General features: G+C 70.7%; 41 protein-coding genes and 3 pseudogenes (1 of these 44 running past the window's edge). 31 read left to right on the top strand and 13 right to left on the bottom strand.

Annotated elements, in window-relative coordinates; genetic code table 11:
• Nucleotides 1–28 precede the first annotated feature (28 nt).
• The 4 genes from ACFVV1_RS27445 (at nucleotide 29) to ACFVV1_RS27460 (ending at nucleotide 18,661) form a co-directional block, all read left to right on the top strand.
• Nucleotides 29–9,256: an SDR family NAD(P)-dependent oxidoreductase gene (locus ACFVV1_RS27445; protein WP_389994267.1), complete on the top strand. Its 9,228-nt coding sequence runs from the start codon at nucleotides 29–31 to the stop codon at nucleotides 9,254–9,256.
• A gap of 52 nt (nucleotides 9,257–9,308) precedes the next feature.
• Nucleotides 9,309–15,566 carry a type I polyketide synthase gene (locus tag ACFVV1_RS27450; protein WP_389994269.1) on the top strand — a complete coding sequence of 2,086 codons (6,258 nt, stop codon included), beginning with the start codon at nucleotides 9,309–9,311 and terminating at the stop codon, nucleotides 15,564–15,566.
• A complete protein-coding gene (locus ACFVV1_RS27455; RefSeq protein WP_389994271.1) occupies nucleotides 15,563–17,065 on the top strand; it encodes an MFS transporter in 1,503 nt (500 codons plus the stop codon). Before ACFVV1_RS27450 ends, ACFVV1_RS27455 begins: the two co-directional genes overlap by 4 nt.
• A 132-nt stretch (nucleotides 17,066–17,197) precedes the next feature.
• Nucleotides 17,198–18,661, top strand: a complete 1,464-nt coding sequence (locus tag ACFVV1_RS27460; protein WP_389994274.1) for a cytochrome P450 — start codon at nucleotides 17,198–17,200, stop codon at nucleotides 18,659–18,661.
• A 210-nt stretch (nucleotides 18,662–18,871) separates the two neighbouring features.
• Here the strand turns inward: ACFVV1_RS27460 and ACFVV1_RS27465 are convergent, their stop codons facing one another.
• The 3 genes and pseudogenes from ACFVV1_RS27465 to ACFVV1_RS27475 form a co-directional block, all read right to left on the bottom strand.
• Nucleotides 18,872–19,435: a hypothetical protein gene (locus tag ACFVV1_RS27465; RefSeq protein ID WP_389994631.1), complete on the bottom strand. Its 564-nt coding sequence runs from the start codon at nucleotides 19,433–19,435 to the stop codon at nucleotides 18,872–18,874.
• 505 nt (nucleotides 19,436–19,940) lie between these two features.
• Nucleotides 19,941–20,423, bottom strand: a pseudogene (locus tag ACFVV1_RS27470) (recombinase family protein); the annotation flags it as partial.
• A 42-nt stretch (nucleotides 20,424–20,465) separates the two neighbouring features.
• The gene (locus ACFVV1_RS27475; RefSeq protein WP_389994277.1) at nucleotides 20,466–20,888 is read right to left on the bottom strand and encodes a YjbQ family protein; all 423 of its coding nucleotides are present in this window, start codon (nucleotides 20,886–20,888) and stop codon (nucleotides 20,466–20,468) included.
• Nucleotides 20,889–20,980: 92 nt separating this feature from the next.
• Here ACFVV1_RS27475 and ACFVV1_RS27480 point away from each other — a divergent pair, with 92 nt between their 5' ends.
• From ACFVV1_RS27480 to ACFVV1_RS27505, 6 genes and pseudogenes are all read left to right on the top strand, one after another.
• Nucleotides 20,981–21,064, top strand: a complete 84-nt coding sequence (locus ACFVV1_RS27480; RefSeq protein WP_389994603.1) for a putative leader peptide — start codon at nucleotides 20,981–20,983, stop codon at nucleotides 21,062–21,064.
• A gap of 204 nt (nucleotides 21,065–21,268) precedes the next feature.
• Complete coding sequence (locus ACFVV1_RS27485; protein WP_389994280.1) at nucleotides 21,269–22,162, top strand: ABC transporter permease; 894 nt, start codon at nucleotides 21,269–21,271, stop codon at nucleotides 22,160–22,162.
• The gene (locus tag ACFVV1_RS27490) at nucleotides 22,135–22,914 is read left to right on the top strand and encodes an ABC transporter ATP-binding protein (RefSeq protein ID WP_389994283.1); all 780 of its coding nucleotides are present in this window, start codon (nucleotides 22,135–22,137) and stop codon (nucleotides 22,912–22,914) included. Before ACFVV1_RS27485 ends, ACFVV1_RS27490 begins: the two co-directional genes overlap by 28 nt.
• 56 nt (nucleotides 22,915–22,970) lie before the next feature.
• Entirely contained in the window at nucleotides 22,971–23,870 is a 900-nt protein-coding gene (locus ACFVV1_RS27495) for an ABC transporter substrate-binding protein (RefSeq protein WP_389994285.1), read from the top strand.
• Nucleotides 23,828–24,881 (top strand): annotated as a pseudogene (locus tag ACFVV1_RS27500) (LLM class flavin-dependent oxidoreductase). Before ACFVV1_RS27495 ends, ACFVV1_RS27500 begins: the two are co-directional and overlap by 43 nt.
• Nucleotides 24,882–24,948: 67 nt before the next feature.
• A complete protein-coding gene (locus tag ACFVV1_RS27505; protein ID WP_389994288.1) occupies nucleotides 24,949–26,109 on the top strand; it encodes an NAD(P)-binding domain-containing protein in 1,161 nt (386 codons plus the stop codon).
• A 12-nt stretch (nucleotides 26,110–26,121) separates the two neighbouring features.
• Here the strand turns inward: ACFVV1_RS27505 and mltG are convergent, their stop codons facing one another.
• Both mltG and ACFVV1_RS27515 read right to left on the bottom strand, forming a co-directional pair.
• Nucleotides 26,122–26,964: an endolytic transglycosylase MltG gene (gene mltG, locus ACFVV1_RS27510; RefSeq protein WP_389994291.1), complete on the bottom strand. Its 843-nt coding sequence runs from the start codon at nucleotides 26,962–26,964 to the stop codon at nucleotides 26,122–26,124.
• Nucleotides 26,965–27,346: 382 nt separating this feature from the next.
• A complete protein-coding gene (locus tag ACFVV1_RS27515) occupies nucleotides 27,347–29,152 on the bottom strand; it encodes an ABC transporter ATP-binding protein (protein ID WP_389994293.1) in 1,806 nt (601 codons plus the stop codon).
• A 128-nt stretch (nucleotides 29,153–29,280) separates the two neighbouring features.
• Between ACFVV1_RS27515 and ACFVV1_RS27520 the strand changes: the two genes are divergently transcribed.
• The 6 genes from ACFVV1_RS27520 (at nucleotide 29,281) to ACFVV1_RS27545 (ending at nucleotide 39,025) form a co-directional block, all read left to right on the top strand.
• A complete protein-coding gene (locus ACFVV1_RS27520; protein ID WP_389994295.1) occupies nucleotides 29,281–29,724 on the top strand; it encodes a MarR family winged helix-turn-helix transcriptional regulator in 444 nt (147 codons plus the stop codon).
• Nucleotides 29,725–29,838: 114 nt separating this feature from the next.
• On the top strand, nucleotides 29,839–32,790 hold the full coding sequence (locus ACFVV1_RS27525; protein WP_389994297.1) for an FAD-binding and (Fe-S)-binding domain-containing protein: 2,952 nt from the start codon (nucleotides 29,839–29,841) through the stop codon (nucleotides 32,788–32,790).
• Nucleotides 32,791–33,081: 291 nt separating this feature from the next.
• Complete coding sequence (locus ACFVV1_RS27530; RefSeq protein WP_389994300.1) at nucleotides 33,082–34,557, top strand: Gfo/Idh/MocA family protein; 1,476 nt, start codon at nucleotides 33,082–33,084, stop codon at nucleotides 34,555–34,557.
• 229 nt (nucleotides 34,558–34,786) lie between these two features.
• Complete coding sequence (locus ACFVV1_RS27535; RefSeq protein WP_389994303.1) at nucleotides 34,787–36,718, top strand: ABC transporter transmembrane domain-containing protein; 1,932 nt, start codon at nucleotides 34,787–34,789, stop codon at nucleotides 36,716–36,718.
• The gene (locus ACFVV1_RS27540; protein ID WP_389994306.1) at nucleotides 36,715–38,496 is read left to right on the top strand and encodes an ABC transporter ATP-binding protein; all 1,782 of its coding nucleotides are present in this window, start codon (nucleotides 36,715–36,717) and stop codon (nucleotides 38,494–38,496) included. Before ACFVV1_RS27535 ends, ACFVV1_RS27540 begins: the two co-directional genes overlap by 4 nt.
• An 82-nt stretch (nucleotides 38,497–38,578) precedes the next feature.
• Nucleotides 38,579–39,025 carry a hypothetical protein gene (locus tag ACFVV1_RS27545; protein WP_389994308.1) on the top strand — a complete coding sequence of 149 codons (447 nt, stop codon included), beginning with the start codon at nucleotides 38,579–38,581 and terminating at the stop codon, nucleotides 39,023–39,025.
• 167 nt (nucleotides 39,026–39,192) lie between these two features.
• Here ACFVV1_RS27545 and ACFVV1_RS27550 read toward each other — a convergent pair whose 3' ends face one another.
• On the bottom strand, nucleotides 39,193–39,984 hold the full coding sequence (locus ACFVV1_RS27550; RefSeq protein ID WP_389994311.1) for a metal-dependent hydrolase: 792 nt from the start codon (nucleotides 39,982–39,984) through the stop codon (nucleotides 39,193–39,195).
• A 139-nt stretch (nucleotides 39,985–40,123) separates the two neighbouring features.
• On the opposite strand from ACFVV1_RS27550, the gene ACFVV1_RS27555 reads away from it, so the two are divergent.
• Nucleotides 40,124–42,637: a DEAD/DEAH box helicase gene (locus ACFVV1_RS27555; protein ID WP_389994312.1), complete on the top strand. Its 2,514-nt coding sequence runs from the start codon at nucleotides 40,124–40,126 to the stop codon at nucleotides 42,635–42,637.
• 49 nt (nucleotides 42,638–42,686) lie between these two features.
• A complete protein-coding gene (locus ACFVV1_RS27560) occupies nucleotides 42,687–43,559 on the top strand; it encodes an acyl-CoA thioesterase (RefSeq protein ID WP_389994315.1) in 873 nt (290 codons plus the stop codon).
• 12 nt (nucleotides 43,560–43,571) lie between these two features.
• Here ACFVV1_RS27560 and ACFVV1_RS27565 read toward each other — a convergent pair whose 3' ends face one another.
• Entirely contained in the window at nucleotides 43,572–43,826 is a 255-nt protein-coding gene (locus ACFVV1_RS27565; RefSeq protein WP_389994317.1) for a DUF6011 domain-containing protein, read from the bottom strand.
• A gap of 75 nt (nucleotides 43,827–43,901) precedes the next feature.
• Here ACFVV1_RS27565 and ACFVV1_RS27570 point away from each other — a divergent pair, with 75 nt between their 5' ends.
• Nucleotides 43,902–44,609 (top strand): hypothetical protein, encoded by a 708-nt coding sequence (locus ACFVV1_RS27570; protein ID WP_389994319.1) that lies wholly within the window; start codon nucleotides 43,902–43,904, stop codon nucleotides 44,607–44,609.
• Nucleotides 44,610–44,653: 44 nt separating this feature from the next.
• Here ACFVV1_RS27570 and ACFVV1_RS27575 read toward each other — a convergent pair whose 3' ends face one another.
• The 3 genes from ACFVV1_RS27575 to ACFVV1_RS27585 form a co-directional block, all read right to left on the bottom strand.
• The gene (locus tag ACFVV1_RS27575) at nucleotides 44,654–44,935 is read right to left on the bottom strand and encodes an SHOCT domain-containing protein (protein ID WP_389994321.1); all 282 of its coding nucleotides are present in this window, start codon (nucleotides 44,933–44,935) and stop codon (nucleotides 44,654–44,656) included.
• An 85-nt stretch (nucleotides 44,936–45,020) separates the two neighbouring features.
• Entirely contained in the window at nucleotides 45,021–45,467 is a 447-nt protein-coding gene (locus ACFVV1_RS27580; RefSeq protein WP_389994323.1) for a DUF6325 family protein, read from the bottom strand.
• 394 nt (nucleotides 45,468–45,861) lie between these two features.
• Nucleotides 45,862–46,203, bottom strand: coding sequence for a hypothetical protein (locus ACFVV1_RS27585; protein WP_389994606.1), 342 nt, complete (start codon nucleotides 46,201–46,203; stop codon nucleotides 45,862–45,864).
• 257 nt (nucleotides 46,204–46,460) lie between these two features.
• On the opposite strand from ACFVV1_RS27585, the gene ACFVV1_RS27590 reads away from it, so the two are divergent.
• The 3 genes from ACFVV1_RS27590 to ACFVV1_RS27600 all read left to right on the top strand — a co-directional run bounded on the left by ACFVV1_RS27590 (nucleotide 46,461) and on the right by ACFVV1_RS27600 (nucleotide 48,249).
• Entirely contained in the window at nucleotides 46,461–47,042 is a 582-nt protein-coding gene (locus ACFVV1_RS27590) for a helix-turn-helix domain-containing protein (protein WP_389994325.1), read from the top strand.
• A 40-nt stretch (nucleotides 47,043–47,082) separates the two neighbouring features.
• Nucleotides 47,083–47,649, top strand: coding sequence for a GNAT family N-acetyltransferase (locus ACFVV1_RS27595; protein WP_389994327.1), 567 nt, complete (start codon nucleotides 47,083–47,085; stop codon nucleotides 47,647–47,649).
• A gap of 111 nt (nucleotides 47,650–47,760) precedes the next feature.
• Nucleotides 47,761–48,249, top strand: coding sequence for a glutathione peroxidase (locus ACFVV1_RS27600; protein ID WP_389994329.1), 489 nt, complete (start codon nucleotides 47,761–47,763; stop codon nucleotides 48,247–48,249).
• A gap of 88 nt (nucleotides 48,250–48,337) precedes the next feature.
• Here ACFVV1_RS27600 and ACFVV1_RS27605 read toward each other — a convergent pair whose 3' ends face one another.
• Entirely contained in the window at nucleotides 48,338–49,564 is a 1,227-nt protein-coding gene (locus tag ACFVV1_RS27605) for an acyl-CoA dehydrogenase family protein (protein ID WP_389994331.1), read from the bottom strand.
• Between the two features lie 175 nt (nucleotides 49,565–49,739).
• Here ACFVV1_RS27605 and ACFVV1_RS27610 point away from each other — a divergent pair, with 175 nt between their 5' ends.
• A complete protein-coding gene (locus tag ACFVV1_RS27610; RefSeq protein ID WP_389994333.1) occupies nucleotides 49,740–50,390 on the top strand; it encodes a TetR family transcriptional regulator in 651 nt (216 codons plus the stop codon).
• An 11-nt stretch (nucleotides 50,391–50,401) separates the two neighbouring features.
• Here ACFVV1_RS27610 and def read toward each other — a convergent pair whose 3' ends face one another.
• Nucleotides 50,402–50,947 (bottom strand): peptide deformylase, encoded by a 546-nt coding sequence (gene def, locus ACFVV1_RS27615; RefSeq protein WP_389994335.1) that lies wholly within the window; start codon nucleotides 50,945–50,947, stop codon nucleotides 50,402–50,404.
• A gap of 114 nt (nucleotides 50,948–51,061) precedes the next feature.
• Here def and ACFVV1_RS27620 point away from each other — a divergent pair, with 114 nt between their 5' ends.
• The 5 genes from ACFVV1_RS27620 (at nucleotide 51,062) to ACFVV1_RS27640 (ending at nucleotide 55,715) form a co-directional block, all read left to right on the top strand.
• Nucleotides 51,062–52,300 carry a MurT ligase domain-containing protein gene (locus ACFVV1_RS27620; RefSeq protein ID WP_389994338.1) on the top strand — a complete coding sequence of 413 codons (1,239 nt, stop codon included), beginning with the start codon at nucleotides 51,062–51,064 and terminating at the stop codon, nucleotides 52,298–52,300.
• Nucleotides 52,301–52,334: 34 nt separating this feature from the next.
• On the top strand, nucleotides 52,335–53,063 hold the full coding sequence (locus ACFVV1_RS27625) for a type 1 glutamine amidotransferase (RefSeq protein ID WP_389994341.1): 729 nt from the start codon (nucleotides 52,335–52,337) through the stop codon (nucleotides 53,061–53,063).
• Between the two features lie 336 nt (nucleotides 53,064–53,399).
• A complete protein-coding gene (locus ACFVV1_RS27630) occupies nucleotides 53,400–54,428 on the top strand; it encodes a 6-phosphofructokinase (protein ID WP_389994342.1) in 1,029 nt (342 codons plus the stop codon).
• A gap of 111 nt (nucleotides 54,429–54,539) precedes the next feature.
• Nucleotides 54,540–55,490, top strand: coding sequence for a cytochrome c oxidase assembly protein (locus tag ACFVV1_RS27635; protein ID WP_389994344.1), 951 nt, complete (start codon nucleotides 54,540–54,542; stop codon nucleotides 55,488–55,490).
• Nucleotides 55,491–55,556: 66 nt separating this feature from the next.
• Nucleotides 55,557–55,715 (top strand): hypothetical protein, encoded by a 159-nt coding sequence (locus tag ACFVV1_RS27640; protein ID WP_389994347.1) that lies wholly within the window; start codon nucleotides 55,557–55,559, stop codon nucleotides 55,713–55,715.
• Between the two features lie 34 nt (nucleotides 55,716–55,749).
• On the opposite strand, the gene ACFVV1_RS27645 is transcribed toward ACFVV1_RS27640, so the two are convergent.
• On the bottom strand, nucleotides 55,750–56,142 hold the full coding sequence (locus tag ACFVV1_RS27645; protein ID WP_389994350.1) for an SSI family serine proteinase inhibitor: 393 nt from the start codon (nucleotides 56,140–56,142) through the stop codon (nucleotides 55,750–55,752).
• A 356-nt stretch (nucleotides 56,143–56,498) separates the two neighbouring features.
• Here ACFVV1_RS27645 and ACFVV1_RS27650 point away from each other — a divergent pair, with 356 nt between their 5' ends.
• The 3 genes and pseudogenes from ACFVV1_RS27650 to ACFVV1_RS27660 all read left to right on the top strand — a co-directional run.
• Nucleotides 56,499–57,095 carry a hypothetical protein gene (locus ACFVV1_RS27650; RefSeq protein ID WP_389994353.1) on the top strand — a complete coding sequence of 199 codons (597 nt, stop codon included), beginning with the start codon at nucleotides 56,499–56,501 and terminating at the stop codon, nucleotides 57,093–57,095.
• Between the two features lie 4 nt (nucleotides 57,096–57,099).
• Nucleotides 57,100–57,543, top strand: a complete 444-nt coding sequence (locus tag ACFVV1_RS27655; RefSeq protein ID WP_389994356.1) for a cupredoxin domain-containing protein — start codon at nucleotides 57,100–57,102, stop codon at nucleotides 57,541–57,543.
• Between the two features lie 30 nt (nucleotides 57,544–57,573).
• Nucleotides 57,574–57,671 (top strand): annotated as a pseudogene (locus ACFVV1_RS27660) (cellulose binding domain-containing protein); its annotated part runs 489 nt beyond the window's last position; the annotation flags it as partial.

The raw sequence follows: 57,671 nt of genomic DNA on the forward strand, positions 1-57,671 counted from the left end.
GCGGACCCTGCCCGCCGTTCCCGTGGTGGTGTCGGCCAAGTCTGTACAGGCCCTCCGCGCCCAGGCCGAGCGCCTGGCCGCCCACGTGGCGGAGCAGTTGGGAGCCGGGCTGCTGGACGTCGGATACTCCGCGGCCACGACGCGAGCCCAGCTGGAACACCGCGGGGTCGTCGTCGCCAGGGACCGGGACGAACTGATCGCCGGGCTCGCGGCTCTGGCCGCCAGGGAACCCGGACTGATCCAGGGCCGCCCGGTCAGCGGTAAGACCGCCTTCCTCTTCACGGGACAGGGTGCGCAGCGGGCGGGCATGGGCCTGGAACTGGCCGCTGCTTACCCGGTGTTCGCTGCCGCGTTGGATGAGGTGTGTGCGGAGCTGGACCCGCTGCTGGGACGTTCACTGCGCGAACTCCTCGCCGCCGAAGACACCACCCTGAACGCCACCGAGTACACCCAGACCTCCCTCTTCGCCATCGAGGTCGCACTGTTCCGACTCGTCGAATCCCTCGGGATCCGCGCCGACCACCTCATCGGGCACTCGGTCGGTGAGATCGCCGCCGCACACGTCGCCGGGGTTCTCTCCCTCGCCGATGCCTGTGCCCTGGTCGCCGCCCGTGGCCGTCTCATGGGCGCGCTACCTGCCGGTGGCGGTATGGCCGCCATCCAGGCCGAAGAATCCGAAGTCAGCGAAGCACTGGCCGGGTTCGAAGGCCGCCTCGAGATCGCAGCCGTCAACGGACCCCGCTCTATCGTCGTCTCGGGCGACTTGGATGCTCTCGACGCATGGCTCCCCCGCTGGGAAGAACTGGGCCGCAAGACCACCCGCCTGCGCGTCAGCCACGCCTTCCACTCCCCACGCATGGAACCCATGCTCACCGAGTTCCGCACGGTCGCCGAGGGACTGACGTTCAACCCGCCGCGCATCGCCGTCGTATCGAACGTCACCGGTGACGTGGTCACGGATGAACTGACCGACCCCGGCTACTGGGTCCAGCACGTCCGAGGAGCCGTCCGCTACCACGACGGCATCCGCACACTCCACCGCGAAGGCGTCACCCGCTACCTCGAACTCGGCCCCGACGCCATCCTCACCGCACTCACCCGCCAATGCCTCGAGAACGAAGACAGTCTCGTCCTCACCCCGGCCCTACGCGCACGCCAGTCCGAGACCCACACCTTCGCCACCTTCCTCGGACACGCCCACACCGCCGGCATCCCCGTCGACTGGAACACGTACTACGCCAACACCGGCGCCACACGCACCAACCTCCCCACCTACGCCTTCCAACACGAGCACTACTGGCTCGCGCCCGGCTCCGGTTCCCACGATCCGGCCGCTTCGGGTCTCGGCAGGCTCGGTCACCCCGTCCTCGCCGCGGCCGTCAAGCTCGGCAACCGTGACGAGTGGCTGCTGACCGGCCGCATCTCGACCGACGCGCAGCCCTGGGTCGCCGAACACGTACTCCTCGGCAACATCGTCGTGCCCGGCACGAACCACATCGAGCTCGCCCTCGCCGCCGGCCGCCACGCCGGCACGCCCGTCCTCGAAGAGCTCGTCCTCGAAGCCCCGTTGCTCCTCCAGGAGGGCGAGGCGGTTCAGGTACAGGTCACGGTCGGGGAGCCGGACCAGGACGGACGCCGTGAGGTCGCCGTCTACACCCGGCCCGAGGGCCATGACGTGTCCGGGGTCGAGGACGGGGAGGCCCCGGAGGCCACCTGCCACGCTCGCGGCACCCTCGCCCCGACCGTCGAGGCCCCCGCGGCCTGGCCGGCCCAGTGGCCGCCGGCCGGTGCCACGGCCCTGCCGGTCGACACCCTCTACTCCCGCCTCTCCGAGATCGGCTACGACTACGGCCCGGTCTTCCAGGGGCTGCGCGCCGCCTGGCGTGACGGCGACACCGTGTACGCCGAGGTCTCCCTCGCGGACGAGCACGTGGACGCGGCCACCCGGGACTTCGGGATGCACCCGGCGCTCCTCGACGCGGCCCTGCAGAGCGGCGCCGTCCTGCTGAACGACGGCGAGGGCGGCCGCCAGTGGATGCCCTTCAGCTGGTCCGGCGCCCGGCTCGACCGGCTGGGCGAGACCCGGCTGCGGGTCCGTGTCGTCTCGATCGGTGATGCCTCGCTGCGCCTGGACGCCGTGGACGATGCCGGGGACCACGTCGTCTCCGTGCGTTCCATCGTGGCGCGCCCCGTCGAACTGGCCCAACTGGAAGGTGCCCGCCGCTCCGGAGCGGCGCCGCTGTACCGCGTGGACTGGACGACCGTTCCCGCACCCCGCCGGTCGGAGGCCACCTCCCGCGTCGAGATCCTGGGCGGAACGTACGCCGACCCGGCCGAGCTCGACCGCGCGGTGAGCGCTGGCGCACCGGTCCCGGACGCCGTGGTCGCCCTCATCGAAGCGACCGGCTCCGGCCGGTCCGCCGAGACGCTCCGGCAGACGGCCGGGCACGTCCTCGGTCTGCTCCAGCAGTGGCTGGCCACCGAGGCCCTCACCGGCTCCCGTCTGATCGTGGCCACCCGCCGGGCCGTCGCGACTGCCGGGGGCGAGACCGCGGATCCGAGCCAGGCCGCCGCCTGGGGTCTGGTCGGCAGCGCCCAGTCCGAGCACCCGGACCGCATCGTCCTCGTGGACCTCGACGAGCACGCCGCCGGCAAGGCGGACCTCGACTGGGTGTCGCTCGCCGCGCTGGAAGGGGAGCCGCAGCTCGCACTCCGCGACGGCCGGCTCCTCGTACCCCGGCTGGCCCGCGCGGCCGTCACCTCCGACCGGTCCGCGGCTCCCGCCCTGGACCCGGAGGGCACGGTCCTGATCACCGGCGGTACCGCGGGCCTCGGCGCCCTGTTCGCGAAGCACTACGCAGAGGCGTACGGAGCCAAGCACCTCCTGCTCGTCAGCCGCCGCGGCACCGCCGCCGAAGGCGTCACCGAGCTGGTCGCGGAACTGACCGGCCTCGGCGCCCAGGTCGACGTCGCCGCCTGCGACGTCACCGACCGCGACGCACTGGCCCAGCTCATCACCTCGCTCGAGCGCCCGCTCACCGCCGTCGTCCACGCCGCCGGAATCCTCGACGACGCCACCATCGAAACCCTCACCCCGGCCCACGTGGAACGCGTCCTCGGCCCGAAGGCCGAAGCGGCACTCCACCTCGACGAACTCACCGCCGACCTCGACCTGGCCTCCTTCGTCCTCTTCTCCTCCGTCGCCGCCCTCCTGGGCGGTGTCGGCCAGGGCAACTACGCCGCAGCGAACGCGGCTCTCGACGCGCTGGCAGCTGCCCGCCGTGCCGCGGGCCTCCCCGCGACCTCCCTCGCCTGGGGCCTGTGGGCCGAAGCCGGCGGCATGGGCGGAACCCTCGACGAAGCGGAACTCGCCCGCCTCGAGCGCGCCGGTATGGGCGGCCTCTCCGCCGAACAAGGCCTCGAGCTGTACGACGCCGCGCTGCGTCTGGACTCCGCGCTCCTGGTCCCCGTACGCCTCGAGCAGTCGGCCCTGCGGGACCAGGCCCGCTCCGGAATGCTGCCCGCACTCCTGCGCGGACTCGTACGCATACCCGCACGCCGCACCCAGAGCGCCGGCGGCTCCCTCGCCCAGCGCCTCGCCGCCGTCGCGGAAGAGGACCGGCTCCGTCTGGCGCTGGACCTGGTGCTCACCCAGGTCGCAGCCGTCCTGGGGCACTCCTCGCCGGCCGGTGTGGACCCCGAACGCGCCTTCAAGGAACTCGGCTTCGACTCGCTCGGTGCCGTGGAACTCCGTAACCGCCTCACCCAGACCACCGACCTCCGGCTGCCGTCCACCCTCGTCTTCGACCACCCCACCTCTCTGGCGGTGGCCCGGTTCCTGCTGACCCAGGCCGGTGCGGTGGAGACCACCGAGACCCGTCCGGCGGTCCGTGCCGCCCGCAAGCCCGTCGACGACGAGCCCCTCGCCATCGTGGGCATGAGCTGCCGCTACCCGGGCGGGGTCACTTCGCCCGAGGAGCTGTGGCAGCTCCTCGCCGAGGGCCGCGACGCCATCAGCCCGCTCCCGGACGACCGCGGCTGGAACCTGGCGAACCTGTACGACCCCGACCCCGAGCGGCCGGGCACCCTCTATGCCCGCGGCGGCGGGTTCATGTCGGGCGTCGGCGAGTTCGACGCGGGCTTCTTCGGGATCAGCCCGCGCGAAGCCCTCGCCACCGACCCGCAGCAGCGCCTCACCCTCGAGGCCGCCTGGGAAGCGTTCGAGAACGCGGGCATCGACCCGACCCGGCTCCACGGCACCGACACCGGTGTCTTCTGCGGGGTCGTGGCCTCCGACTACGCCTCCCAGGCCCCCGAGGAACTCGACGGGTTCCGGCTCACGGGCACCGCGGCCAGCGTGCTGTCCGGACGGGTGGCCTACACCCTGGGCCTGGAGGGCCCGGCCGTGTCCATCGACACCGCCTGCTCCTCGTCTCTGGTGGCCCTGCACCTCGCCTCCCAGGCGCTGCGCTCGGGCGAATGCTCCCTCGCCCTCGCCGGCGGAGTCACGATCATGTCCAGCCCGTTCCTGCTCACGGAGTTCAGCCGTCAGCGCGGTCTGGCCGAGGACGGCCGCTGCAAGTCGTACGCGGAGGGCGCGGACGGTACCGGCTTCTCGGACGGCCTGGGCCTGCTGGTCCTGGAACGCCTCTCGGACGCCCAGCGCAACGGCCGCCGCATCCTCGGCGTGGTCCGGGGCAGCGCCGTCAACCAGGACGGCGCCTCCAACGGGCTGACCGCCCCCAACGGCCCGGCCCAGGAACGCGTCATCCGCCAGGCCCTCGCCAACGCGGGCGTCGCCCCCACCGATGTCGACGCCATCGAGGGGCACGGTACGGGCACGCGACTCGGTGACCCGATCGAGGCGCAGGCGCTGCTGGCCACCTACGGCCAGGAGCGCGAGCACGGCCCGCTCCGTCTTGGCTCCATCAAGTCCAACATCGGCCACGCTTCGGCGGCCGCCGGTGTGGCCGGCGTGATCAAGATGGTCATGGCGATGCGCAACGGCCTCCTGCCCGCCACCCTCAACGTGGACGAGCCCTCCTCCCACATCGACTGGGAGGCCGGGGAGATCCGCCTGCTCACGGAGGCGGAGGAGTGGAAGTCCACGGCGGAACGCCCGCGTCGGGCCGGCGTCTCGTCCTTCGGCATCAGCGGCACCAATGCCCACGTGATCCTGGAGGAGGCCCCCGCCTCCCCGGAGCCCGAGGCAATCGCCCGCGAGGAACTTCCGGCTGTTCCGGTGGTGGTGTCGGCGAAGTCCGTGCCCGCGCTGCGTGCGCAGGCGGAGCGCCTGGCCGCCCACCTGGCGGAGCGGCCGGAGTCCGGGCTGCTGGACGTCGCATACTCCGCGGCCACCACCCGAGCCCAGCTGGAACACCGCGGGGTCGTCGTCGCCAGGGACCGGGACGAACTGATCGCCGGGCTGACGGCTCTGGCCGCCGGGGAACCCGGACTGATCCAGGGCCGCCCGGTCAGCGGTAAGACCGCCTTCCTCTTCACTGGGCAGGGTGCGCAGCGGGCGGGCATGGGCCTGGAACTGGCCGCTGCTTACCCCGTCTTCGCTGCCGCGTTGGATGAGGTGTGTGCGGAGCTGGATCCGCTGCTGGGACGTTCACTGCGCGAACTCCTCGCCGCCGAAGACGCGACGCTCAACGCCACCGAGTACACCCAGACCTCGCTGTTCGCGATCGAGGTCGCACTGTTCCGACTCGTCGAGTCCCTCGGCATCCGCGCCGACTACCTCATCGGGCACTCGGTCGGTGAGATCGCCGCCGCACACGTCGCCGGGGTTCTCTCCCTCGCCGATGCCTGTGCCCTGGTCGCCGCCCGTGGCCGTCTCATGGGCGCGCTACCTGCCGGCGGCGGCATGGCCGCCATCCAGGCCGAAGAATCCGAAGTCAGCGAAGCGCTGGCCGGGTTCGAAGGCCGCCTCGAGATCGCAGCCGTCAACGGACCCCGCTCGATCGTCGTCTCGGGCGACTTGGACGCTCTCGACGCATGGCTTCCGCGCTGGGAAGAACTGGGCCGCAAGACGACCCGTCTTCGCGTCAGCCACGCCTTCCACTCCCCACGCATGGAACCCATGCTCGACGAGTTCCGGAAGATCGCCGAAGACCTCACCTTCAACCCGCCGCGCATCGCCGTCCTCTCCAACGTCACCGGTGACGTCGTCACGGATGAACTGACCGACCCCGGCTACTGGGTCCAGCACGTCCGAGGAGCCGTCCGCTACCACGACGGCATCCGCACACTCCACCGCGAAGGCGTCACCCGCTACCTCGAACTCGGCCCCGACGCCATCCTCACCGCACTCACCCGCCAATGCCTCGAGAACGAAGACAGTCTCGTCCTCACCCCGGCCCTACGCGCACGCCAGTCCGAGGCCCACACCTTCGCCACCTTCCTCGGACACGCCCACACCGCCGGCATCCCCGTCGACTGGAACACGTACTACGCCAACACCGGCGCCCGCCCCACCGACCTCCCCACCTACGCCTTCCAACACGAGCACTACTGGCTCGCGCCCGGCAGCGGCGGTACCGGTGACCTCACGGCCGCCGGGCTCGGGCAGGTGGATCACCCGGTGCTCGCCGCCTGCACTCAGGTCGGCGACCGCGACGAGTGGATCTTCACCGGCCGCATCTCGCGGGAGTCGGCTCCGTGGGTACAGGACCACGGCGTCCTGGGCATGGTCATCGTGCCCGGCACCGCCTTCGTCGAACTCGCCGTGGCCGCCGGCACGCATGCCGGCAGCGCCGTGCTCGAGGAACTGGTGATGGAGGCGCCGCTGATCCTGGACGAGGCCGCCGTGCACCTCCAGGTCACCCTCGGCTCCCCCGATGCGGAGGGCCGCCGCGAGGTTGCCCTCTACACCCGCGCCGAGTCGGGCGAGGAAGAGGAGCAGGAGGCCGTGTGCCACGGCCGCGGCACTCTCGTTCCGGCTGCCGCGCAGGCGGAGCCCGCCTGGCAGCCCACCGAATGGCCGCCCGCCGAGACGGAGCCCGTCTCCGTGGACGATCTGTACGGCCGTCTGACGGAGCTCGGGTTCGACTACGGCCCGGCCTTCCAGGGCGTACGGGCCGCCTGGCGCGGCGATGACGCCGTCTTCGCCGAGGTGGCACTGCCCGACGCGACCCCCGCGGACGGCTTCGCCCTGCACCCCGCCCTCTTCGACGCCTCCCTGCACGGCGGACTGTCCTGGCTCGACCAGGGTCCGGGCTCCACGGCCCGGCTGCCCTTCTCCTGGTCGGGTGTGAGCCTGACCGGGACGGCCGGACAGCGGGTCCGGGTCCGGATCGCCTCCGGCGGCGACTCCGCCCTCAGCGTGGACGTCCTCGGCGTGGGCCGGGTGGGGACGCTGGCCTTCCGTGAGGTCGACCCCGCGAACCTGGACAGCCTGCGCCGCTCGGGAGCGGCCCCGCTGTACCGCGTCGACTGGACGGCCGTACCGGCCCCGCAGTCCGACGCGGACGCTCGGGTCGTGGTCCTCGGAGAGGAGTACGGGGATCTGGCGGCGCTCGGTGCCGCGGTGGCTGCCGGGCAGCCGGTGCCGGAGTTGGTGGTCGCGGTGGTGGAGTCCGCCGACGCCACGGTCCGGGACGTCACCGAGCGGACCCTCGCCCTGCTCCAGCAGTGGCTGGCGGCCGACGCGCTCGCCGGAGCCCGCCTGATCGTCGCCACCCGGAAGGCCGTCGCCGTGACCGCCTCCGAGGTCCCGGAGCTGGCGCAGGCGCCGGTGTGGGGCCTGGTGCGCAGCGCCCAGTCCGAACACCCCGACCGGTTCCTGCTCATGGACGTCGAGAACGGCGAGAACGCGGCGGCCGTGGACTGGGCCGCGCTCGCGGGTCTGGACGAGCCTCAGCTCGCCGTCCGTGCCGGCGAGGTTCGCGTACCGCGTCTCGGCCGGGCGCAGTCTCCGGCCACCGGCGAGGTGGGCCGGACCCTCGACCCGGAGGGCACGGTCCTGATCACCGGTGGTACGGGTGGTCTGGGCGCCCTGTTCGCGAAGCACTACGCAGAGGCGTACGGAGCCAAGCACCTCCTGCTGGTGAGCCGCCGCGGCACCGCCGCCGAGGGCGTCACCGAGCTGGTCGCGGAACTGACCGGCCTCGGCGCCCAGGTCGACGTCGCCGCCTGCGACGTCACCGACCGCGACGCACTGGCCCAGCTCATCACCTCGCTCGAGCGCCCGCTCACCGCCGTCGTCCACGCCGCCGGAATCCTCGACGACGCCACCATCGAAACCCTCACCCCCGACCAACTCGCCCGCGTACTCGGCCCGAAGGCCGACGCCGCACTCCACCTCGACGAACTCACCGCCGACCTCGACCTGGCCTCCTTCGTCCTCTTCTCCTCCGTCGCCGCCCTCATCGGCAGCCCCGGCCAGGGCAACTACGCCGCAGCCAACGCCACCCTCGACGCCCTCGCCGCCCGACGCCAGGCCGCCGGACTCCCCGCCACCTCCCTCGCCTGGGGCCTGTGGGGAGAAGCGGGCGGCATGGGCGCAGGCCTGGACACGGCGGAGCTCGCCCGCCTCGAGCGCATGGGAGTGGGCGCCCTCTCCGCCGAGCAGGGCCTGGCCCTGTACGACGGGGCGCACCAGCTCGACTCCGCCGTACTGGTTCCCGTACGTCTGAACACGGCGGCGTTGCGGGCGCAGGCCCGCGCCGGGATGCTGCCCGCGCTCCTGCGCGGACTCGTCCGCACCCCCGCCCGACCCACCAACGACACACCCGGTACCGGATCACTCGCCCAACGCCTCACCACCGCCACCACCGAAGAAGACCGCGAACGCATCACCATCGAAGTCGTCCAAACCCAAGTCGCAGCCGTACTCGGACACACCACACCCGAAACCGTCGACCCCGAACGCGCCTTCAAGGACCTCGGATTCGACTCCCTCGGCGCCGTCGAACTCCGCAACCGCCTCACCCAGACCACCGGCGTACGACTCCCCTCCACCCTCGTCTTCGACCACCCCAACCCCACCGCCGTCGCCCGCCACCTCCTCACCGAAATCGGCGACACCACCACCACCGCCCCGGCGGAGCCGGTGATCGACGGGGAGCTGAGGAAGTTCGAACGGGCACTCACCGAGGTTCTGGAGGAGGACCAGCAGCGCGTCGCGGCGCGGCTCCGGATGCTGCTGTCGTCCCTCGGCGAGTCGGCGCAGCCGGCGGCCCAGAAGTTCGGCGCGGCCACCACGGCGGACGAGGTCTTCGACCTCATCGACGCGGAGTTCGGAGCGCTGTGACGGGCCAGGCAACGGAAACCGGCAACTTCATCACGACCAGGGGGAAGAGAAGATGAGCAGCGAAGAAAGCGATCTCCAGCAGGAGAAGCTGGTCCGGTACCTGAAGCGGGTCGCCGTCGACCTCAGCGAGGCCCGGGCCCGGCTCCAGGAGTACGAGGACCGTGCCGGGGAGCCGGTCGCGATCGTCGGCATCAGCTGCCGCTACCCGGGCGGGGTCACCTCGCCCGAGGACCTGTGGCAGCTCGTGGCCGAGGGCCGGGACGCGATCTCTCCGCTTCCGGACGACCGGGGTTGGGACCTCGAGAACCTCTACGACCCCGACCCGGAGCAGCTCGGCAAGGTGTACGCCCGTGGCGGCGGGTTCATGTCGGGCGTGGACGAGTTCGACGCGGGCTTCTTCGGGATCAGCCCGCGCGAAGCCCTCGCCATCGACCCGCAGCAGCGTCACACCCTCGAGGCCGCCTGGGAGGCCCTGGAGGCGGCCGGTATCGACCCGACCTCGCTGCGCGGCACCGACGCCGGCGTGTTCGTGGGCGTGGGCACCTCGGACTACGGGGTCGTGCCCGCGGGCGCGCTCCCCGAGGTGGAGGGCTTCCGTCTGACCGGCGCCACCACCAGCGTCGTATCGGGCCGCGTCGCCTACACCCTGGGCCTGGAGGGCCCGGCCGTGTCCATCGACACCGCCTGCTCCTCCTCCCTGGTCGCCATGCACCTGGCGGCCCAGTCCCTGCGCTCGGGCGAATGCTCTCTCGCCCTCGCCGGCGGCGTCACGATCATGGCGGGCCCCTTCCTGCTCACCGAGTTCAGCCGCCAGCGCGGCCTCGCTGCCGACGGCCGCTGCAAGTCGTACGCCGAGGGCGCGGACGGCACCGGCTTCTCCGACGGCCTCGGCCTGCTCGTCCTGGAACGCCTCTCGGACGCCCAGCGCAACGGCCGCCGCATCCTCGGCGTCATCCGCGGCAGCGCCATCAACCAGGACGGCGCCTCCAACGGGCTCACGGCCCCCAACGGCCCCGCCCAGGAACGCGTCATCCGCCAGGCCCTCACCAACGCCGGGCTCACCCCGCGCGACGTCGACGCGGTCGAAGGCCACGGCACCGGCACCCGCCTCGGTGACCCGATCGAGGCACAGGCACTGCTGGCCACCTACGGCCAGAACCGCGAGCACGGCCCGCTCCGCCTCGGCTCCATCAAGTCCAACATCGGCCACACCTCCGCCGCCGCGGGCGTCGCGGGCATCATCAAGATGGTCATGGCGATGCGCAACGGCCTCCTGCCCGCCACCCTCAACGTGGACGAGCCCTCCTCCCACATCGACTGGGAGGCCGGGGAGGCCCGCCTGCTCACGGAGGCGGAGCCCTGGCCCGCCACCGAAGGCCGCCTCCGTCGCGCGGGCGTGTCCTCGTTCGGTGTGAGCGGCACGAATGCGCACGTGGTCCTGGAGGAGGCTCCGAGTCCGGTGGCCGACGCGGCCGCCGAAGTGCGGAATCCGGCTGCGGTTCCGGCTGTTCCGGTGGTGGTGTCGGCGAAGTCCGTGCCCGCCCTGCGTGCGCAGGCGGAGCGCCTGGCCGCCCACGTGGCGGAGCGGCCGGAGTCCGGGCTGCTGGACGTCGCATACTCCGCGGCCACCACCCGAGCCCAGCTGGAACACCGCGGGGTCGTCGTCGCCAGGGACCGGGACGAACTGATCGCCGGGCTGACGGCTCTGGCCGCCGGGGAGCCGGGGGCTGGGGTCTTCCAGGGCCGACAGGTGGGTGGCAGGACCGCGTTCCTGTTCACTGGGCAGGGTGCGCAGCGGGCGGGCATGGGCCTGGAACTGGCCGCTGCTTACCCGGTGTTCGCTGCCGCGTTGGATGAGGTGTGTGCGGAGCTGGACCCGCTGCTGGGACGTTCACTGCGCGAACTCCTCGCCGCCGAAGACACCACCCTGAACGCCACCGAGTACACCCAGACCTCGCTGTTCGCCATCGAGGTCGCACTGTTCCGACTCGTCGAATCCCTCGGCATTCGCGCCGACTACCTCATCGGGCACTCGGTCGGTGAGATCGCCGCCGCACACGTCGCCGGGGTTCTCTCCCTCGCCGATGCCTGTGCCCTGGTCGCCGCGCGCGGCCGTCTCATGGGCGCGCTACCTGCCGGCGGCGGCATGGCCGCCATCCAGGCCGAAGAACCCGAAGTCGCCGAAGCACTGGCCGGGTTCGAAGGCCGCCTCGAGATCGCAGCCGTCAACGGACCCCGCTCGATCGTCGTCTCCGGCGACTTGGATGCTCTCGACGCATGGCTTCCGCGCTGGGAGGAACTGGGCCGCAAGACCACCCGCCTTCGGGTCAGCCACGCCTTCCACTCCCCACGCATGGAACCCATGCTCGACGAGTTCCGGAAGATCGCCGAAGACCTCACCTTCAACCCGCCGCGCATCGCCGTCCTCTCCAACGTCACCGGTGACGTCGTCACGGATGAACTGACCGACCCCGGTTACTGGGTCCAGCACGTCCGAGGAGCCGTCCGCTTCCACGACGGCATCCGCACACTCCACCGCGAAGGCGTCACCCGCTACCTCGAACTCGGCCCCGACGCCATCCTCACCGCACTCACCCGCCAATGCCTCGAGGACGAAGACAGTCTCGTCCTCACCCCGGCCCTGCGCGCACGCCAGTCCGAGGCCCACACCTTCGCCACCTTCCTCGGACACGCCCACACCGCCGGCATCCCCGTCGACTGGAACACGTACTACGCCAACACCGGCGCCACACGCACCGACCTCCCCACCTACGCCTTCCAACACGAGCACTACTGGCTCGCGCCGGGCAGCGGTGGCGCCGGTGACCTCACGGCCGCCGGGCTCGGGCAGGTGGATCACCCGGTGCTCGCCGCCTGCACTCAGGTCGGCGACCGCGACGAGTGGATATTCACCGGCCGCATCTCGGCCGGTGAACAGCCCTGGGTCGAGGACCACGTCGTCCTCGGGACCGTCATCGTCCCCGGTACCGCGCTGGTGGAGCTGGCGCTCGCCGCGGGAGAGCGGGCCGGGACGCCCGTACTCGACGAGCTGGTCATGGAGGCGCCGCTCCTGCTGGACGGGGACACGGCCGTTCAGCTCCAGGTCGTCGTCGGCGAGAGCGCCCCGGACGGCCGACGTGACGTCGCCCTCTACTCGCGCTCCGAGGACGGCGCGGAGGACGAGGCCCCCGAAGTGACCTGCCACGCCCGCGGAACCCTGTCCGCCGAGGTGGAGCAGCCCGCGGCCTGGGCGGCGCAGTGGCCGCCCGCCGGGGCCGAGCCCTTCACGGCCGAAGCACTGTACGACCGCCTCATCGGCATCGGATTCGACTACGGTCCGGCCTTCCAGGGCGTGGGGGCCGCCTGGCGCGCCGGGGACGCGGTCTATGCCGAGGTCGCCCTGCCCGAGGGGCATGCCGAGACCGCCGGCGGATTCGGCATACACCCCGCTCTCTTCGACGCCTCCCTGCACAGCGGTCTGGACTGGCTGCTCCAGGGGGACGGGCCCTCGGTCGGACTGCCGTTCTCCTGGGCGGGCGTACGTCTCGGCGCGACCGGCCGGGCCCGGGTCCGGGTCCGGATCGGATCGGCCGGCGAGAACGCGCTCCGTGTCGACGTCGCCGGAGAGCAGGGCGAGCACGTCGTCAGCGTGGCGAAGCTCGCCTTCCGGCCCGTGAGCCGGGAACAGCTGGAGGCGGCCCAGGGCGGCCGGCAGAACTCTCTGTTCCGGATCGCCTGGACGGCCGTACCCGCCTCCCGTGACTCGGCGAGGGCCGACGTCACCGTGCTGGGCGGGGAGTACGGGGATCTGGCGGCGCTCGGTGCCGCGGTGGCTGCCGGGCAGCCGGTGCCGGAGTTGGTGGTCGCGGTGGTGGAGTCCGCCGACGCCACGGTCCGGGACGTCACCGAGCGGACCCTCGCCCTGCTCCAGGACTGGCTGGCGGCCGACGCCTTCGGCGACACCCGCCTGATCGTCGCCACCCGCAACGGCATCGCCACCGCCGAAGGCGAAGCCCCCGCACTGGCACAGGCCCCCATCTGGGGACTCGTCCGCAGCGCCCAGTCCGAACACCCCGACCGCATCCTCCTCATCGACCTCGAAGACGACACCGACACCACCACCCTCGACTGGCCCGCACTCGCAAGCCTCGACGAACCCCAGCTCGCCCTGCGAGCCGGAGGAACCCTCGCCCCGCGCCTCGCCCGCGCCGGCACGGCCGCACCCACCCCGCCCCAGATCCTGGACCCCGAAGGCACGGTCCTGATCACCGGCGGTACCGCGGGCCTCGGCGCCCTGTTCGCGAAGCACTACGCAGAGGCCTACGGAGCCAAGCACCTCCTGCTGGTGAGCCGCCGCGGCACCGCCGCCGAAGGCGTCACCGAGCTGGTCGCGGAACTGACCGAGCTCGGCGCCCAGGTCGACGTCGCCGCCTGCGACGTCACCGACCGCGACGCACTGGCCCAGCTCATCACCTCGCTCGAGCGCCCGCTCACCGCCGTCGTCCACGCCGCCGGAATCCTCGACGACGCCACCATCGAAACCCTCACCCCCGACCAACTCGCCCGCGTACTCGGCCCGAAGGCCGAAGCGGCACTCCACCTCGACGAACTCACCGCCGACCTCGACCTGGCCTCCTTCGTCCTCTTCTCCTCCGTCGCCGCCCTCATCGGCAGCCCCGGCCAGGGCAACTACGCCGCAGCCAACGCCACCCTCGACGCCCTCGCCGCCCGACGCCAGGCCGCCGGACTCCCCGCCACCTCCCTCGCCTGGGGCCTCTGGGCCGAAGCCGGCGGCATGGGCGGAACCCTCGACGAAGCGGAACTCGCCCGCCTCGAGCGCGCCGGTGTCGGTGCCCTCAGCGCCGATCAGGGTGTGGAGCTCTTCGACCAGGCGGTACGGCGCACGGACACCCACCTGTCCGTTCCCGTACGGCTGGATGCGGCGGCGTTGCGGGCGCAGGCCCGCGCCGGGATGCTGCCCGCGCTCCTGCGCGGACTCGTCCGCACCCCCGCCCGACCCACCAACGACACACCCGGTACCGGATCACTCGCCCAACGCCTCACCACCGCCACCACCGAAGAAGACCGCGAACGCATCACCATCGAAGTCGTCCAAACCCAAGTCGCAGCCGTACTCGGACACACCACACCCGAAACCGTCGACCCCGAACGCGCCTTCAAGGACCTCGGATTCGACTCCCTCGGCGCCGTCGAACTCCGCAACCGCCTCACCCAGACCACCGGCGTACGACTCCCCTCCACCCTCGTCTTCGACCACCCCAACCCCACCGCCGTCGCCCGCCACCTCCTCACCGAAATCGGCGACACCACCACCACCGCCGCTTTCGCCGAGGTCCCAGGGTCCGTGGTGGCGACCGCGCAGACCGGTACGGGAAGCCGGTCCGGCCTGGGCACCCTGGGGACCCTGCTGCGCCACGCGCACACCTCGGGCTCGATCCGGCACACGGTGCCGCTGCTGACCGAAGCCTCGCGCTTCCAGAGCTCGTTCGCCTCGGCGGCCGAGTTCGGGGACACCAGTGGGTACGTCGTCCAACTCGCGGCCAGGCAGGACCCGGACACCGGCGTCGCCGCGGACGGGGCGGCGGACGGAACCCCGGACGACCCCGCGGTCCTCGGCGGCCACGGGGCCGGCGAGGACGGGAAGCGGCTGAAGATCGTCTGCGTTCCGTCCTTCGTGGTCGGCTCGGGCCCGCACCAGTTCATGCGGTTCGCAGCCCGGTTCGACAGCCGGCGCGACGTCTACGTCTGCACCCTGCCCGGATTCCGCGGCGGAGAGCCCGTACCGGCCAGCTGGGAAGCGGCCGTCGAGGTCCTCGAGCAGGCGATCCGGCACGCCGTGGGCGAGGACCCCTTCGTCCTGGTCGGATACTCCATCGGCGGTGTGGTCGCCCATTCCCTCGCGGCCCGGTTCGAGGCTTCCGGGGACTCCCCGGTGCCCGTGGTGATGATCGACACTCCCACTCCGGAGGGCGAGGAGGAGACCGACCGGGTCTTCTCGATGGTGATGACGGAGATCCTGAGCCGTGAGGACGAGGCCATCGTCGTCGACGACGCCAACTGGCTTTCCATGGGCACGTACATGAGGCTCCTCACGGAGCGTCCGGCTGCCCGGATCACCTCCCGCAGCCTCCTCATCCGGGCCGGTGAACTCCTCGGTGACACCGGGCAGTCCTGGCCGGCCTGGGAGGTCGCGGACGACGAAGTGGAAGTCACCGCCGACCACTTCGCCCTGATCGAATCGGCCGCCGCGGACACGGCGGACGTCACGGAAAGGTGGATCGAGGCATGACCCCGCACCACACCACCAGCCCGGCCGCGCAGGCCCCCGACACGGCCGTGACCACCGACGCGGCCACGCCCGCCGCACCTGTCGCGCCTGTCGCGCCGGCCTCCGGATCGGTCCCGGAGGTCCGCGCCGCCCGCCGGGGGCTGTCGATCGCCGTGGTCCTCACCGGGGTCTTCGTCTCCTCCCTGGACCTGTTCATCGTCAACATCGCCTTCCCGGAGCTGGCCCGGTCCTTCCCGGACTCCTCCCTCGGCGACCTGTCCTGGGTACTCAGCGCCTACGCGATCGCCTTCGCCGCGCTGCTGATGCCCGCGGGCTCCTGGGCCGACCGGTCCGGCCGCAAGCGGGCGTTCATCGCCGGCTTCGTGCTGTTCACGGCGGCCTCGGCGGCCTGCGCCCTCGCCCCCTCGCTCGGTGTGCTCGTCGCGGCCCGGATCGCGCAGGCCGTCGGCGGCGCGCTGATGCTGCCCAGCTCGCTCGGGCTGATGCTGCCGCTGTTCCCGGCGGAGAAGCGCGGCGCCGCGGTCGGCCTGTGGGCGGCGATGGGCGGCGCGGCCGCCGCGGCCGGGCCGCCCGTGGGCGGGCTCCTGGTCCAGGCGGACTGGCGCTGGGTGTTCCTGGTCAACCTGCCCCTCGGGCTCGTCGCCGTCCTCGTGGCCTGGCGGGTCCTCCCCGAGATCCGCGACAGCGGCCGCTCGGCCCCGGACGTGACCGGCGCGCTGGTGCTCGCCGCCGCCATCGCGGCCGTGGTCGCCGCGATCGTGCAGGGCGAGGCATGGGGCTGGGACAGCGTCCGGGTACTCGCCCTGGCGGGAACCGGCGCGCTGGGTCTCGCGTACAGCGTGCGGCGGGTCCTGCGCCACCCCTCGCCGGTCGTCGAACCCGCCGTCCTGCGCATCCGCTCGGTGGCCTTCGGGGATCTCGCCACGCTGCTGTTCTTCTCCGGCTTCGGCGCGATGATCCTGGGCTCCACCCTGTTCCTCACGCAGGTCTGGGGGCACTCCGTCCTGCGGGCCGGGATGGAGATCGCGCCCGGGCCGCTGATGGCGGCCGTATGCGCGGTCCCCGGCGGAATCCTCGCCGCCCGTTACGGTGCCCGCTGGATCGGATTCGCCGGCAGCGTCCTCTTCGCCGTCGGCGGGGTCTGGTGGGCCGCCGCGACGGCCGTCGGCCCGGACTACGCCTCCGCGTTCCTCCCGGCGGGCATCGTCGCCGGCATCGGCTCGGGGCTGGTCCTGCCCAGCCTGTCGGGGGCGGCGACGCTGCCGCTGCCGCCGGAGCGGTTCGCCACCGGCACGGCCCTGATGTCGATGTGCCGCCAGGTGGGCCTCGCCCTGGGGGTGGCCGTGGTCGCGGCCCTCCTCGGCGCCCGGCCCGCACTGGCCGAGTTCCACGCCACCTGGCTGTTCATGGCGGGCTGCGGACTGGCCGGAGGCCTGGCGATGCTCCTCATCGGCACCGGCCGGACGCCCGCACCCGCCCCGGCTGCGGCCCCGACCTGACGGCACCGCACCACACCCGAAGACCCGTACCAGACCAGACCCGTACCTGATCTCTCCTCGATCCGCACCTGTGCACAGGGGCGGGCGGATGTCACCGCCCGCCCCCGCACCTCGAAAGGATGACCGGCAGTCATGAACGCACCCAAGCAGGCGGCTCCCGAGACCGGCACGGCCGACGCGGCGCTCGCCGCCGCGGCCGGATGCCCCGTCGACCACACCGCGGCCGACGCGCCCCGCACCCGGCCGGCCATACCCGCCGAGGCGCTGCCGGGTCCCAAGGTGTCCGCGCTGCGCCAGATCCTCTCGTACTGGAAGAGCCCCGCGGACTTCGTGGAGAGCTGCCGGGACCAGTACGGGGACCGGTTCGCGCTGCGCATCCGGGTCCCTCCCCGTCCGCTCTACGTGCTCTCCGCGCCCGAGGACATCAAGCAGATGTTCCTCGCCCCGGCCGACGTGCTGCACACCGGAACGGGCTCCGCCACCATCGAGAAGTTCACCGGACAGTCCGGGCTGGCCTGGCTGGACGAGGACGCCCACAAGGTCCGCCGCAAGCTGCTGATGCCGAGCTTCCACGGCAAGGCGCTGCACCGCATCGAGGACTCCGTCAGCCGGATGGCCGTGGAGGAGGTGGCGAAGTGGCCGCGGAACGAGGCCATGTCGCTGCACCCGCTGGTGCACCGATTCACCCTGAACGTGATCCGTGAGGTCATCTTCGGGCGCGTGGTGCCCGCTCAGTGGGACGAGCTCCTCGAAGTCCTTATCGGGATGATGAAGTTCAACAACAGCATGGCCTCGGCCATGATGATCCACAAGATGTCGCCCGCGGCCGTGCGCGTGCTGCGCATGATCCGGCCGCTGGGGCTGGACGAGTTCCTGACCCTGCGCGAGCGGGCCAACGCCCTCATCGCCGGTGCGGTGGCGGACCGCCGGGCTGCCGGGGACCTCGACAACGACATGCTCTCGGTACTCCTCGGCATCACGCACGAGGACGGCACTCCACTGTCCCAGACCGAGCTGCGCGACGAGATGATGACCATCTTCCTCGCCGGCACCGAGACCACGGCCGCGGCCATCTCCTGGGCCTTCGAGTTCCTCAGCCGCGAGCCGGAGGCGCTGGAGCAGCTGGTCGCGGAGATCGACGCGGGCACGGAGGACGCGTACCTGACCGCCACCGTCCAGGAGGTGCTCCGGGTGCGGCCCTCGATCCCGCAGATCATCCCCCGTACCGTCGTCAAGCCCATCGAGATCGGCGGGGTCCGCTTCGAGCCGGGCATGGTCCTGTGGGCGAGCGCGTACCTCATGAACCGCGATCCCCAGCTCTACCCGGAGCCCGCCCGGTTCCGGCCGGACCGCTTCCTCGGGAGCAAGCCGGGCGTCTACACCTGGATCCCGTTCGGCGGCGGCCGGATCCGCTGCCTCGGCGACAAGATCGCCCTGCTCGAGATGAAGACCGTCCTGCGGGAGGTGCTGACCCACTGCGAACTCCACCGGACCGACCCCACGCCGGAGGCGACGAAGAGCCGCAGCGTCTCCACCCTGCCCGCGAAGGGCGCCTTCCTGGAGCTGCGCCCCCGCACGAGCCGCACCGGAGCCTGACCCCGCCGGGCGGCGGGCACCGACCCGGTCCCGCCGCCCGCCCACTCACGGAAGCGCCATTCTCTCTCCCCCCACTCCCTTGGGTGAGCAGCAGGTGGACGTCGCAAACTTCCCGGGTGGCCATGCCCCGGGGGCTGACCTGCTCGCCCGACTTGGCCAGCGTGATGGCGCCGGAGAACAGCTCGGCCATGCTGTCGGCGGTGAGGTGTGTCATCGGGCAGGTACTCCTTCGCCCTGGGGCGACGCAGAGGTCGCGCCGGAGGCATCGTGGTTGACGTGGTCGGATGATCTGGCGCGGGCTTCGGCGCGCCGGGTGATGAGGCGAGCGACCTGGGCCGCGCTGTCGCCGCGCCACCGGCACACCGCGTCCAGGGCCGTCTTCGGGACGGGCGTGCCCGGTTCACGCAGGGCGGAGAGCGCTTCGGCGACGTCAACGGCGTTGTGGCACCGGGTCGCGAGGCCGTGGCCGGCCAGGTCCAGCGTGCGCTCGCCCGGCGTGCCGATTTCGAGGACCGGGATGTCGAGCAGCGCGGCCTCGATCCCGCACGTCGAGTACGCACTCGCCAAGGCGTCGGCACCGGCGAGGCAGCCCCGCGCGCCGACCCGCGGATCGACCACGGCCACGAGCGGCCCACCGTCCCGCCGCAGCAGCGGGGTGAAGACGTCGGCGCCCTGCGCCGGGTGCGGAGCGATGACCAGCAGCGACAACAGCCGCAGCCCGGTACGTCGCGGCCCCGCCCCTCCCGATCCCCGCGCCTCGTCGCGCCTGACCACCGACTCGGGGGCCTCTCCCGTGTCCGTCTATATAGCCCACCGGCTCTTTGCCGCACATGACCGTGCTCTCGCCGCCGACCTCGCCCAGCGACTCGCCACGAAGATCGGTCCCGATCGCGTCTTCCTGCCGTTCTGCGACACCGTGCATCAGATAGCCGAGCGTGGCCTCCGACAGGAGGATGTTCCTCAGGCTCTGCGGGGACCATGGCCGGCCTCCCGCCGACTTGCCGTACATCATGGCCAAGTGGTCCGCAGGCGACGGTTCTCCCGCACGGTTGAGACGGTCCGCCTCGCTACTGGTGGTGACGTTCTCGGGATCGGCCGGAATGCGACGGGCGACGCCTCGTATCACCTCGGCAGCGTGTGGGTGAAGTTCGACGTGATCGATCTTTCCCCCCATCACCTTTCGCACGTACTGGAAGCCGTAGGACGGCTTGCCCTTCGGCCGGCCGGCCGCCCGCAACTTGATCGTGGCATCGCGATTCCAGCGCTGGATCGCGCGGAGTTCCATCTGCGCACCCCAGGCTTCCATGGTGAAACGGTTCTCGTCGGCCGGGTCATCCAGTTTCCAGGGGCCGTCGTGCCCATACGTGACGAGCATCTTCTTCTCGTCCCGCATCTTGTAACCGGTATTCAGGTAACCGGTATTCAGGCAATCGACGACATTGCGGCCCAGCCGGTCCACCGCGGCCGCGACAAGGCCGTCGTATGGGCCCCTCTCATCGCGGAGCCAGGGGCCCAGCTTCGGACGTGTCACGGGGTCCGTGGCGCCCGAGACCTCCCAGTCGTCGGCCCAGCCGATGATGTGCGCGCCGACGGAAGCAGCGGCCGTGAGCACGTTCTCCCGCTGGCGCTCGGGGGATGATGTAGCCAGCTTCACGCGCGACAGTCGCCGCGCTCCGAGCAGGCATTTACCGCATCCGTCATAGGGACGCTCGATCGCATGTGGGGCCGTACCGTGCAAGATTCTCGCCGTTCGCGCACGCATGGTACGGAGAATCGGCGGCACGACCCCTGGGAGCGATCTAGGTCAGCCCAGGAAGCTCAGACGAACCTGACGGTTGTCTTTAGAGATGTTCGTGTCGACCAGGCATACCGACTGCCACGTCCCCAGTTCCAGCCGGCCGCCGATCACCGGCAGTGTGGCGTGCGGTGGGACGAGGGCGGGGAGTACGTGGTCGCGGCCGTGGCCGGGGCTGCCGTGGCGGTGCTGCCAGCGGTCGTCGGCGGGAAGCAGGGTGTGGAGGGCGGCCAGGAGGTCGTCGTCGCTGCCCGCGCCGGCTTCGAGGACGGCGATGCCGGCGGTCGCGTGCGGTACGAAAATGTTGAGCAGGCCGTCGCCGGTGGGGGCCGTCCGGGCGAGGAATTGTTCACAGTCGTGCGTCAGGTCGGTGACGGTCTCCGTCGCTCCGGTGGTGATGTGCAGGACGCTGGTGGTGAAGGCATGGGGCATGGCTCCATCCTCTCGTTCGTGCCGCAAGATCGCGCGTCCACGTGCCGAGACACCATTGACCGTTTCTTTCCAGGATCGCTACGTTCAGCGCCATGTTCCGTTCAGCTCTGCTCACTTCGCGCGGTCACATCGACCTGCTGCGGGTGGCTTCCGCCACGTGTCGCCGCGGCTGCTGACGTCCTCTCAGCGCATCTTCCGACGGTGACCGGGCGATCCGGTCGTCCGTTCCCGCTGCCGTACGTGTCTGTTGGCATGTGCCTCGGTGTATCTCACCTCGGCGACCGCGTGTCGTAGCCCGTGCCGCAATGACGGCAGCGGTGCGCGTGCCCGTGCGTCCGAGGTTCACTTCCCACTGACCGTGGACTGCTCGTGGAGCCCTCATGACCATCGGCCATGCCTTCGACCCACCGGATATATCGCTGGAATCCGGTAAATCTTCTCCTTCGGCCGCTCGTCGGTCGCTCGATCTCGAGCCGGTGGTTCCGGCTTCTGGCCGGGCTGTACGCCTCCGGGCGGTGCCTCGTTGGATACGGCGTGCCGTCGGGCCGCTGCTGGTTCTTGTGCTGTGGCAGGTGCTCAGTGCCACCGGGGTCCTGCACCCCGATGTGCTCGCATCGCCCGGCACCATTGCCCGCGCGGGATCGGATCTGATCGCGGACGGGACGCTGCCGTCGGCGATGGGGATCTCGTTGCAGTGGGTTGCCGTGGGGCTGGTGCTCCGAGGTGTCGTCGGTACGGCGCTCGCGCTGGTCTCCGGGCTCTCGCGGCTCGGCGAGGATCTCATGGACGCGAGCGTGCAGATGCTCCGGACCGTTCCCCGGGTCGGTCTGATCCCGCTGTTCATCATCTGGCTCGGGATCGGCGAGGCGCCGAAAGTGGCACTCATCGCGCTCGGTGTGGTCTTCCATCTGTATCTCAATGTGTACGCGGGCATTCGCGGCGTCGATGCCCAACTCATCGAATCCGGTCAGTCGTTGGGACTCGGCCGATGGTGGCTGATCCGGCATGAAATGCTGCCGGGCGCACTCCCCGGGGCGATGACAGAGCTACGCTACTCGCTCGCCACCGCGTGGCTGGCGCTGGTCTTCGGCGAGTCCGTCAACGCCGATGCCGGGATCGGCTTCCTGATGAATCAGGCCCGGGAGTTCTTACGTACCGACGTCATCGTCGTGTGCCTCGTCGTCTACGCCTTCCTCGGCCTGGCCGCCGATGTCATCGTCCGCGCACTCGAAAGGCTGCTGCTGCAATGGCGACCGACCTTCACGGGACAGTGAGCTCCCCAGCCGCGTACGGCCTGCCGGGGCCTGCCGTCCGGGTCGAAGGGCTGACCCGTTCCTTCGACGGCAGGACTGTCGTCGACGGGCTCGATCTCACCCTGAATGCAGGGGAGTTCACCGCGCTCCTCGGACGCAGCGGCTGCGGGAAGTCGACTCTGCTGCGGGTGCTGGCCGGGCTGGACCGGGAGATCGCGGGCACCGTGCTCGTACCGAAGCGACGGGCTGTCGCCTTTCAGGCGCCGCGGCTGATGCCGTGGAAGCGGGTCTGGCGCAACGTGCTGCTGCTGGGGCTGCCCGGAAAGCCCGAACGGGCGGTCGCGGAGCGCGCGTTGGAGGAGGTCGGGCTCGGGGAGCGGTCCGGGTCCGGGGCCTGGCCCAGGACGCTGTCCAGTGGTGAGGCACAGCGGGCCTCGCTGGTCCGGGCGCTGGTGCGTGCGCCCGATCTGCTGCTGCTCGACGAACCGTTCGGCGCACTCGACGAGTTGACCCGGATCAGGGCACAGCAACTGGTCGCCGAGCTCTGGCAGCGACGCGGCTGCGCGGTGCTGCTGGTCACGCACGACGTGGACGAGGCGTTGCTGCTGGCCAACCGTGCGCTGGTGATGCGGGACGGGGTGATCGCGTACGACACACCCGTCGCCCTGGACAGGCCGCGCGCGGTGGGCGGTCCCGAGTTCGCCGCGCTGCGCTCCCGGTTGCTGACCGAGCTGGGTGTCGAGAGCGCTGCCGCGCCCGGAAAGGCCGCGTGACTACCCGGCCACCTCGCCGCCCCGACCGCCCGAACACCCCGATGACGGAGAAGCCGATGAGAAGCCGTACCCTGCCCGCCCTGCTCCTGCCCCTCACTCTTCTGCCGGCCGCCTGTGGAGGTGCCACGTCCGCGTCCACCGCGGACAACACCGACGGCAAGGGCGAAGTCACCCTTAACGTCGGTGATCAGAAGGGCGGTTACGAAGCCATCCTGCGCGCCTCCGGTGAACTGGACGACCTCGACTGCCGGATCACCTGGTCGACTTTCAGCTCGGGCCCACCCCTCCTGGAGGCGGTCAACGCCCAGGCCGTGGACATCGGGGGCGTCGGCAACACCCCGCCGGTCTTCGCCGCGGGTTCGGATTCCAGGATCGTCGTGGTGGGCGCCGGCCACGACTCCTCCGCGGGCGAGGCGATCGTGGTCCCGAAGGACTCGCCGTTGCGGAATCCGGGGCAGCTCAAGGGCAGGTCGATCGCCGTGACGCAGGGCAGTTCGGCCCATTACCAGTTGGTGGCCTCGCTGAAGAAGGCGGGGCTCGGCGTCTCGGACGTGAAGCTGAAATACCTTCAGCCCGCCGACGCGCTCGCCGCGTTCAACCGGGGCATGGTCGATGCCTGGGCCATCTGGGATCCTTACACCTCGCAGGTGCTCCGCAGCACGAAGGCCCGGGTGCTGACCACCGGTGAAAGCCTCGTGAACGGTCTCAGTTTCCAGGCGGCCTCGCCCGCCGCGCTGAGGGACGCCAAGAAGTCCGAGGCCATCGGCGATCTGCTGGTCCGTCTGCAGCGGGCGCAGACCTGGGTGTTCAAGCATCCGCAGGCGTGGGCGAAGGTCTGGGCGAAGGAGACCGGCCTGCCGGACGAGGTGGCCCTGGACGCGGTCAGGCGCAGTTACGGGACCCGGGTCACCAGATCGCGAAGGCCGCCGAACAGCTGGGGTTCGAGGCCGTGCTGACACCCACCGGGACCTGGTGCGAGGACGCCTGGCTGACGACGGTGGCACTGGCTCAGCACACCGAACGGCTGAAGTTCCTGGTGGCGTTCCGGCCGGGTGTGATCTCGCCGGTGCTCGCCGCGCAGATGGCCGCGACATATCAGCGGATCACCCGGGGGCGGCTGCTGCTCAACGTGGTGACGGGTGGCGACTCGACGGAGCAGCGACGCTTCGGTGACCATCTGGACCACGACCGGCGCTACGCCCGGACCGCCGAGTTCCTCTCGGTGGTGCGGGGGCGTGGAGCGGGCGGCCGTTCGACTTCGCAGGCGAGCACTACCAGGTCGAGGGCGGATTGACCGCGCTGCCGCCGGACCCGCTGCCGGACATCTTCTTCGGCGGCTCGTCGGCGGCGGGGCCGGTGGCCGCCGCGCATGCCGATGTCTATCTGACCTGGGGCGAGCCGCAGGCGGCCGTGAAGGAGAAGTCCGACTGGATTCGCGGCTGGCGGAGGAGCAGGGACGTACGGTCCGCTTCGGCATCCGGCTGCACACGATTTCCCGCGACTCCTCTCGGGAGGCGTGGGCGACCGCCAAGCGACTGCTGGGCGATCTCGATGCCAAGACGGTCGCTGCCGCGCAGCAGGCGCTGGGGCGGAGCGAGCCGGTCGGGCAGCAGCGGATGCTGGCACTGCACGGCGGCTCCCGCGACAAGCTGGAGATCGCGCCGAATCTGTGGGCGGGCGTCGGCCTGGTGCGGGGCGGTGCGGGCACCGCGCTGGTCGGGAGTCACCCGGAGGTCGCGGACCGGATCGAGGAGTACCACGAGCTGGGTGTGGAGCACTTCGTGCTGTCCGGTTACCCGCATCTGGAGGAGGCGTACTGGTTCGGAGAGGGTGTGACGCCCGAGCTGGCGGCGCGCGGTCTGCTGTCGACCGTACCGGCGTCGCCGCTGCTCGGGGTGGCTGCCGCGAACGGCCGGCCCGCGTCCGCGCCGGGCGGGGCTCCACTGCTCGTCGAGGGCGGCCGCTGAGCGCCTGTGCGCGAGCATCACGGCCGATCGCGGGAAGATCCTCACCGCCGAGGGGGTTAGTAGAAGTGTGAACAACTTTGGGGTGGGCGCCGCGCACACGGTCGATGTCGTCGTGATAGGCGCCGGACAGGCGGGACTGTCCGGCGCCTACCATCTGCGGCGCGCCGGTCTGGAGCCCGACCGTGACTTCGTCGTGCTCGACCATGCCCCGCGTCCCGGCGGCGCCTGGCAGTTCCGTTGGCCCTCGCTGACGTACGGCAAGGTGCACGGCATGCACGCGCTGCCCGGCATGGAACTCACCGGAGCCGACGACAGCCGGCCCTCCTCCGAGGTGATCGGCGCGTACTTCGACACGTACGAGCGCACCTTCGGCCTGCGCGTTCGCCGACCGGTCGACGTGAACGCCGTGCGCGAGGGCGATGGCGGACGGCTGCTCGTCGAAACGTCCGAGGGTACGTACGCCACCCGCGCCCTGATCAACGCCACCGGCACCTGGGACCGGCCGTTCTGGCCGCGCTACCCGGGTCAGGAGAGCTTCCGGGGGCGGCAGTTGCACACCGCGAACTACCCGGGGCCCGCGGAGTTCGCCGGTCAGCGCGTGGTGGTGGTCGGTGGCGGTGCCTCCGGTACGCAGCATCTGATGGAGATCGCCGAGGTGGCGGCCGAGACGTACTGGGTGACCCGTCGGCCGCCGGTCTTCCGGGAGGGGCCGTTCGACGCGGACCGGGGGCGGGCCGCCGTGGCGATGGTGGAGGAGCGGGTACGGCGCGGGCTGCCGCCGCAGAGTGTGGTGAGCGTGACCGGGCTGCCGCTCACCGACGCGGTCCGGCACGCTCGCGAGGAAGGGGTGCTCGACCGGCTGCCGATGTTCGAGCGGATCACGCCGACCGGGGTCGCCTGGGACGACGGCCGGACGGTCGAGGCGGACGTCATCCTCTGGGCGACCGGATTCCGGGCCGCCATCGATCATCTCGCCCCGCTGAAACTGCGCGAGCCGGGCGGCGGCATCCGCGTCGACGGCACCCGGGCCGTACGGGACGGACGCATCCATCTCGTCGGGTACGGGCCGTCCGCGAGCACGATCGGCGCCAACCGTGCCGGACGGTCCGCAGTGCATGCGATCACACGACTGCTGCACGGGATCGGGACCGAGACCGACGCGGAGACCGATGCGGAGGCAGGGACGGGTACGGGGGCGGAGGAGGAACTCGCGTCCGCTGCTGTGTGATCGTGCGGGTGCTCAGCTGCCGGACGCGCTGCGGCGCCTGCGGTTGAACTCCTCCACGTTCCTCTGCTGTTCCGTATAACTGCTGGTGAAGCGCGTGTCCCCCGGCGCAACCGTGACGAAGTACAACCACGGTCCGGGCGTGGGCGTGATCGCTGCCACCATCGCCTGCTCCCCCGGGTTCCCGATGGGTGTGGGCGGCAGGCCCTTGCGCTCGTAGCTGTTGTAGGGGCTGTCGATCTTCGTGTCGCCGGTGGTGGTGTGCAGGGTGCTGCGGTTCAGCGCGTAGTTGAGCGTGGAGTCCATCTGGAGCGGCATGCCCCGGTCGAGCCGGTTGCAGATGACCCGGGCGACCTTGCCCATGTCGCGCTCGGTGTCCGCTTCGGCCTGCACGATGCTCGCGATCGTCACCGTCTGGTACACCGAGACGCCGTTGCGCCGCGCGCCTGCGGTGATGTGGTCCGCGCCGAATCGCTCGACCGCCGTGTCGACCATGTACCTGAGCAGGCTCTGCGGGGTGGTGTCGGAGGTGATGGGGTACGTCGCCGGGAAGAGGTAGCCCTCGGGATTCCCCTTCGCCGCGGCCGGGAGCGGCAGATCCGCCGTACCGACGGCCTTCTCGGTGGTGCCGGATGCGACGGCCAGGGTCCTGTCGACCGCGCCGTACACCTGGGACGCCCGCCGGCCCTCGGGGACCACCAAGGGGTGGACCCGTTCGACCTTCGGCCCCCGCAGGAGCAGTGGTACGAGAACGGCGGCCGCCACGGCGAGGACGAAGCCGATGAGCAGCACCAGACGGCCGCGCCGGGCCGGGCGGAGAGTGCGGCGGGGCGGGGTGTCCGGGGACTGGTTCACCATGCGGGCACGCTATCCCGCTGTCCGGAACGCCCACCTGGACGACACGGCCCCACACCCACGAGCAGAACACACGAACTGGGGATCGGGTGTTCGCTGGAACGCGTGATCGTTTCGCCATTCGTTGCTCAACTCCCCCGCGGCGGATGATGATTACAGGGCGCAAGCGACGGGCTGCAGACCGCGACTGCGCTGTCCCGTAGATGCACCATGTACGAGGAGAAACACCAAATGAACCTCATCACCAACCTGCTCGCCGGCATCGTCCACTTCGTGGGTTGGCTCGTCTGACCATCGCTTCGCCCGGCGCCGTCGCTCCCCGTCCCACGGGAGCGGCGGCGTCGCCGCGTGTACAGCCTCGGCGGGTCACGCCCGACCCCGCCGATCAGCTTGTCGCGGGCGCCAGTTGGGTGTCCCGCCGGACCAGGGCGGCGTAGCGCCCGTCCTGGTGGAGGAGTTCGTCATGGCTGCCGCGCTCCGCGGTACGGCCGCTGTCCAGGACGACGATCTGGTCGGCGTCGCGGACGGTGGAGAGACGGTGCGCGATGGTGATGGTGGTGCGCCCTGCGGAGAGCGCGTCGATCGCTTCCTGCACGGCGAATTCCGTACGGGTGTCGAGGGCGCTCGTCGCCTCGTCGAGTACGAGGACGGGCGGGTCGCGCAGGATCGTACGGGCGATGGCCAGGCGCTGTTTCTCGCCGCCCGAGAAGCGGTAGCCGCGTTCACCGACCAGGGTGTCGTAGCCGTCGGGCAGTGAGGCGATGTGGTCGTGGATCTGCGCCGCACGGGCAGCCGCCTCTATTTCGGCGTCGGTTGCGTCCGGCTTGGCGAAGCGAAGGTTGTCGGCGACCGAGGCGTGGAAGAGGTAGGTCTCCTGGGAGACCACGCCCACGGCCCGGGCCAGGGTGTCGAAGTCCAGATCGCGTACGTCGACACCGTCGAGCGTGACCCGGCCGCCGGTGACGTCGTAGAGCCTGGGCACCAGATAGCTGAGCGTGGACTTGCCGGACCCGGTGGGGCCGACGACTGCCAGGCTGCCGCCGGCCGGAACGGTCACATCGATGCCGCTCAGGGTCGGACCGCTCCTCTCGTCGTAGCTGAAGTCGACGTCCTCGAAGCGGATCTCGCCGCGGATCCTGTCCAGTCGGACGGGGTTCTCGGGTTCGGTGATGTCCACTTCGAGGTCGAGGTACTCGAAGATCCGCTGGAAGAGTGCGAGGGACGTCTGCATCTGCACGCCGGTGGAGAGCAGGCTCACGGCGGGCCGGAAGAGGCCCTGCTGGAGGGAGACGAAGGCGACGAGCGTGCCGATGGAGACGGCGGGGCCGCCGGACTGCAGGGCGAGGCCCGCTGCCCAGTAGATGACGGCGGGCATGGCGGCCATGACGATACCGATCGTCGACATCCGCCACCGCCCGGCCATGCTGGAGCGCACTTCGAGATCGACCAGCTTCTCGGACTCCTCTGCGAATCCCTGGGTGAGGGAGTCCGCCCGGCCCATCGTCCGGCCCAGCAGGATGCCGCTGACGGACAGCGATTCCGTGACCGTGGCCGCCATGGCCGCCATCTGCTTCTGCCGCCGGGTGGTGATCTTCTTGCGCTCACGGCCGACCCGGCGGCTGATCCAGACGAAGACCGGCAGCAGGAGGAGCGAGACGAGGGTGAGCCGCCAGTCGAGCGCCAGCATGGCGACGACCGTGGCTATGACCGCGGTGAGGTTGGAGACCAGTGACGTCGCGGTGGAGGTGACGGTCGCCTGCATGCCGCCGATGTCATTGGCTATGCGGGACTGCACCTCACCGGTGCGGGTCCTGGTGAAGAAGGCGAGCGGCATCCGCTGCAGCTGGGCGTAGACAGCGGTGCGCAGATCGTGCATGACGCGCTGGCCGACCGTGGTGGAGATCAGGGTCTGCAGGACGCCGAAGACGCTGTTCATCACGGCGGTGAGGATCATGCCGAGGGCGAGCAGCGACAGCAGTCCGGTACGCCCCTGCGGGATGGCGGTGTCCAGGATTTCGCGCAGCAGGAACGGCGAGGCGACCGACACCAGCGACGAGGCGCCCACGAGCAGTCCGACCAGGGCGAGGCGGCCCCGGTAGGGGTGGAAGAGGCGCAGGATGCGGCGCAGCTCGGCGGGCGGGCCGCTCCCGTCCCGGGGCGGGGGTGTCCAGGTGATTTCGTCGGGTTTCATGGGCTCCTTCGTCAGGCGTGCGTCGGGCGTGCGGCAACTCGTCTCAAATCCGGGAACTCGAAGCTTTTGAGAGCATAGCTCATTGTTACCTATGCTCACAATGCACAAGGTCCTGATACTGTTCGGCCATGAACTCCTCCGATGCCGATGGCGTGCTTGCCGAGCAGCTGCTGCGGGTGACCCGCAGACTTCAGCGGATTCAGAGCCGCCAGCTGGAGCCGATCGGTATCACTCCCGCACAGTTCCGGCTGCTCCGCACCGTCGCGCATTACGACGGCCCTCCCCGGATGGCCGATCTCGCGCAGCGGCTGGACGTCGTCCCACGCGCCGTGACCAGCCTGGTCGACGGCCTGGAGGCCAGCGGCCGGGTGCGCCGCGCCCCCGATCCGGACAGCCGGCGAGTGGTCCGGATCGAGATCACCGAGGAGGGTCTCACCACCCTCCGGTCACTGCGCGACGCGCGCCGGGCCGCCGCAGAGGAGATCCTGGCTCCATTGACCGCGGATCAGCGCGAGGTGCTCGGCGGGCTGTTGTCCGCCCTGGTCAACGGAATGCCGGAGCGCCGCTGCTGAACCGGCGGGGACGCGCGTTCGCCCGAGGGGTGCCACGTGCGTGCCATCGCCGTACCGAACCGAACCGAACCGTACAAGCACACACAAGTACAGAACCGCCGAGGAGAGCTCGACATGCCACTGCTGGAGCCGAAGCCGGAAGCACTCCGCCCCGCTGCGGTGCGCACCCCGTCCGTGGACCGGGTCCCCGACCGGCAGGCTCCGGGGACGCCCGAACCGCTGCGCGGCGAGCTGATCGACCTGCTGGGCCCGGAGAAGGTGCTGTGGAAGGTCTCCGACCTGGTGAAGTACGCCTCCGACGCCAGTCCCTACCGGTTCGTCCCCCAGGTCGTCGTGGTCCCGGAGGACATCGACGACATCTCGGCGATCCTGTCGTACGCGCACGGCAAGGGCCGCGAGGTCGTCTTCCGCGCGGCCGGCACCAGCCTGAACGGCCAGGCCCAGGGCGAGGACATCCTCGTCGACGTACGCCACCACTGGGCGGGCATCGAGGTCCTGGACGGCGGCGCGCGGGCCCGCATCCGTCCCGGGACGACGATCCTGCGCGCCAACGCCACCCTCGCCCGGCACGGTCGGCTGCTGGGGCCCGACCCGGCCAGCGCCATCGCGTGCACGGTCGGCGGAGTCGTCGCCAACAACGCCTCCGGAATGACCGCGGGGACGACCCGCAATTCGTACCGCACCGTCTCCTCCCTCTCCTTCGTGCTGCCGAGCGGCACGGTCGTCGACACCGGGGACCCCGCGGCGGACGAGGACCTGGCCCGTGCGGAGCCGCGGCTGTGCGAGGGGCTGCTGGCGCTGAAGGCGGAGATCGAGGCGGATGCCGGGCTCACCGCCCGGATCCGTGCCAAGTACGAGATCAAGAACACCAACGGCTACCGGCTCGACGCCTTCCTGGACGGCTCGACGCCCGTGCAGATCCTGCGCGGTCTGATGGTCGGCTCCGAGGGCACCTTCGGCTTCATCTCCGAGGTCGTCTTCGACACCCTGCCGCTGGAGCGCCGCGTCTCCACCGCCCTGCTGTTCTTCCCCTCGCTGACCGCGGCGGCGGCCGCCGTTCCGGGCTTCAACGAGGCGGGGGCGATCGCCGTCGAGCTGATGGACGGCAATACGCTGCGTGCGTCGGTGAGCGTCCAGGGCGTGCCCGCCGACTGGGCCGAGCTGCCCAAGGAGACCACGGCGCTGCTGGTGGAGTTCCGGGCTCCGGACGAGGCCGGCCAGGAGGCCTACGAGCGGGCGGCGGCAGTGGTCGTCGAAGGACTCGACCTGGTGGCCCCCGTGGCGTCGGTGACCAATGAGTTCACCCGCGATGCCAAGGTCATCTCGGGCTACTGGAAGGCCCGCAAGGCATTCGTCACCGCGGTCGGCGGCTCCCGGCCCTCGGGTACGACGCTGATCACCGAGGACTTCGCGGTGCCGCCCTCCCGACTGGCCGACGCCTGCGAGGCCCTGCTCGGACTTCAGGCGGAGCACGGCTTCGACGCCGCAGTCGCCGGTCACGCGGCGCACGGCAATCTGCACTTCCTGCTAGCTTTCGACGCGGCGAAGCCGTCCGACGTCGACCGCTACGCCGCTTTCATGGACGACTTCTGCCGGCTGACGGTGGACCGCTTCGACGGCTCCCTGAAGGCGGAGCACGCCACCGGCCGTAATATCGCCCCCTTCCTGGAGCTGGAGTGGGGTCCGAAGGCGACCGAGCTGATGTGGCGCACGAAGCAGATCATCGACCCCGACGGGGTGCTGGCGCCCCGCATCGTCCTCGACCGCGACCCGAAGGCCCATCTGCGCGGGCTGAAGACCATCCCCGAGGTCGAGCCGATCGCCGACCCCTGCATCGAGTGCGGCTTCTGCGAACCCACCTGCCCCAGCCACGACCTGACCACCTCGCCGCGCCAACGGATCGTGCTGCGCCGGGAGATGATGCGGCAGCCCGGCGGCTCCCCGGTGGAGACGCAGCTGCTCGACGCGTACGGCTACGACGCCGTCGACACCTGCGCGGGCGACTCGACCTGCAAGCTGGCCTGTCCGGTCGGCATCGACACCGGCGCCATGATGAAGGACTTCCGCCACCAGCGGCACTCGCCGCGCGAGGAGCGCATCGCGGCACTCACGGCGAAGAACTTCAAGGCGGTGGAGGCCGCGGCCCGGGTCGCGGTCGCCGCGGCCGACCGGATCGGCGACCGGCTCGGCGACGGGCCGCTGGAGACCATCACCGGGCTCGCCCGCAAGGCCGTACGCCCCGATCTGGTGCCCGAGTGGCTGCCCGAGATCCCCGGTGCCGCCGCCCGAAAGCTGCCCCGTACTTCCCGTGTCGGGGCGAGCGCGGTCTATTACCCGGCGTGTGTGAACCGTATCTTCGGCGGGCCCGAGGGCCATCGTGGCCCGTCGCTGCCGCAGGCGGTCGTCGCCATCTCCGCCCGCGCCGGAAAGCCGGTATGGATCCCGGACGATGTCGCGGGCACGTGCTGCGCGACGATCTGGCACTCCAAGGGGTACGACGAGGGCAATGCCGTGATGGCCAACCGCATCGTGGAGGCGGCCTGGGGCTGGACGGCGGGCGGAAAGCTGCCGCTGGTCGTCGACGCCTCGTCGTGCACGCTGGGCATCGCCCATGAGGTGGTGCCTTATCTCACCGACGACAACCGGGAGTTGCACCGGGAGCTGACCATTGTCGACTCCCTCGTCTGGGCGGCCGACGAACTGCTTCCCGAGCTGACCGTCCTCCGGAAGATCAGTTCGGCGGTCCTGCATCCGACGTGTTCCATGCAGCATCTGGACGACGTGGAGCAGTTGCGCGCGGTCGCGGAGGCCTGTGCGGAGGAGGTCGTGATCCCCGACGACGCCGGGTGCTGCGCCTTCGCGGGCGACCGCGGCATGCTGCACAAGGAGTTGACGGCCTCCGCGACGGCGAAGGAGGCCGCCGAGGTGAACGCGCGGGAGTACGACGCGTATCTTTCGGCCAACCGGATGTGCGAGATCGGGATGGACCGGGCCACGGGGCACTCGTACTACTCGGTGCTGATGGAGCTGGAGCGTGCGACGCGTCCGGGGGCCGTTGTGCGCTGATCTCGGGGCCGTCCGGTGACCGCCCCGTCCCTCGGTCGCCTGACGGTACCGATCGTCCTGCCCCGGACTGCCCCGGACCACCCCGGGCTTCCCTGAACCATCGCCGCTGTACCCAATCGCCGGGCGGGCTCGGATTCCGAGCCCGCCCGGCTTCTGCATGCCCACAAAAGTCCATGGTTTCGACACAGGAGTCCAATCGCTCCCCTTGCGCATCAGCAATACCAACTACCAGGGTCCTTACCGAGGTTCATTCAACAGCCGCGCACGTCAGACCCCCCTTCTGGAGGATCGATGAACGACGCAGCACAGCAGAACGACGACGGTACACGGGACGACGACGACGGCTCGGTGAGCCGCCGCTCGGTCCTGTGGACGACCGCAACGGTGGCCGGTGCCGGGATCGCACTCGGCGGTCTCGGCAGCGGCACCGCGGCCGCCGCCACCCCCGGTCGGAGCCCGGAGGCCGCTGCCGCGGCACAGCCGGATCAGGCGGCCGCCCCGAAGCGCCAGGGGAAAACCATGGTGGGGGTGCCGTTCGACCGGCGTTCCACCGTACGGGTCGGCCTGGTCGGCCTCGGCAACCGCGGTGGCAGCATGATCGACCTCTTTCTCGCCGTCGGCGGCGTGCAGGTCGTCGCCGTCTGCGACCCGGTCAAGGCCAAGGCGGAACGGGCGGCCGCGAAGGTGACCGCCGCGGGTCAGCCGGCCCCCGCCGTCTACACCAACGGCGAGGACGACTACGAGAATCTCTGCAAGCGCGGGGACATCGACTTCGTCTATGTGGCGACGCCCTGGGACTTCCACTTCGAGATGGCGAAGACCGCTCTGCTGAACGGCAAGCATGTCGGCGTGGAGTGTCCCATCGCTCTCCAGCTCGATCAGCTGTGGGAGTTGGTCGATCTCTCGGAGCGCACCCGACGCCACTGCATGCAGCTGGAGAACTGCTGTTACGGGCGCAACGAGATGCGGGTACTGCGCATGGCGCATGCCGGGCTCTTCGGTGATCTGCTGCACGGCGCGGGCGCATACAACCACGATCTGCGCGGCCTGATGTTCGATCCGGGGTACTACGAAGGGCCCTGGCGCAGGCTGTGGCACACCCGGTTGCGTGGCGATCTCTACCCCAACCACGGCTTCGGTCCTGTCGCCAACTACATGGACATCAACCGTGGCGACCGTGCGGTGAGCATCACCAGTGTGGGTTCCCCGTCCCTGGGGCTCGCCGAGTACCGCAAGAAGCACATGCCGGCCGGTGATCCGAGCTGGAAGGAGACCTATATCGAGAGCGACCGGACGATCAGTCTCGTCCAGACCGCCAAGGGACGGGTCATCCGGCTGGAGCACGATGTGTCCACTCCCCATCCGTACTCGCGGATCAACAGCCTCGGCGGTACGAAGGGTGTCTTCGAGGACTATCCGGCCCGTATCTACATCGAGCCCGACCACACCGACGACAACTGGGGCGACTTCTCCAAGTACACGCAGTGGGACCACTGGCTGTGGAAGGCGCATGCCAACCCGCCCGGCGGTCACGGCGGCATGGACTACATGCTGGTGTTCCGGCTGATGCAGTGCATGCGGCTCGGTCTCGTCCCCGACTTCGATGTGTACGACGCGGCGACGTGGACGTCGCCCGTGCCGCTCAGCCATCTGTCCATCAAGGCGAAGGGCGCGCCGCAGCAGATTCCGGACTTCACGCGCGGTGAGTGGAAGAAGGCCCGCTCCGGCATGGATTCGAAGGATCCGGAGGGTCCGGCGAAGGCCTGACCGGCCGGCGCGAGGGTTGAAAGGAATTGCGGGGGCCCGTCCCGGCCCGGTTGAGCCGGGCCGGGACGGGCCCCGCAGTGCTTTCCCGCCGCCCGCCCGCTCGCGGCCATGGCGTGAAAGGTGCCGTTCGTGGAGAAAATCGATTGCTCCGACGGACCTCCCGGGGTAAACCTTGCACGGTTTGAGTCATTCACCGAACAAACCGGCATACACCGACCCATGGGACGTCATGCAGATTCGCGATCTTCCGTACTCGGATCCTGGCGATCCCGATGTCCGGTCGGGCCCACGTTTCCTGATCTGGCTCGGCCGCAATCAGCTCCGCGGTCAGCTCAAGTCACTGTCCTGGGGGCTGTTGCACCAGTGTTCCCTGGCCGGACTGCCACCTGCCGTCGGCTTCGCCGTGCAGGCCGTCATCGACCGTTCCGGCAGCCGCCTCGCGTGGGCGGGCGGCCTGATCGCGGTCCTGGGTGTGCTGATCGCGCTGGGCGACACCATGCTCCACCGGACCGCCATCACCAACTGGATCACCGCCGCCGCGCGCGTGCAGCAGCTGCTGGCCCGTAAGACCGCGGAGCTCGGCTCGGCGCTGACCCGCCGGGTCGCCGCGGGCGAGGTCGTCGCGGTCTCCACCGGTGACGTGGAGAAGATCGGCTGGTTCGTCGAGGCACTCTCCCGCTTCGCCGCGGCCGCTGCCGCCCTCGTGCTGATCTGCGCGGGGCTCATCCTCTATCTGCCGTCGCTGGGCATCCTGGTGACACTCGCCATGCCGTTGCTGGCCCTGGCCGTGCTGCCGCTGCTCCCCCGGGCCACCCGGCGGGCCGACCTCCAGCGCGAGAAGGCGGGCAAGGCCACCGAGCTGGCCTCGGACACCGTCGCCGGACTGCGGGTACTGCGCGGGATCGGCGGCGAGGAGCTGTTCCTCGGCCGCTACCGGCGCGCCTCGCAGGAGGTCCGCAAGGCCGCGGTGCGCAGTGCGCGGATGTGGTCGCTGATCTCGGCGATCCAGGTGCTCCTGCCGGGCGTGCTGCTCATCTCGCTGGTCGTGTACGGGGCGACGCTGGCCCGCGACGGCCGGATCGAGGTCGGTCAGCTGGTCACGGTGTACAGCGCGGCGACGCTGTTGCTGTTCCCGCTGCGCCACTTCGAGGAGATCGCGATGGCGTACTCCTTCTCACGGCCCTCCGCCAAGCGCGCGGTCCGGGTGCTGTCGCTGCACCGCACGGACCGGCCCTCGACCGTCGACGCCGCACCGACCGGCGATCTGTACGACCCGGTCACCGGGCTGATGGCCCCGTCGGGCCTGTTCACCGCGGTGGTCTGCGGCGATCCGGACGAGGCGGGCCGGCTGGCCGAACGGCTCGGCGGACACGCGCATGAGGACGGCGCCGCGACCGGGAACGAGGACGGGAACGCGGACGCGGACAGGAACGCGCCGAAGGACTCGACGCGCGGGGCGGACCGCAACGGGCCGGAGAACGGCAGGCGCGCCTCCACGGACGGCATCACGACGGAGCGGAGGCCCCCGTCCGTCCTGCTCGGTGGCGTACCGCTGGACGAACTCCCGCTGGACTCCGCCCGGACCGCGGTACTGGTCCAGGACAAGGACCCGGTCCTGCTCTCCGGCACGCTGCGCGAGCTGCTCGATGTTCCGGCCTCGGGACGGGTGTCCGCCGAGGACGCGCTGTCCGCCGCCCAGTGCGGTGACGTGCTGGACTCGTTGGCCCAGGCGTCCGTCGCCACGGACGGCGACCCCATGACGACACGCATCACCGAACGCGGGCGTTCGCTCTCGGGTGGTCAGCGCCAGCGGCTCGCCCTGGCCCGCTCCTTGGTGACCGACCCGGAGGTACTGGTTCTCGACGAGCCGACCTCCGCCGTCGACTCGCACACGGAGGCCCGGGTCGCCGCCGGAATCAAGGGTCTGCGTCAGGGCCGTACGACCGTGGCGTTCGCCTCGTCGCCGCTGCTGCTCGACCTGGCGGACCGGGTGGTGCTGGTGCACGGCGGCACGGTCGTCGCGGTCGGCGCACACCGTGAACTGCTGCGTACGGACCTCCGCTACCGGGCGGTCGTAACGCGCGAGACGGACGACGAGACCACAGTCCCGGCAGCTCAGGGCACACTCAGGACGATCGAGGAAATCGAGGAACGGGCATGATCGGCGTCGCAGAACCGGCGTACGACCCGGCGGCACCGGAGTCGGCGACGACCCTGCCGGTCGGCACCCCCGCCACCGTACGGAGCTACGTACGGGAGCTGCTGCGGCGCCACCGCGGGCCGTTCGCCGTGCTCGTCACGTTCAACACCATCGCGGTGACCGCCTCGATCACCGGCCCGTATCTGCTGGGCGGGCTGGTCGAGGATCTCTCCGACGGCGTCACCGACCTCCATCTGGAGCGCACCGCCGGGGTGTTCGCGCTCGCCCTGATCGTGCAGACGGTCTTCACCCGGCTGATGCGTCTGCGCAGCGCGATGCTCGGTGAGGAGATGCTGGCCGATCTGCGCGAGGACTTCCTCGTACGGTCGGTCGGGCTGCCGCCGGGCGTGCTGGAGCGCGCCGGGACGGGTGACCTGCTCTCCAGGATCACCACGGACATCGACCGGCTGGCCAACGCGATGCGCGAGGCCGTGCCGCAGCTGGCGATCGGTGTGGTGTGGGCGGGGCTGTTGCTGGCCGCGCTCACCGCGACGGCTCCGCCGCTGGCGCTCTCGGTGCTGATCGCTCTGCCGGTCCTGATCACCGGCTGCCGCTGGTACTTCAAACGGGCTCCGTCCGCGTACCGTTCGGAGGCCGCCGGATACGCCGCGGTCGCGGCGATGCTCGCGGAGACCGTGGATGCCGGACGGACCGTGGAGGCGCACCGGCTGGGTGCGCGCCGGGTGGCGCTGTCGGACACGCGCATCCGGCAATGGACCGCGTGGGAGCGGTACACACTCTTCCTGCGTTCCGTGCTCTTCCCCGTCATCAACGCCACCTACGTGACGATTCTCGGCGCGGTGCTGATGCTCGGCGGCTGGTTCGTCATCGAGGGCTGGCTGACCGTGGGGCAGCTGACGACGGGGGCGCTGCTGGCGCAGATGATGGTCGATCCGATCGGCCTGATCCTGCGCTGGTACGACGAGTTGCAGATCGCTCAGGTGTCGCTGGCCCGGCTGGTGGGCGTCCGGGACATCGAACCGGACGCGGGCGACGCGGAGGTGGTCCCGGACGGCCGGGACGTACGCGCCGAGGAGGTGCGCTTCGGCTACCGCGCCGGGCTGGATGTCCTGCACCGGGTGTCGTTGGACGTCGCGCCGGGTACGCGCCTGGCGCTCGTCGGCCCGTCCGGGGCCGGAAAGTCCACGCTGGGCCGGCTGCTTGCCGGGATCTACGCGCCGCGCACGGGTGAAGTGACGCTCGGTGGTGCGGAGTTGTCGCGGATGAAGGCGGAGCATGTACGTACGCATGTGGCGCTGGTCAACCAGGAGCACCATGTGTTCGTCGGTTCGCTGCGGGACAACCTCCTGCTGGCCCGCGCCGGTGCCGGGGACGCCGAGCTGTGGGCGTCGCTCGCGGCGGTCGACGCGGACGGCTGGGCGAGGGCGCTGGAGGACGGGCTGGACTCCGAGGTCGGCTCCGGCGGTCTGGCGCTGACACCTGCTCAGGCCCAGCAGATCGCACTGGCCCGGCTGGTCCTGGCCGATCCGCACACGTTGGTGCTGGACGAGGCGACGTCCTTGCTGGACCCGCGGGCCGCCCGGCATCTGGAGCGGTCGCTGGCCCGGGTACTGGAGGGCCGTACGGTCGTGGCGATCGCCCACCGGCTGCACACCGCGCACGACGCGGATGTGATCGCGGTCGTCGAGAGCGGCCGGATCAGTGAACTGGGCAGCCATGACGAGCTGGTGGCGGCGGACGGTGCTTATGCGGCGCTGTGGCGGTCCTGGCACGGCTGAGTGGAGTACGCGCGCACCCGGGCGGCTTCGGGCGGATCGGCGCACCGGACAGCCCCGGGGCACCACCCGCGGCCGTCGCTGCATGAGTGCCGAACTTGTGGTGGCCTGCATCTGGGGTGTGGTCGCGCTCGCCGGTGTTGCGCTCAGTGGTCGAGCGACGCGGAAACAGGCCTTGATGAGTGCCGAGTTGGCGCACAGGTCCGCCGGGCGCGCCCGGTCCGAGCAGCGGCAGGACGTCATGAGCCGCTACCACGGATCTCTCCTCCGGGCGGCCTTCGACCTGCAGTCCCGCCTGGAGAACATCGCGGTTCGCGACGTGGGCTTCCTGACCACGCACCAAGCGGGCGGCTCACCGCACGAGCGCGAGTACGCACGCCGCAGCACCCTGTTCGTACTCGCCGAGTACCCGGGCCGGGTGGAGATCATTCGGCTACGGATCAGGTTCCTCGACCTCGGTGACCGGGAGGACAACCGCGGAATGGTCGCCCTGCTCCTCGGCACCGGCAAGATCCTGAACTCCGACCGATAAGCCGATGCGAGGTTCTCACTCTTCCGCGACGAACAGCGCGCCGGCATGCCGCCGCGGTGTGTGCCGCCACCGAGGGCTGCCACCTCGTGACGGACCGCGGCGACGACGCCCGGTCCCGCCGCGAGGCCCGCACGATCCGGGCGACGCTCTCGTCCGGGGTACGTCGGTCAGATGAAGTTCAGCGCAGCCGCCCCGCCCAGTCCCCCGAGCACCATGAACACCGGCATCAGCACCTTCAGCTCCACCCAGCTGCCGGCCCGGAACCGCATGCCCTTCGGCGGCCCGATCGGGTACCAGCGCTTACGGCCCAGCGGGATGGGCCACAGGATCGGGCAGCCGGAGACGGTCAGCGCGTCGCCGATGTCGTGGACGAGCGCACCGAGCACGATCGGCAGCCCCAGCCACAGGTACTCCTGCCCGGGGGCGCTGAACAGCCAGTCCGAGCCGTTGCCCGGCTTGTCCAGGACGTCGGCCAGTATCCAGGCGCTCGTCGCGCCGAGCAGCCACACCAGGACGTCGCTGGACATCCGGGCGGCCCGCCACAGCAGTCCTTCGACGGCGAGCACCAGGTGGACGAAGAGGATCGCCAGGACCGCCCACCGGCCGCCGGTGATCGCCGCGCCGGAGGCCCCGCCGCCGATCAGGACCGCCCACAGCCAGGTGTGCGTCAGGGTCCGGTGACCGCCGTTCCTGCGCGGGTCGCCGGAGCCCCGGGTCGCCTTGTAGACGGTGTGCGAGAGCTTGTCGACGATCTCGCAGAGCCCCCGGGAGACCGGCCCGAAGGCGCGCGAGATGGTCGCGGACTTGTGGTCGAGGTCCGGGGCGAGCGCGGCTCCGGCGGTGATCAGGGCACCGACGACCAGGACGGGCCACGGCATCGCGTGGCCGGCGGCCGCCGCCGCCGCGCCCACCCCCAGCCAGGCCGCTGCCCCTGACAGAGAGTGTGCCGGTCCCATCATGGTTCTTCCCGCCCCCAAAGTTGTCCTGCTGCCATCGCCGCCCAGACACGGCCGAGTTGAGTGGGCAGCGTATCGTCCGTGATCTTCATATGGTCGTCCGGTTCCCTCATCCGGGCGGAAGGCAGGCAAGATGGGGGGCGTGACCCTTATCGATCAGCTGCCCCCGACCGACGACCCCGACGCCCTCTTCGAGGCTTTCTCGTCATGGACCGAGACGCAGGGCATCACCCTCTATCCCGCTCAGGAGGAGGCGCTGATCGAGGTGGTCTCCGGCGCGAATGTGATCCTTTCCACCCCGACCGGCTCCGGAAAGAGCCTGGTCGCGGCGGCTGCGCACTTCACGGCGCTGGCCCAGGACAAGGTCACCTTCTACACCGCGCCGATCAAGGCACTGGTCTCGGAGAAGTTCTTCGACCTGTGCAAGCTGTTCGGTACGGAGAACGTCGGCATGCTCACCGGCGACGCCTCCGTCAACGCCGACGCCCCGGTGATCTGCTGCACGGCCGAGGTCCTGGCGTCCATCGCGCTGCGTGACGGGAAGTACGCCGACATCGGCCAGGTCGTGATGGACGAGTTCCACTTCTACGCCGAGTCGGACCGCGGCTGGGCCTGGCAGATCCCGCTCCTGGAGCTGCCGCAGGCCCAGTTCGTCCTGATGTCGGCCACGCTCGGTGACGTCAGGATGTTCGAGGAGGACCTGACCCGCCGCACCGGCCGCCCCACGTCCGTGGTGCGCTCCGCGACCCGGCCGGTGCCGCTCAGTTACGAGTACCGGCTGACCCCGATCACCGAGACCCTCACCGAGCTCCTGGAGACCAGGCAGTCGCCGGTGTACATCGTGCACTTCACCCAGGCCGCGGCCGTCGAGCGGGCGCAGTCGCTGATGAGCATCAACATGTGCACCAAGGAGGAGAAGGAGAAGATCGCCGATCTGATCGGCAACTTCCGCTTCACCACCAAGTTCGGCCAGAACCTCTCCCGCTATGTGCGCCACGGCATCGGGGTGCATCACGCGGGCATGCTGCCGAAGTACCGGCGCCTGGTGGAGAAGCTCGCCCAGGCGGGTCTGCTGAAGGTCATCTGCGGTACGGACACCCTCGGCGTCGGCGTCAACGTACCCATCCGCACGGTGCTGTTCACGGCGCTCACCAAGTACGACGGCACCCGCGTCCGTACGCTGCGCGCCCGTGAGTTCCACCAGATCGCCGGCCGCGCGGGCCGCGCCGGCTTCGACACGGCGGGCTTCGTCGTCGCGCAGGCGCCCGAGCACGTCATCGAGAACGAGAAGGCCGTCAAGAAGGCGGGCGACGACCCGAAGAAGAAGCGCAAGGTGGTCCGCAAGAAGGCCCCCGAGGGCTTCGTCGCCTGGTCGGAGACCACCTTCGACAAGCTGATCCAGTCCGATCCGGAGCCACTGACCTCCCGCTTCCGGGTCACGCACACGATGCTGCTGTCCGTGATCGCGCGTCCCGGCAACGCCTTCGAGGCGATGCGGCATCTGCTGGAGGACAACCACGAGCCGCGCAGGGCGCAGCTGCGCCACATCCGCCGGGCCATCGCGATCTACCGCTCGCTGCTGGACGGCGGCGTCGTGGAACAGCTCGACAAGCCGGACGCGGAGGGCCGGATCGTCCGGCTCACCGTCGATCTCCAGCAGAACTTCGCGCTGAACCAGCCGCTGTCCACATTCGCGCTGGCCGCGTTCGACCTGCTGGACGGCGAGTCGCCGTCGTACGCGCTGGACATGGTCTCCGTCGTCGAGTCGACGCTCGACGACCCGCGGCAGATCCTCGCCGCGCAGCAGAACAAGGCGCGCGGCGAAGCGGTCGGGCAGATGAAGGCGGACGGTATCGAGTACGAGGAGCGGATGGAGCTGCTCCAGGACGTCACGTATCCGAAGCCGCTCAGCGAGCTGCTGTGGCACGCGTACGACGTGTACCGCAGGAGCCACCCGTGGGTGGGCGACCACCCGGTGTCGCCGAAGTCCGTGATCCGTGACATGTACGAACGCGCCATGACGTTCACGGAGTTCACCTCGAACTACGAGCTGGCCCGTACCGAGGGCATCGTGCTGCGCTATCTGGCGAGCGCGTACAAGGCGCTCGAGCACACCATCCCGGACGACATCAAGTCCGAGGACCTTCAGGACCTGATCGCCTGGCTCGGTGAGATGGTCCGCCAGGTGGACTCCAGTCTCCTCGACGAGTGGGAGCAGCTCGCCAACCCGGAGGTGGAGACCGCCGAGGAGGCTCAGGAGCGGGCCGACGAGGTGAAGCCGGTCACAGCCAACTCCCGTGCCTTCCGGGTGCTGGTGCGCAACGCGTTGTTCCGCCGGGTGGAGCTGGCCGCGCTGGACAAGGTCCACGAGCTCGGTGAGCTGGACGGCGACGCGGGCTGGGACGAGGAGGCGTGGGGCGACGCCATGGACGCCTACTGGGACGAGTACGACGATCTGGGCACCGGCCCGGACGCCCGCGGGCCGAAGCTGCTGAAGATCGACGAGGACGCCGCGCACGGTCTGTGGCGGGTGCGGCAGACCTTCGCCGACCCGAACGGCGACCACGACTGGGGCATCAGCGCGGAGATCGACCTGGCCGCCTCCGACGAGGAGGGCCGGGCGGTCGTCAGGGTCACCTCGGTCGGCCAGCTGTGACCGCGCCCGCCGGGCATCCGGCACCCCTGCGAGAGTGGAGACGAACCGCATGACGAACCCCGCCGAGCGCCTGGTCGACCTCCTCGACCTGGAGCGGATCGAGGTCAACATCTTCCGCGGGCGCAGCCCCGAGGAGTCTCTTCAGCGGGTCTTCGGCGGCCAGGTCGCCGGACAGGCCCTGGTGGCGGCCGGCCGTACCACCGACGGGGACCGGCCGGTTCATTCGCTGCACGCCTACTTCCTGCGTCCGGGGCGTCCGGGTGTGCCGATCGTCTACGACGTCGAGCGCATCCGCGACGGCCGGTCGTTCACCACCCGCCGGGTCACGGCCGTCCAGCAGGGCCGGACGATCTTCAATCTGACGGCGTCGTTCCACCGGCCGGAGGAGGCGGGCTTCGAGCACCAGCTGCCGCCCGCCCGCGAGGCCCCCGACCCCGAGGAGCTGCCGTCCGTCGCCGAGGAGGTGCGCGAGCACCTCGGGGCACTTCCGGAGGCGCTGGAGCGGATGTCCCGTCGGCAGCCGTTCGACATCAGATACGTCGACCGGCTGCGCTGGACGCGGGAGGAGGTCAAGGACGCGGACCCGCGCAGCGCGGTCTGGATGCGCGCGGTAGGCCCGCTGGGCGACGACCCGCTGGTGCACACCTGCGCGCTGACGTACGCCAGCGACATGACGCTGCTCGACGCGGTCCGTATCCCGGTGGAGCCGCTGTGGGGCCCGCGCGGTTTCGACATGGCGTCGCTGGACCACGCGATGTGGTTCCACCGGCCGTTCCGGGCGGACGAATGGTTCCTCTACGACCAGGAGTCACCGATCGCCACCGGCGGACGGGGACTGGCGCGCGGCCGGATCTACGACCGCGGGGGCAACCTGCTGGTGTCCGTGGTGCAGGAGGGGCTGTTCCGCAGCCTCGGCGCGTAGCCGTGCCCCGGCTCAGACGCCGGGCAGCGGGTCCTGTTCGACCTCGTGGCGGCGGGTGCGGATGTCCGGGGGCGCCGGGTGCAGTTTGGCGTCGCAGGCGGGGCCGAGGCCGGTGCGGCGGGACTCCGTACCGGTGAGCGGGCGACCGCACATGCGGCAGCGCACCACCCGTCGGCGGGCGGACGGGCCGGCCGGACCGTCCTCGGGCAGGGGCTCGGGAAGACCGGATTCGGGCAGAGGTTCGCGGAGCGGTTCGGCGGAGTCCACGCATCGATCTTCTCAGGGCGCCCGTCTACTCTGCGACTTCGCATGTCGAACGGCACACGACGGAGGAGTTCGCGAGTGAGCAGCGTGCTGACATTGGAGCCGGTCCCCCGGCCGAAGAAGGACAAGAAGGCGGAACGGGACACCGCGCCGGGGGCGGTCGCGCCCATCGGTCATGTCGTCAGGCTCGCCGACGAACCCGGCGGCGAGTCCCGGGTGGTCGCCCATGTGGAGCGCGAACTGCCGTCCGGCGGGATACCGGCGTACCTGGAGGCCCGCAAGACGGGTGTGCGTTCCTTCGTCCTGTGGGCCGACCCCGAACGCCGGGCCCGGCTGGCCACCCTGTCCACCGCGTCGGCGGCCGACGGTGTCGCCACGTACCAGGTGTGGGGCGCGCAGGGTGAGCTCATCGGCACGTTCGTCCGCGAGAAGGCTCTCTCCGGCAAGGGGCTGCGGACCCGCTGGACGGTCGCCCAGACCGGTTGCCCGGAGGCGGTCGGCCTCAAGGGCCGGGTCTTCTGGTGGTACGTGTGGTGGCTGCTGCTCCCCGTCCAGGTGGCCATCTGCGTGGGCAGCCTCCTGAGCGGCAACGGCGATGCGGCGCGCGGGCCGAGGCGCATCATCTGGCGGGCCGGCCCAGAGGTCCCGCTGGAGTTCCGGTCGGACGACGACGAGATCCATGTCCACGCCGCCTGGGTCGACTGGCGGCTCGCGGCCACGCTGTCGGCGCTGATCCGTACCTTCGACAGCTGGATGGGCACCCCCTGGGACGACAAGCGCCAGTGAGGCGGACGTGACCCGGGTACGGCCCCGGACGCGTTCCCGACCGGTCAGGAGGCGAGGATTCTGGCCTTCTGCGCCTGGAACTCGCTGTCGCTCAGCACGCCTTGGCTCTTGAGGTCACCGAGCTCCTTGAGCTGGGCGATCTTGTTGCTCATTTCTTCTTCCGGCGCCATGGCGGTGGGAGCGGGAGGCGGCGGAGCCGGCTGGGCCCGGGTGGCGTCCTGCTGTGCCCAGCGGCCTGCCTGCCGCCGGGAGACCCGGTTGGAGACCGAGGTGGCGGTTCCGGCGATCACCGCCGTACGGGCGACGCCGCGAAGAAGGCCTGGCATGGTACATCTCCTTTGACTGGCTCTGCGGGAACGGGCGGCCCGACGGGACCGCGAACGGGTTCGGACCCTGGACTCGGCCGCGTCTTCAGACCCTGGACTCGGCCACGTCGAGCGAGGCCAGGACCTCGTGGATCGGGATCCGCCCGTTGGCGACGAGGCGTCCGCCGGAGCGGCGCAGGGCTGCCGCGAACGGTGCGGCCCACACGTTCTCGTAGATGAGGATTCCGGCAGCGCTGCCGGGTTCGAGGATCGCGCTCGCCTCGTCGATGTCGTCCTGGCCGATCAGGCCCGAGGACACCCCCTCGAACACGGCGAGGCCGGCACCGCCGTCCCCGGTCAGCTCGGAGAGTTCCACGCCGTCGATGGTGCCGTCCCGGTTCTTCCTGACGAAGGTCAGATCCAGGATCCGGATGATGCCCCGGTCGACCAGGTCGACCAGCAGGGGCAGTCCTTCTCCCGTCATCCGGCTTCCCGCCGGAAACTCGACCACCAGGTAGTCGATCGGTCCTGTCTCGTCGCTCTCGCCGCTCACGTCAGCTCCTTCAGACATCTCGACTGCCCCGGTTCCGTCGGAGGCCACGTCCTTGGCCATTGCAGCAGCGGTGGGACCGGAACGCATCTCGGCCGCGGATCCGGGAGGACCCGGTCCCCGTTACGCCATTGGACTGACCGCCGTTCACTCCCCTGGCCGAGCCGTGCGAGCCGTACCCCCGCTGTCCTTCGCCGCCACGGATGGTGGTCGCGCGCGGGCGGTGCTGTGGCTGCTGTTCGTCGTCCGGCAGAACGGACGGCTCACGCCGGCCACCAACGCCCACACCCCGACCGGACAGCCGCGGACATCGCCGTCCTGCTGGCTCCCCCGCCCCGGCGGCTGGCGGCCTGACCACCGCCGGAACCCTCCTGGTGGCTGCCCCCAGCGGCAAGCGTCAGGTCCACTCCTCCTGCTGCGGACCCATGCAGAGCGCCCAGAGGATGAAGACGTTGATGGCGATGAGCACGATGGACCAGAACGGGTAGAAGGGCAGCCACAGGAAGTTGGCGAGTGCGCCCAGGCCCAAGAGCACGATACCCACGACGCGCGCCCAGGCGGCTCCGTTGAACAACAGCGCACAGCCGGCGAGGACGATGACGATGCCCGGAATGAGGTGGATCCAGCCCCAGCCCGTGAGGCTGAACCGGAACACGTAGTTGTCGGTTGCGACGAACAGGTTGTCCTTGGTGATGGCCGCGATCCCCTCGAAGACCGCCATCGCACCGCCGAAGATCATCAGAACCGCGGCGAAGGCGGTCCACCCGTACCGGAAGGGATGACGCGAAGGCGGGGTGGTGTCACGCGCCACGCTCGGCCCGTTGCCGGCACTGGCCATGTCGGTCTCCTCGGGCAGCAGAGCAACCCGGCGGGCCCCGAGTGGGCTCGCCGGGACTTCGCCGAACCAGCGTGGCACGACAACTCCCGGCCAGCAGAAGAACGATGTCCCGGCCGTGGCTCCCCAGATTTTCTCACATCAGGGACATAATCCCTGATGTGAGAGATTTCGAACGGGCGGAGCCAGGCTCCGTCGACGCCCGGCTCGCCGCGCGGCTGGGCGAACTGCGTACCGGACGCGGCTGGTCGCTGGACGAACTGTCCCGGCGCAGCGGGGTGAGCCGCTCCACACTGTCCCGGCTGGAGCGGGGCGAGCTGAGCCCGACCGCCGCCCTGCTCGGCACGTTGTGCACGGTCTACGGGCGGACGATGTCGCGGCTGCTGACGGAGGTCGAGGCGGAAGCACCGCAACTGGTTCCCGCCGCGCGGCAATCGGTGTGGCGGGACGAGGCGTCGGGCTTCGTACGCCGCTCGGTCTCGCCGCCCCACACCGGCCTGCGCGCGGAGGTCATCGAGGGCACCCTCGACGTGGGAGCCGCCATCGCGTACGAGAGTGCGCCGGTGTCCGGCGTGGAGCAGCATGTCTGGGTGCTGGAGGGGACGGTCGAGATCACCGTCGACGGCACCACGCACACCGTGCGCAGCGGCGACTGTCTGCGCTTCCTGCTGCGCGGCCCCTCGCGCTTCCACTGTCCGGGGCCGGAGCAGGTCCGCTACGCACTGGTGATCGTCCTGCCGTGAAAGCCGCGAAAACCGTGAGAGCCGTGGGAGGGCCTGCCTCATGACCGGGATCATTGCGGTGTCCGGACCCGAACTGATCACCTATGCCGACGAGTTGGCCGCACTCCTGGTGGAAACCGTGGACGGCGGATCGTCGGTGGGTTTCCTCGCGCCGCTGGACCGCGGCGCGGCCGCCGCCTGGTGGCGGAAGAGGGCCGGCGCCGTCGACGCCGGAGACCTCCGGGTCTGGATCGCCCGGGACGCGGAACGGGTGGCCGGGACCATCGGCCTGGTCCGGACTCCGCTGCCGAACGCCCGTCACCGCGCGGAGATCGCCAAGCTGATGGTCCGTCCGTCGGCCCGCGGCCAGGGGCTCGGCCGGTCACTGCTGGCCGCTGCCGAGCGGTCGGCCGCCGAGGAGGGGATCACGCTGCTGGTGCTGGACACCGAGAGCGACAGCCCCGCCGAACGGCTCTACCGATCGGCGGGCTGGACGGAGTGCGGCTCGATTCCGGACTACGCCGCCGACCCGGCCGGGACCCTGAAACCGACGACGCTCTACTACAAGGCGGTCGGCGCCGCGCGAGGGTCGTCGGATCGGGCGGCGAGCCCGTTCACGTCCTCGTAGGCCACGCCGTCGGCGCATCCGTTGATCCCCGCGTTCAGGCGTTCGGGTTCGTGATGACCGACCGGTGGGCACGACAATGGCGGTGAAAGCCACCCTCACAAGGAGAGCCTCATGACGCTGTACGACATCCCCCTGCGCACGCTCACCGGCGAGCCCGCATCCCTGGCCGACTACCGCGGCCGGGCGGTCCTGTTGGTGAACGTGGCGTCGAAGTGCGGGCTCACCCCGCAGTACGCGGGCCTGGAACGGCTCCAGAACGCGTACGGGGACCGCGGCTTCACCGTGCTCGGTGTGCCGTGCAACCAGTTCGCCGGCCAGGAGCCGGGGAGCGCGGAGGAGATCCAGACCTTCTGCTCGACGACGTACGGTGTCAGCTTCCCGCTGCTGGAGAAGACCGACGTGAACGGCGAAGGCCGCCACCCGCTCTACGTCGAGCTGACCGCTCTCGCGGACGAGGACGGCGAGGCCGGTGACGTCCAGTGGAACTTCGAGAAGTTCCTCATCTCGCCGGGGGGCGAGCCGGTCGCACGCCTCCGCCCGCGCACGGAGCCGGAGGCCCCGGAGCTCATCGCCGCCATCGAGTCCCAGCTGCCCGCCTGACCGGTTCCGCCGCTCGATGCCGGACAGCCGGCGCGGGGGTGCGGGCCGCACAAGCGTGAACCATGCACACCACCACCCCCGCCCCGCGCTAGCGGATCGGCATGCCCGAGAGGGTGCGGGCGATCACCAGGCGCTGGATCTCGCTCGTACCCTCGAAGATCGTGTAGATCGCCGCGTCCCGGTGCATCCGCTCCACCGGGTACTCACGGGTGAAGCCGTTGCCGCCGAGGATCTGGACGGCCTGCGCGGTGACCTTCTGCGCCGTCTCGCTCGCGTACAGCTTGGACATGGAGCCTTCGGCCGAGGTGAAAGGCTTGCCGGTGGTCGCCATCCAGGAGGCACGCCAGACCAGCAGCCGGGCCGCGTCGATCTGCGTACGCATGTCGGCGAGCTGGAAGGCGACGCCCTGGTTGTCGATGATCGGCCGGCCGAACTGGGTGCGGGTCTTCGCGTACTCCAGCGCGACCTCGTACGCGGCACGGGCGGTGCCGACCGCCATGGCGCCGACCGCGGGGCGTGAGGCCTCGAAGGTGGCCATCGCCGCGTTCTTCACCCGCTCGCCACCGGACGCGGCGCGCTCGCGGGCCCGGGCCAGGCGCTGGTCGAGCTTCTCCTTGCCGCCGAGCAGGCAGTGGCCGGGGACGCGGACGTCCTCCAGGACGACCTCGGCGGTGTGCGAGGCGCGGATGCCGTGCTTCTTGAACTTCTGGCCCTGAGAAAGACCGGGGGTGTCCGGCGGCACGATGAACGAGGCGTGCCCCTTGGAACCGAGCTCCGGGTCGACCACGGCGACGACGACATGGACGCCCGCGATGCCGCCGTTGGTCGCCCAGGTCTTGGTGCCGTTCAGCACCCACTCGTCCTTGGCCTGGTCGTACACCGCACGGGTGCGCATCGAGGCGACGTCGGAACCCGCGTCCGGCTCGGAGGAGCAGAAGGCCGCGACCTTGACGTCGTCGGCGTCGCCGTACATCTGCGGGATCCAGGTGCCGATCTGCTCCTCGGTGCCGTTGGCGAGGACGCCCACGGCCGCCAGGCCCGTACCGACGATCGAGAGGGCTATGCCCGCGTCCCCCCAGAAGAGCTCCTCCATCGCCATCGGGATGCCGAGGCCCGTCGGGTCGAAGAACTGCTGGGCGTAGAAGTCGAGGGAGTAGATGCCGACCTTGGCCGCTTCCTGAATGACGGGCCAGGGCGTTTCCTCACGCTCGTCCCACTCGGAAGCCGCCGGACGGATCACGTCCGCGGCGAAGCCGTGAAGCCAGTCACGGACCTGCCTCTGGTCATCGTTGAGTTCGAGCGTGAACTCCGCCATGTTCCCCTCCACCTACTGCCCTGAAAAAAGCCACTCGTTACTTGCGGTAACCGCAGTCTGTTACCGACAAGTAGCCTCTGTCAACCGCTCGGGTGCCGATCCACACGCCGCGGGGCAGGGTGTTACGTTGCGCAGGCAGGACGCAATGTGCATGGCCAGGGCGGGGAGACGCGACATGGAGACCACACGACAGGCCGAGCGGCAGCGGACAGCGGCCGAGAGCCGCCGCCGCGAGCTGCTCGAAGCCGCCGACCGCGTGGTGCTCAGGGACGGGCCGGGCGCCTCGATGAACGCCATCGCGGCGGAGGCCGGAATCACCAAGCCCATCCTCTACCGGCACTTCGGCGACAAGGGCGGCCTCTACCGCGCCCTCGCCAAGCGCCACACCGACGCCCTGCTGATCGCTCTGCGGGCGGCGCTCGACGCACCGGCCGAGCGCCGTCGGCGCGTGGAGTCGACGCTCGACACCTATCTCGCGGCGATCGAGGCCCGCCCGCAGGTCTACCGCTTCCTGATGCACCCGTCCGACGACTCCGCGCCCTCGACGGAGCAGCGTTTCGACGTCGGACGGCACTCCGCGCCACTGCTGCGCCGGCTCGGCGAGGAACTCGCCCTGGTCATCGCCGAGCGGGTGGACCTCGGCCCGGACAGCGAGGCCATGGCCCGCATCTGGGGCCACGGCATCGTCGGCATGATGCATGCCGCGGGCGACTGGTGGCTCGGCGAACGCCCTTGCTCCCGCGAGCAGTTGGTGCGCAGCCTGGCGGATCTTCTGTGGGGCAGGCTGGCCGACGCGGGCGACCGGCCCGGCGGCCCGGGATTCTGAGAGGTTGTCGGTCAGCCGCCCCGCGCCCAGGGCGCCCGGCGGGCCGCGCGCAGCGCCCTCGACCGGCGCAGCCCGGTCAGCCGGTCCGTGTACACCATGCCTTCGAGGTGGTCGCACTCGTGCTGCAGGCAACGGGCGAAGAAGCCGGTTCCGGTGACCCGTACCGGCTCGCCCTCGACCGTCACGCCCTCGACGACGGCACGGTCGAAGCGCGGGGTGCCTGCCTCGATGCCGGGCAGCGAAAGACACCCTTCCGGGCCGCGTAGGGTGATGCCGTCCGCCTCGACCAGCTTCGGGTTGACGAGATGCCCGAGGTGACGGACGTCGTCGTCGTCCGGGCAGTCGTACACGAACACCCGCAGTGGGACGCCGACCTGATTGGCCGCGAGTCCGACTCCCTGGGCCGCGTACATGGTGGCGTACATGTCCTCGACGAGGCGGGCGAGCGAGGGGCCGAAGTCCGTGACGGGTTCGCAGGCACCGTGCAGCACCGGGTCACCGAGCAGACTCATGGCACGAATCAGTCCGGAACTGCCGGGGATCGGGCGGTTTCGCATGGCGGCAATCGTACGTTCCACGTGACCTCCACCTTCCCGGCGGTGCCGCGGTGCGGTCCCCGCGCCGGACATCGATAGGCTGGGCGTGGACCGATGCAAGGAGGATCTAGGACGATGGCAGGCAACACGGAGCCGCTGTCGCCGCGGGCCAAGCTGGCCGTGACGGCGGGTAAGGCCGCGGCGGCGGTGTCGCGCGCTGCGGGGCGCGGCAGCGGATCGGTGATCGGCGGCCGGGTGGCACTCAAGCTCGACCCCGACCTGCTGGGGCGGCTGGCGCAGCACCTGGACGTGATCCTCGTGTCGGCGACGAACGGCAAGACGACGACGACCCGGCTGATCGCCGAGGCGCTGCGGGCCGCGGGCCCGGTCGTGTCCAACGCTCTCGGCGCGAACATGCCGGCGGGCATCACCTCGGCACTGGCGGGCGGCTCGGACGCGAAGTACGGCGTCATAGAGGTCGACGAGAAGTACCTCGCCGGGGTCGCGCGCGATACGACGCCCAAGGTGATCGCACTCCTCAACCTCTCCCGCGACCAGCTGGACCGCGCCGCGGAGACCCGGATGCTCGCGGAGAAGTGGCGTGAGGGGCTGTCCGGTTCGAAGGCCGTGATCGTCGCGAACGCCGACGACCCGCTGATCGTCTGGGCGGCATCCTCCTCCCCCAATGTGGTGTGGGTCGCGGCCGGCCAGGCGTGGAAGGACGACGCCTGGTCCTGCCCGTCCTGCGGCGGCGTGATGCAGCGCCCCGGCGACGACTGGTTCTGCGGCGAGTGCGGTTTCCGCCGCCCCGCGCCGAGCTGGGTGCTGCACGGCGACTACGTCCTGGACCCGCACGGTTCGGCGTGGCCGATCCACCTCCAGCTGCCCGGCCGCGCCAACAGGGCCAACGCCACCAGCTCCGCCGCCGTGGCCGCCGTCTTCGGTGTGCCGCCGCAGGTCGCGCTGGAGCGCATGTACCAGGTGCAGGCCGTCGCCGGCCGCTACGACGTCGTCGGCTTCCTCGGCCGTGAGCTGCGGCTGCTGCTGGCGAAGAACCCCGCGGGCTGGCTGGAGACGTTCTCCCTGATCGACCCGCCGCCCACTCCGGTGATCCTCTCCGTCAACGCCCGCGGCGCGGACGGCACGGACACCTCCTGGCTGTGGGACGTCGACTACACCCAGCTCGCCGGTCACCCGATCTTCGTGCTCGGCGACCGCAAGCTGGACCTCGCGGTCCGTCTCGAAGTGGCCGGTCTCGACTTCCGGGTCTGCGAGAACCTCGACGAGGCCGTGCAGCAGGCCCCGCCCGGCCGCATCGAGGTCATCGCCAACTACACCGCCTTCCAGGACCTGCGCCGTCGTGTCGGCAACTGACCCCGGCCCCGGCCACCTCCGGAGAGGACGAAGCATGAGCAACAACGGTCTGCGTCTGGTCTGGGTCTACCCCGACCTCCTCAGCACCTACGGCGACCAGGGCAACGCGCTCGTGGTGGAGCGCCGGGCCCGGCAGCGCGGTCTCGAGGTGCAGCGCGTCGATGTCCGCAGCGACCAGCCGGTCCCCACGTCCGGCGACATCTATCTGATCGGCGGCGGTGAGGACAGGCCGCAGCGGCTCGCCGCGGAGCGGCTGCGCCGCGACGGCGGGCTCAGCCGGGCCGCGTCCAACGGCGCGATCATCTTCTCGGTCTGCGCCGGGTACCAGATCCTCGGTCATGAGTTCATCAACGACCTCGGTGAGCGCGAGGCCGGTCTCGGGCTGCTCGACGTGGTCTCCACCCGCGGCGAGGGGGCCCGGTGCGTCGGAGACGTACTGGGCGACATCGACCCGCGCCTCGGCCTGCCGCCGCTGACCGGTTTCGAGAACCACCAGGGCATCACCCATCTCGGCCCGACGGCACGGCCGTTCGCCCGGGTGCAGTTCGGCCGGGGCAACGGCACCGGCGACGGCACGGAGGGCGCGTACAACGACACCGTCTTCGGTACGTACATGCACGGCCCCGTCATGGCGCGCAACCCGCTGATCGCGGATCTGCTGCTGAAGCTGGCCCTCGATGTCAACGCCCTGCCGCCGACGGACGACCGGTGGTACGAGGCACTGCGCGCCGAGCGCATCGCCTCGGCGACCCAGCCCGCCTGATGAGGCACTGAGCGTCCGGCAATCGGAGGGTGGAAGAAGGAGCGGGGCCGGGTGCGTGCAGCTGCAAGGCGGAGGAGGGAGTCGACGCGGAGCGTTGGTGACCGACGACAACGCCGGAGGGGGTCCCCCCTGGCCCTCAAGGCCTTGGGGGAGTGCGTGCCCAGCCCCGCGACGCCGCCCCCCGATTGCCGGACGCTCTTGCTTTCGCTCAGCTGAGCGGCGTCCAGCAGGCGGACGCCCGGTTCGGTCCCGCCACCCTGCGCCGGTAGGGTGGCGGGGATCCAACCGGACGACGTGGTCCGGTCGTCGGCCCACGTTGCAAAGGTTCCCCGGGCAATGCGAATTGGTGTGCTCACCTCCGGCGGCGACTGCCCCGGCCTGAACGCCGTCATCCGTTCCGTCGTTCACCGCGCGGTGGTCGACCACGGCGACGAGGTCATCGGCTTCCACGACGGGTGGAAGGGCCTCCTCGAGGGCGACTACCGCAAGCTCGACCTCGACGCGGTCGGCGGCATTCTCGCCCGCGGCGGTACGATCCTCGGCTCCTCCCGGGTCCAGCCCGCCCATCTGCGGGGCGGCGTCGAGCAGGCCAGGGGCCATGTCGCCGACCTCGGTCTCGACGTGATCATCCCGATCGGCGGCGAGGGCACACTGAAGGCGGCCCATCTGCTCTCCGAGGCGGGTCTGCCGATCGTCGGCGTACCGAAGACGATCGACAACGACATCGCCTCCACCGATGTGACCTTCGGCTTCGACACCGCCGTCGGTGTCGCGACGGAGGCACTGGACCGGCTGAAGACCACCGCCGAATCGCACCAGCGGGTGCTGATCGTCGAGGTCATGGGCCGCCACACCGGCTGGATCGCCCTGCACTCGGGCATGGCGGCCGGTGCGCACGCCATTGTCGTGCCGGAGCGCCCCTTCGACATCGACGAGCTGACCGAGCTGGTCGGCGAGCGCTTCTCGGCCGGCAAGAAGTTCGCGATCGTCGTGGTCGCCGAGGGCGCCAAGCCCCGCCAGGGCTCCTCCATGGAGATCGAGCAGGGCACCAAGGACATCTACGGGCACGAGCGGTTCGCCGGCGTGGCGACGCAGCTCTCCATCGAGCTGGAGCAGCGCCTCGGCAAGGAGGCCCGCCCGGTGATCCTCGGCCACGTGCAGCGCGGCGGAACCCCGACCGCGTACGACCGGGTGCTCGCCACCCGTTTCGGCTGGCACGCGGTGGAGGCCGCGCACCGCGGCGAGTTCGGCATGATGACGGCGCTGCGCGGCACGGACATCGTGATGGTGCCGCTGGGCGACGCCGTGCAGACCCTGAAGACGGTCCCGGTCGAGCGGTACGCCGAGGCGGAGTGCGTGCTCTGAGCGACATCCCCTCAGTAGAACTGCCCCCGGCCGCAGCTGCGGCCGGGGGCAGTTCTACTCTGGTCGGGACAACCAGCACGAATCGGGGACGTCCCCAGCGGGAGTGAACAGATGGATCACAGCGGGCACGGCATGAACATGGATCTGCCGCCGTTCACGCTGGGACGTGGGCTCCAATTCTCCGCGGACCCGTTCTTCCTCATCGGCTGTGTTCTCGCCATCGGCCTGTACGGGTACGCCGTGCTGCGGCTGCGCAGGCGCGGGGACGGCTGGCCGGCCGGCCGCATCGTCTTCTTCGTCGTCGGCGTGCTGTCCATCGCCCTGGTGATGTGCACGAAGCTGAACGACTACGGCATGGTCATGTTCAGCGTGCACATGGTGCAGCACATGGTGATCAGCATGCTGTCGCCGATCCTGCTGCTGCTGGGCGCTCCGGTGACCCTGGCGCTGCGTGCGCTCCCGGTCGCGGGACGTGGCCGCACCGGCCCGCGCGAGCTGCTCCTGATGCTGCTGCACAGCCGCTACATGAAGATCATCACGCATCCGGTCTTCACGATTCCGCTCTTCATCGCCAGCCTGTACGCGCTGTACTTCACCCCGCTTTTCGACTTCCTGATGGGTTCGAAGACCGGGCACATCGCGATGATGGTGCACTTCCTCGCGGTGGGTCTGGTGTTCTTCTGGCCGATCATGGGCGTCGACCCGGGGCCGCACCGGCCCGGCTATGTGATGCGGATGCTGGAGCTGTTCGCGGGGATGCCGTTCCACGCGTTCTTCGGCATCGCGCTGATGATGGCGACGACGCCGATGGTGGAGACGTACAAGAATCCGCCGGCCTCGCTCGGCGTCGACGCGCTGAGCGATCAGAACTGGGCGGGCGGTATCGCCTGGGCCTTCAGCGAGATCCCGTCGGTTCTGGTGCTGATCGCGCTGGTCTTCCAGTGGTACCGCTCCGAGCAGCGGACGGCGAAGCGCTCGGACCGTGCGGCGGACCGGGACGGGGACAAGGAGCTGCAGGCGTACAACGCCTATCTCGCCTCGTTGCAGGCGCGCGGGCAGTAGCGGTGGGCATGCCTCCGGGGTGACGATGGCATCCACGGCCACCCGGCCGATGAGGAGGGTACGGGCATGTCCGGATCCACGAAGACCATGGGTGTGATCACCGTGGCGGCCCTGGTGGCGGTCACCGCCTACACGGTGGCGCTGGGGAGCAGTGGCTGGCTCTGGTTCGGGTGGGTGGTGCTCGGACTGATCACCGCGGGGATGGCCGCGACGCGCGAATCCTGAGCCGGGCGGGTCGCCCGGCTCAGGACGGCCGGACTCAGAAACGGAAGACCGGTCCGGTGGCCGCGTCCATCACGCAGGCGTTGGGGAATGTCTTCTGCCAGGAGACGGCGCGCCCGTCCCACTCGCCGGTGGCGGTGGCCGTCACCGGGTCGTCCTCCTGGCTGCACAGGTGCGGGTCGCCGGACAGGTTGTCCAGAGCGCCTGCCGCCTCGTCGATCGCCGCACAGGCGGCGGCCGCCTCGCGGTGGTGGGCGTCCGGAGCGGGCGGGCAGAAAAGTGCGATGCCACGGATCCAGGTGTGCTCGCTCCCGGAGACGGTGAGGACGAGCCCGCGGTCCGGCACCGGGTCTCCGGACCGGGCGGCGGCGGGCACCGCGGCGGTGAGGGTGAGCAGGGCAGTGGCGGCGAAGGCGGCGCTCAGGCGCATCGGAGAACTCCTGGGGCTCGGGCATGCGGGGCGTCCGGCGACGGACCGGGGACGTCCCGGCAACGGACCGGGGCTCCCGCATGTCCTGAACGTCCCGCCCGCCCTGGATGCCCCGAGTTCGGGAACCCCGTAAGACGATATGGGAATTCGGTACCGGGCAAGGCGCCGCGCCGCAGGCCCCACCCTCCGGGGCCGTCGGCGGGCCCGGCTGGAGTACCGGCGGGCGGAAGGCCCGCACCCGGATGGATTCGACCGGCGGATCATCCCGAGCGCCTGCCCTCCCCCTGGTCGAACGGCACCTAACGTTCGGGTCAGAGTGCCGCCGGAGCGGCGGCCCGATCCGAGGAGCTCTTGTGATGGGGAACCATGCGAGGACAGCCGCCGCCGTGATCGCGGTGGGTCTGTTCGCCGCCGCTGTCGGCGGCTGTTCGAACAGCGGCGGTACGAAGTCGACGGCGTCGAAATCCGCAGCGGTGAGCACCCCGGCGGCATCGGGAAGCTCTTCCCCCGCAGCCCCGGCCTCCCCGTCGGAAACGGCCTCTGCCAGGGCAACCGTGGCCTCCGCGTCCGGCCCGCTCGGGACCATCCTGGTCGACGGCACGGGCCGGACCCTCTACCTCTGGGTCGCCGACACCACGTCCAAGTCGAACTGCTCGGGAGAATGCGCCAGGGAGTGGCCGCCGCTGACGGTCAGCGGTGAGCCGGTCGCCGGCAAGGGCGTGAAGGCCGGTCTGCTGGGTACGACGAAGCGCGGCGACGGCAGCAGGGAAGTCACGTACAACGGGCACCCGCTGTACTACTTCGCGGGCGACAGAAAGGCCGGAGACACCAACGGTCAAGGGGTGAACGATTCCGGCGCCAAGTGGTACGTACTCGATACGTCCGGCAACAAGGTCATGGGCGGAGCCAAGTCCGGCACGCCGCAACCGGGCTCGACCGGCGGCGGTCACTGACACCATGATCGCTTCGCTTCTGCACGGTCGGGCAGGTGTCACCGCGGCCGCCGCGATCGTCTGCGCGACCGCCCTCGTCGGCTGTTCGCACCGTGGTGGCGGCAGCTCGTCGCCCGCCAGCGCCACGCCCTCCGCCTCCGCCTCCCCCTCGGCCTCCGCGTCCCCTTCGTCGTCCCCGGTCGGCAAGGTACGGATCACGATCAAGAACTTCGCGTTCACACCGACCCGACTGACGGTCCCCGCGGGCGCCCTGATCACCGTCGTCAACGAGGACGCCGTGGCCCACACGGTGACCGCCACCGCCGGCGCCACCACCGGGAAGACGTTCGACACCGGTGATGTCGCGCCGGGCAGGACGGCCACTTTCGCCGCCCCGGCCGAGCCCGGCACCTACCCGTACATCTGCACCATTCATCCGTACATGAAGGGTTCGCTCACCGTTCGGTGACGCGCGCGATCCCGCGCCGACGGAACGCGCGATTCCGGCCTGGGCGCACCGCCCGTCACCAGCGGTTGTGCGCCACGGGCCGGCCCTGCGTCGGGGCATCAAGTCAACGAAGCCGTAAAGCAGTTGTG

The organism is Streptomyces sp. NPDC058092 (assembly GCF_042884935.1).
Taxonomy (GTDB): Bacteria; Actinomycetota; Actinomycetes; order Streptomycetales; family Streptomycetaceae; genus Streptomyces.

What these genes read in the sequence shown, in the direction of transcription:
- ACFVV1_RS27540 (WP_389994306.1), top strand. Translation starts at nt 36,715, where the DNA reads ATGATCGGCGTCGCAGAACCGGCGTACGACCCGGCGGCACCGGAGTCG.
- ACFVV1_RS27455 (WP_389994271.1), top strand. Translation starts at nt 15,563, where the DNA reads ATGACCCCGCACCACACCACCAGCCCGGCCGCGCAGGCCCCCGACACG.
- ACFVV1_RS27515 (WP_389994293.1), bottom strand. Translation starts at nt 29,152, where the DNA reads ATGAAACCCGACGAAATCACCTGGACACCCCCGCCCCGGGACGGGAGC.
- ACFVV1_RS27535 (WP_389994303.1), top strand. Translation starts at nt 34,787, where the DNA reads ATGCAGATTCGCGATCTTCCGTACTCGGATCCTGGCGATCCCGATGTC.
- ACFVV1_RS27460 (WP_389994274.1), top strand. Translation starts at nt 17,198, where the DNA reads ATGAACGCACCCAAGCAGGCGGCTCCCGAGACCGGCACGGCCGACGCG.
- ACFVV1_RS27485 (WP_389994280.1), top strand. Translation starts at nt 21,269, where the DNA reads ATGACCATCGGCCATGCCTTCGACCCACCGGATATATCGCTGGAATCC.
- ACFVV1_RS27595 (WP_389994327.1), top strand. Translation starts at nt 47,083, where the DNA reads ATGACCGGGATCATTGCGGTGTCCGGACCCGAACTGATCACCTATGCC.
- ACFVV1_RS27450 (WP_389994269.1), top strand. Translation starts at nt 9,309, where the DNA reads ATGAGCAGCGAAGAAAGCGATCTCCAGCAGGAGAAGCTGGTCCGGTAC.
- ACFVV1_RS27545 (WP_389994308.1), top strand. Translation starts at nt 38,579, where the DNA reads ATGAGTGCCGAACTTGTGGTGGCCTGCATCTGGGGTGTGGTCGCGCTC.
- ACFVV1_RS27630 (WP_389994342.1), top strand. Translation starts at nt 53,400, where the DNA reads ATGCGAATTGGTGTGCTCACCTCCGGCGGCGACTGCCCCGGCCTGAAC.
- ACFVV1_RS27650 (WP_389994353.1), top strand. Translation starts at nt 56,499, where the DNA reads ATGGGGAACCATGCGAGGACAGCCGCCGCCGTGATCGCGGTGGGTCTG.
- mltG (WP_389994291.1), bottom strand. Translation starts at nt 26,964, where the DNA reads ATGGTGAACCAGTCCCCGGACACCCCGCCCCGCCGCACTCTCCGCCCG.
- ACFVV1_RS27575 (WP_389994321.1), bottom strand. Translation starts at nt 44,935, where the DNA reads ATGCCAGGCCTTCTTCGCGGCGTCGCCCGTACGGCGGTGATCGCCGGA.
- def (WP_389994335.1), bottom strand. Translation starts at nt 50,947, where the DNA reads ATGCGAAACCGCCCGATCCCCGGCAGTTCCGGACTGATTCGTGCCATG.
- ACFVV1_RS27635 (WP_389994344.1), top strand. Translation starts at nt 54,540, where the DNA reads ATGGATCACAGCGGGCACGGCATGAACATGGATCTGCCGCCGTTCACG.
- ACFVV1_RS27490 (WP_389994283.1), top strand. Translation starts at nt 22,135, where the DNA reads ATGGCGACCGACCTTCACGGGACAGTGAGCTCCCCAGCCGCGTACGGC.
- ACFVV1_RS27600 (WP_389994329.1), top strand. Translation starts at nt 47,761, where the DNA reads ATGACGCTGTACGACATCCCCCTGCGCACGCTCACCGGCGAGCCCGCA.
- ACFVV1_RS27550 (WP_389994311.1), bottom strand. Translation starts at nt 39,984, where the DNA reads ATGATGGGACCGGCACACTCTCTGTCAGGGGCAGCGGCCTGGCTGGGG.
- ACFVV1_RS27530 (WP_389994300.1), top strand. Translation starts at nt 33,082, where the DNA reads ATGAACGACGCAGCACAGCAGAACGACGACGGTACACGGGACGACGAC.
- ACFVV1_RS27495 (WP_389994285.1), top strand. Translation starts at nt 22,971, where the DNA reads ATGAGAAGCCGTACCCTGCCCGCCCTGCTCCTGCCCCTCACTCTTCTG.
- ACFVV1_RS27610 (WP_389994333.1), top strand. Translation starts at nt 49,740, where the DNA reads ATGGAGACCACACGACAGGCCGAGCGGCAGCGGACAGCGGCCGAGAGC.
- ACFVV1_RS27585 (WP_389994606.1), bottom strand. Translation starts at nt 46,203, where the DNA reads ATGATCTTCGGCGGTGCGATGGCGGTCTTCGAGGGGATCGCGGCCATC.
- ACFVV1_RS27655 (WP_389994356.1), top strand. Translation starts at nt 57,100, where the DNA reads ATGATCGCTTCGCTTCTGCACGGTCGGGCAGGTGTCACCGCGGCCGCC.
- ACFVV1_RS27640 (WP_389994347.1), top strand. Translation starts at nt 55,557, where the DNA reads ATGTCCGGATCCACGAAGACCATGGGTGTGATCACCGTGGCGGCCCTG.
- ACFVV1_RS27475 (WP_389994277.1), bottom strand. Translation starts at nt 20,888, where the DNA reads ATGCCCCATGCCTTCACCACCAGCGTCCTGCACATCACCACCGGAGCG.
- ACFVV1_RS27625 (WP_389994341.1), top strand. Translation starts at nt 52,335, where the DNA reads ATGAGCAACAACGGTCTGCGTCTGGTCTGGGTCTACCCCGACCTCCTC.
- ACFVV1_RS27520 (WP_389994295.1), top strand. Translation starts at nt 29,281, where the DNA reads ATGAACTCCTCCGATGCCGATGGCGTGCTTGCCGAGCAGCTGCTGCGG.
- ACFVV1_RS27620 (WP_389994338.1), top strand. Translation starts at nt 51,062, where the DNA reads ATGGCAGGCAACACGGAGCCGCTGTCGCCGCGGGCCAAGCTGGCCGTG.
- ACFVV1_RS27525 (WP_389994297.1), top strand. Translation starts at nt 29,839, where the DNA reads ATGCCACTGCTGGAGCCGAAGCCGGAAGCACTCCGCCCCGCTGCGGTG.
- ACFVV1_RS27560 (WP_389994315.1), top strand. Translation starts at nt 42,687, where the DNA reads ATGACGAACCCCGCCGAGCGCCTGGTCGACCTCCTCGACCTGGAGCGG.
- ACFVV1_RS27480 (WP_389994603.1), top strand. Translation starts at nt 20,981, where the DNA reads ATGTTCCGTTCAGCTCTGCTCACTTCGCGCGGTCACATCGACCTGCTG.
- ACFVV1_RS27605 (WP_389994331.1), bottom strand. Translation starts at nt 49,564, where the DNA reads ATGGCGGAGTTCACGCTCGAACTCAACGATGACCAGAGGCAGGTCCGT.
- ACFVV1_RS27645 (WP_389994350.1), bottom strand. Translation starts at nt 56,142, where the DNA reads ATGCGCCTGAGCGCCGCCTTCGCCGCCACTGCCCTGCTCACCCTCACC.